50 protein-coding genes and 1 tRNA gene (2 of these 51 running past the window's edge) are annotated in these 57,671 nt (G+C 42.2%); 34 read left to right on the forward strand and 17 right to left on the reverse strand.

The window, feature by feature from the left end; translation table 11 throughout:
- The 4 genes from ACQ4LT_RS09150 to ACQ4LT_RS09165 form a co-directional block, all read left to right on the forward strand.
- A protein-coding gene (locus ACQ4LT_RS09150; protein WP_445665731.1) for a hypothetical protein crosses the window boundary here: on the forward strand, positions 1-943 show its 3' end. Its footprint begins 2,000 nt before the window's first position; only the last 943 of its 2,943 coding nucleotides appear in the window; its start codon lies off the left edge, out of view; the stop codon is at positions 941-943.
- A gap of 81 nt (positions 944-1,024) precedes the next feature.
- Positions 1,025-1,972, forward strand: coding sequence for a mechanosensitive ion channel family protein (locus ACQ4LT_RS09155; protein WP_445665732.1), 948 nt, complete (start codon positions 1,025-1,027; stop codon positions 1,970-1,972).
- Positions 1,973-1,993: 21 nt separating this feature from the next.
- The gene (locus tag ACQ4LT_RS09160) at positions 1,994-3,637 is read left to right on the forward strand and encodes a dipeptidyl-peptidase 3 family protein (protein ID WP_445665733.1); all 1,644 of its coding nucleotides are present in this window, start codon (positions 1,994-1,996) and stop codon (positions 3,635-3,637) included.
- A gap of 152 nt (positions 3,638-3,789) precedes the next feature.
- Positions 3,790-4,167 (forward strand): ankyrin repeat domain-containing protein, encoded by a 378-nt coding sequence (locus ACQ4LT_RS09165; protein WP_445665734.1) that lies wholly within the window; start codon positions 3,790-3,792, stop codon positions 4,165-4,167.
- Between the two features lie 110 nt (positions 4,168-4,277).
- Here the strand turns inward: ACQ4LT_RS09165 and ACQ4LT_RS09170 are convergent, their stop codons facing one another.
- The 5 genes from ACQ4LT_RS09170 to ACQ4LT_RS09190 all read right to left on the reverse strand — a co-directional run bounded on the left by ACQ4LT_RS09170 (position 4,278) and on the right by ACQ4LT_RS09190 (position 8,310).
- A complete protein-coding gene (locus ACQ4LT_RS09170; RefSeq protein WP_445665735.1) occupies positions 4,278-5,006 on the reverse strand; it encodes an SAM-dependent methyltransferase in 729 nt (242 codons plus the stop codon).
- Positions 5,007-5,012: 6 nt separating this feature from the next.
- On the reverse strand, positions 5,013-5,495 hold the full coding sequence (locus ACQ4LT_RS09175; protein ID WP_445665736.1) for a hypothetical protein: 483 nt from the start codon (positions 5,493-5,495) through the stop codon (positions 5,013-5,015).
- A gap of 20 nt (positions 5,496-5,515) precedes the next feature.
- A complete protein-coding gene (locus ACQ4LT_RS09180) occupies positions 5,516-5,680 on the reverse strand; it encodes a hypothetical protein (RefSeq protein ID WP_445665737.1) in 165 nt (54 codons plus the stop codon).
- Between the two features lie 44 nt (positions 5,681-5,724).
- Positions 5,725-6,924 carry a serine hydrolase gene (locus ACQ4LT_RS09185; protein WP_445665738.1) on the reverse strand — a complete coding sequence of 400 codons (1,200 nt, stop codon included), beginning with the start codon at positions 6,922-6,924 and terminating at the stop codon, positions 5,725-5,727.
- A gap of 132 nt (positions 6,925-7,056) precedes the next feature.
- On the reverse strand, positions 7,057-8,310 hold the full coding sequence (locus ACQ4LT_RS09190; protein ID WP_445665739.1) for a DUF819 family protein: 1,254 nt from the start codon (positions 8,308-8,310) through the stop codon (positions 7,057-7,059).
- Positions 8,311-8,440: 130 nt separating this feature from the next.
- Between ACQ4LT_RS09190 and ACQ4LT_RS09195 the strand changes: the two genes are divergently transcribed.
- The 3 genes from ACQ4LT_RS09195 to ACQ4LT_RS09205 all read left to right on the forward strand — a co-directional run bounded on the left by ACQ4LT_RS09195 (position 8,441) and on the right by ACQ4LT_RS09205 (position 10,853).
- Complete coding sequence (locus tag ACQ4LT_RS09195) at positions 8,441-9,112, forward strand: dihydrodipicolinate reductase C-terminal domain-containing protein (RefSeq protein WP_445665740.1); 672 nt, start codon at positions 8,441-8,443, stop codon at positions 9,110-9,112.
- A gap of 2 nt (positions 9,113-9,114) precedes the next feature.
- The gene (gene dapA / locus ACQ4LT_RS09200; RefSeq protein WP_445665741.1) at positions 9,115-9,999 is read left to right on the forward strand and encodes a 4-hydroxy-tetrahydrodipicolinate synthase; all 885 of its coding nucleotides are present in this window, start codon (positions 9,115-9,117) and stop codon (positions 9,997-9,999) included.
- A gap of 98 nt (positions 10,000-10,097) precedes the next feature.
- Positions 10,098-10,853: a 2,3,4,5-tetrahydropyridine-2,6-dicarboxylate N-succinyltransferase gene (locus tag ACQ4LT_RS09205; protein ID WP_445665742.1), complete on the forward strand. Its 756-nt coding sequence runs from the start codon at positions 10,098-10,100 to the stop codon at positions 10,851-10,853.
- Positions 10,854-10,905: 52 nt separating this feature from the next.
- Here the strand turns inward: ACQ4LT_RS09205 and thrC are convergent, their stop codons facing one another.
- The 3 genes from thrC to ACQ4LT_RS09220 form a co-directional block, all read right to left on the reverse strand.
- On the reverse strand, positions 10,906-12,609 hold the full coding sequence (gene thrC / locus ACQ4LT_RS09210) for a threonine synthase (RefSeq protein WP_445665743.1): 1,704 nt from the start codon (positions 12,607-12,609) through the stop codon (positions 10,906-10,908).
- 113 nt (positions 12,610-12,722) lie between these two features.
- Complete coding sequence (locus tag ACQ4LT_RS09215) at positions 12,723-12,974, reverse strand: hypothetical protein (protein WP_445665744.1); 252 nt, start codon at positions 12,972-12,974, stop codon at positions 12,723-12,725.
- Positions 12,975-13,119: 145 nt separating this feature from the next.
- Positions 13,120-14,022 (reverse strand): 3-methyladenine DNA glycosylase, encoded by a 903-nt coding sequence (locus ACQ4LT_RS09220; protein WP_445665745.1) that lies wholly within the window; start codon positions 14,020-14,022, stop codon positions 13,120-13,122.
- 80 nt (positions 14,023-14,102) lie between these two features.
- Here ACQ4LT_RS09220 and ACQ4LT_RS09225 point away from each other — a divergent pair, with 80 nt between their 5' ends.
- Both ACQ4LT_RS09225 and ACQ4LT_RS09230 read left to right on the forward strand, forming a co-directional pair.
- A complete protein-coding gene (locus tag ACQ4LT_RS09225; RefSeq protein WP_445665746.1) occupies positions 14,103-15,038 on the forward strand; it encodes a UbiA family prenyltransferase in 936 nt (311 codons plus the stop codon).
- 63 nt (positions 15,039-15,101) lie between these two features.
- On the forward strand, positions 15,102-15,722 hold the full coding sequence (locus ACQ4LT_RS09230; RefSeq protein ID WP_445665747.1) for a thioredoxin family protein: 621 nt from the start codon (positions 15,102-15,104) through the stop codon (positions 15,720-15,722).
- 105 nt (positions 15,723-15,827) lie between these two features.
- Here the strand turns inward: ACQ4LT_RS09230 and ACQ4LT_RS09235 are convergent, their stop codons facing one another.
- Both ACQ4LT_RS09235 and ACQ4LT_RS09240 read right to left on the reverse strand, forming a co-directional pair.
- Positions 15,828-18,944 (reverse strand): T9SS type A sorting domain-containing protein, encoded by a 3,117-nt coding sequence (locus ACQ4LT_RS09235; RefSeq protein WP_445665748.1) that lies wholly within the window; start codon positions 18,942-18,944, stop codon positions 15,828-15,830.
- The gene (locus ACQ4LT_RS09240) at positions 18,934-19,413 is read right to left on the reverse strand and encodes a hypothetical protein (RefSeq protein WP_445665749.1); all 480 of its coding nucleotides are present in this window, start codon (positions 19,411-19,413) and stop codon (positions 18,934-18,936) included. The genes ACQ4LT_RS09235 and ACQ4LT_RS09240 overlap by 11 nt, the downstream gene beginning before the upstream one ends.
- 122 nt (positions 19,414-19,535) lie before the next feature.
- Between ACQ4LT_RS09240 and ACQ4LT_RS09245 the strand changes: the two genes are divergently transcribed.
- The 11 genes from ACQ4LT_RS09245 to ACQ4LT_RS09295 all read left to right on the forward strand — a co-directional run bounded on the left by ACQ4LT_RS09245 (position 19,536) and on the right by ACQ4LT_RS09295 (position 32,918).
- Positions 19,536-20,720 carry an aspartate aminotransferase family protein gene (locus ACQ4LT_RS09245; protein ID WP_445665750.1) on the forward strand — a complete coding sequence of 395 codons (1,185 nt, stop codon included), beginning with the start codon at positions 19,536-19,538 and terminating at the stop codon, positions 20,718-20,720.
- Between the two features lie 74 nt (positions 20,721-20,794).
- The gene (locus ACQ4LT_RS09250) at positions 20,795-22,156 is read left to right on the forward strand and encodes an NAD-dependent succinate-semialdehyde dehydrogenase (protein WP_445665751.1); all 1,362 of its coding nucleotides are present in this window, start codon (positions 20,795-20,797) and stop codon (positions 22,154-22,156) included.
- 249 nt (positions 22,157-22,405) lie between these two features.
- Positions 22,406-23,467 carry a PA0069 family radical SAM protein gene (locus ACQ4LT_RS09255; protein WP_445665752.1) on the forward strand — a complete coding sequence of 354 codons (1,062 nt, stop codon included), beginning with the start codon at positions 22,406-22,408 and terminating at the stop codon, positions 23,465-23,467.
- Positions 23,468-23,698: 231 nt separating this feature from the next.
- A complete protein-coding gene (locus ACQ4LT_RS09260; RefSeq protein ID WP_445665753.1) occupies positions 23,699-24,280 on the forward strand; it encodes a thioredoxin family protein in 582 nt (193 codons plus the stop codon).
- A gap of 9 nt (positions 24,281-24,289) precedes the next feature.
- Entirely contained in the window at positions 24,290-24,949 is a 660-nt protein-coding gene (gene pdxH / locus ACQ4LT_RS09265; RefSeq protein ID WP_445665754.1) for a pyridoxamine 5'-phosphate oxidase, read from the forward strand.
- A gap of 38 nt (positions 24,950-24,987) precedes the next feature.
- A complete protein-coding gene (gene trmB, locus ACQ4LT_RS09270) occupies positions 24,988-25,680 on the forward strand; it encodes a tRNA (guanosine(46)-N7)-methyltransferase TrmB (protein WP_445665755.1) in 693 nt (230 codons plus the stop codon).
- A gap of 120 nt (positions 25,681-25,800) precedes the next feature.
- Positions 25,801-27,750, forward strand: coding sequence for a hypothetical protein (locus ACQ4LT_RS09275; protein ID WP_445665756.1), 1,950 nt, complete (start codon positions 25,801-25,803; stop codon positions 27,748-27,750).
- 134 nt (positions 27,751-27,884) lie between these two features.
- Positions 27,885-28,496, forward strand: coding sequence for a TetR/AcrR family transcriptional regulator (locus ACQ4LT_RS09280; protein ID WP_445665757.1), 612 nt, complete (start codon positions 27,885-27,887; stop codon positions 28,494-28,496).
- Positions 28,497-28,530: 34 nt separating this feature from the next.
- Entirely contained in the window at positions 28,531-31,023 is a 2,493-nt protein-coding gene (locus tag ACQ4LT_RS09285; RefSeq protein WP_445665758.1) for an acyl-CoA dehydrogenase, read from the forward strand.
- 178 nt (positions 31,024-31,201) lie between these two features.
- On the forward strand, positions 31,202-31,690 hold the full coding sequence (locus ACQ4LT_RS09290; protein ID WP_445665759.1) for an Lrp/AsnC family transcriptional regulator: 489 nt from the start codon (positions 31,202-31,204) through the stop codon (positions 31,688-31,690).
- Positions 31,683-32,918 carry a trans-sulfuration enzyme family protein gene (locus ACQ4LT_RS09295; RefSeq protein ID WP_445665760.1) on the forward strand — a complete coding sequence of 412 codons (1,236 nt, stop codon included), beginning with the start codon at positions 31,683-31,685 and terminating at the stop codon, positions 32,916-32,918. The genes ACQ4LT_RS09290 and ACQ4LT_RS09295 overlap by 8 nt, the downstream gene beginning before the upstream one ends.
- A gap of 64 nt (positions 32,919-32,982) precedes the next feature.
- Here the strand turns inward: ACQ4LT_RS09295 and ACQ4LT_RS09300 are convergent, their stop codons facing one another.
- Genes ACQ4LT_RS09300 through ACQ4LT_RS09310 form a run of 3 tightly spaced genes read right to left on the reverse strand, consistent with a single transcriptional unit; the run spans position 32,983 to position 34,836 of the window.
- A complete protein-coding gene (locus ACQ4LT_RS09300; RefSeq protein ID WP_445665761.1) occupies positions 32,983-33,759 on the reverse strand; it encodes a TPM domain-containing protein in 777 nt (258 codons plus the stop codon).
- A gap of 24 nt (positions 33,760-33,783) precedes the next feature.
- Entirely contained in the window at positions 33,784-34,233 is a 450-nt protein-coding gene (locus ACQ4LT_RS09305; RefSeq protein ID WP_445665762.1) for a TPM domain-containing protein, read from the reverse strand.
- Between the two features lie 18 nt (positions 34,234-34,251).
- Positions 34,252-34,836, reverse strand: a complete 585-nt coding sequence (locus ACQ4LT_RS09310; protein WP_445665763.1) for a LemA family protein — start codon at positions 34,834-34,836, stop codon at positions 34,252-34,254.
- Between the two features lie 194 nt (positions 34,837-35,030).
- Between ACQ4LT_RS09310 and ACQ4LT_RS09315 the strand changes: the two genes are divergently transcribed.
- From ACQ4LT_RS09315 to ACQ4LT_RS09325, 3 genes are all read left to right on the forward strand, one after another.
- Positions 35,031-35,723 carry an HAD family hydrolase gene (locus tag ACQ4LT_RS09315; RefSeq protein WP_445665764.1) on the forward strand — a complete coding sequence of 231 codons (693 nt, stop codon included), beginning with the start codon at positions 35,031-35,033 and terminating at the stop codon, positions 35,721-35,723.
- Positions 35,724-35,791: 68 nt separating this feature from the next.
- Positions 35,792-38,050, forward strand: a complete 2,259-nt coding sequence (gene purL, locus ACQ4LT_RS09320; RefSeq protein WP_445665765.1) for a phosphoribosylformylglycinamidine synthase subunit PurL — start codon at positions 35,792-35,794, stop codon at positions 38,048-38,050.
- A gap of 165 nt (positions 38,051-38,215) precedes the next feature.
- Positions 38,216-38,935, forward strand: a complete 720-nt coding sequence (locus ACQ4LT_RS09325; protein ID WP_445665766.1) for an SDR family oxidoreductase — start codon at positions 38,216-38,218, stop codon at positions 38,933-38,935.
- Positions 38,936-39,002: 67 nt separating this feature from the next.
- On the opposite strand, the gene lat is transcribed toward ACQ4LT_RS09325, so the two are convergent.
- Complete coding sequence (gene lat / locus ACQ4LT_RS09330) at positions 39,003-40,349, reverse strand: L-lysine 6-transaminase (RefSeq protein ID WP_445665767.1); 1,347 nt, start codon at positions 40,347-40,349, stop codon at positions 39,003-39,005.
- A gap of 114 nt (positions 40,350-40,463) precedes the next feature.
- Between lat and ACQ4LT_RS09335 the strand changes: the two genes are divergently transcribed.
- A tRNA-Met gene (locus tag ACQ4LT_RS09335) sits at positions 40,464-40,536 on the forward strand.
- Positions 40,537-40,693: 157 nt separating this feature from the next.
- Here ACQ4LT_RS09335 and rocD read toward each other — a convergent pair.
- Entirely contained in the window at positions 40,694-41,929 is a 1,236-nt protein-coding gene (rocD, locus tag ACQ4LT_RS09340) for an ornithine--oxo-acid transaminase (RefSeq protein WP_445665768.1), read from the reverse strand.
- 312 nt (positions 41,930-42,241) lie between these two features.
- Here rocD and ACQ4LT_RS09345 point away from each other — a divergent pair, with 312 nt between their 5' ends.
- From ACQ4LT_RS09345 to ACQ4LT_RS09370, 6 genes are all read left to right on the forward strand, one after another.
- Positions 42,242-43,270, forward strand: a complete 1,029-nt coding sequence (locus tag ACQ4LT_RS09345) for a ParM/StbA family protein (RefSeq protein ID WP_445665769.1) — start codon at positions 42,242-42,244, stop codon at positions 43,268-43,270.
- 14 nt (positions 43,271-43,284) lie between these two features.
- Positions 43,285-43,641: a bactofilin family protein gene (locus ACQ4LT_RS09350; RefSeq protein WP_445665770.1), complete on the forward strand. Its 357-nt coding sequence runs from the start codon at positions 43,285-43,287 to the stop codon at positions 43,639-43,641.
- A gap of 133 nt (positions 43,642-43,774) precedes the next feature.
- A complete protein-coding gene (locus ACQ4LT_RS09355) occupies positions 43,775-45,259 on the forward strand; it encodes a sodium:solute symporter family protein (protein ID WP_445665771.1) in 1,485 nt (494 codons plus the stop codon).
- The gene (locus tag ACQ4LT_RS09360; RefSeq protein ID WP_445665772.1) at positions 45,259-45,702 is read left to right on the forward strand and encodes a GNAT family N-acetyltransferase; all 444 of its coding nucleotides are present in this window, start codon (positions 45,259-45,261) and stop codon (positions 45,700-45,702) included. Before ACQ4LT_RS09355 ends, ACQ4LT_RS09360 begins: the two co-directional genes overlap by 1 nt.
- A 2-nt stretch (positions 45,703-45,704) precedes the next feature.
- On the forward strand, positions 45,705-46,778 hold the full coding sequence (locus ACQ4LT_RS09365; protein ID WP_445665773.1) for an alanine racemase: 1,074 nt from the start codon (positions 45,705-45,707) through the stop codon (positions 46,776-46,778).
- A gap of 110 nt (positions 46,779-46,888) precedes the next feature.
- A complete protein-coding gene (locus tag ACQ4LT_RS09370) occupies positions 46,889-47,485 on the forward strand; it encodes a peptidoglycan DD-metalloendopeptidase family protein (RefSeq protein ID WP_445665774.1) in 597 nt (198 codons plus the stop codon).
- A 277-nt stretch (positions 47,486-47,762) separates the two neighbouring features.
- Here ACQ4LT_RS09370 and ACQ4LT_RS09375 read toward each other — a convergent pair whose 3' ends face one another.
- Positions 47,763-48,299, reverse strand: coding sequence for an REP-associated tyrosine transposase (locus tag ACQ4LT_RS09375; RefSeq protein ID WP_445665775.1), 537 nt, complete (start codon positions 48,297-48,299; stop codon positions 47,763-47,765).
- Positions 48,300-48,569: 270 nt separating this feature from the next.
- On the opposite strand from ACQ4LT_RS09375, the gene ACQ4LT_RS09380 reads away from it, so the two are divergent.
- Positions 48,570-49,733, forward strand: coding sequence for an amidohydrolase (locus tag ACQ4LT_RS09380; protein ID WP_445665776.1), 1,164 nt, complete (start codon positions 48,570-48,572; stop codon positions 49,731-49,733).
- Positions 49,730-50,902 (forward strand): alanine racemase, encoded by a 1,173-nt coding sequence (gene alr, locus ACQ4LT_RS09385; RefSeq protein WP_445665777.1) that lies wholly within the window; start codon positions 49,730-49,732, stop codon positions 50,900-50,902. The genes ACQ4LT_RS09380 and alr overlap by 4 nt, the downstream gene beginning before the upstream one ends.
- A gap of 610 nt (positions 50,903-51,512) precedes the next feature.
- Here the strand turns inward: alr and ACQ4LT_RS09390 are convergent.
- The gene (locus ACQ4LT_RS09390; RefSeq protein WP_445665778.1) at positions 51,513-52,946 is read right to left on the reverse strand and encodes a GWxTD domain-containing protein; all 1,434 of its coding nucleotides are present in this window, start codon (positions 52,944-52,946) and stop codon (positions 51,513-51,515) included.
- A gap of 393 nt (positions 52,947-53,339) precedes the next feature.
- On the opposite strand from ACQ4LT_RS09390, the gene ACQ4LT_RS09395 reads away from it, so the two are divergent.
- Both ACQ4LT_RS09395 and ACQ4LT_RS09400 read left to right on the forward strand, forming a co-directional pair.
- On the forward strand, positions 53,340-56,351 hold the full coding sequence (locus ACQ4LT_RS09395) for a SusC/RagA family TonB-linked outer membrane protein (RefSeq protein WP_445665779.1): 3,012 nt from the start codon (positions 53,340-53,342) through the stop codon (positions 56,349-56,351).
- An 11-nt stretch (positions 56,352-56,362) separates the two neighbouring features.
- A protein-coding gene (locus ACQ4LT_RS09400; protein ID WP_445665780.1) for a RagB/SusD family nutrient uptake outer membrane protein crosses the window boundary here: on the forward strand, positions 56,363-57,671 show its 5' portion. It continues 125 nt past the right edge of the window; the window shows 1,309 of its 1,434 coding nt (coding positions 1-1,309); the start codon lies at positions 56,363-56,365; the stop codon falls past the right edge of the window.

Below are 57,671 nucleotides of genomic sequence, written 5' to 3' on the forward strand. Positions count from 1 at the left end.
GGTTGGGGAAAAGGGTAGTGGAAAATCATCATTTCTCAGTTTAGTAGTTGAATCAGAGCTCGGCGAAGAGCAGGTTGAAACCGTGGAGTTTACAAAAACTATTTGGGAAGAAGAACACCTCGTAAATAACATAGCAGCGGTATTTGATGTTGAATCTCCGCAGACGATCGAAGAGCTGATTACGGCTATAAATCAGTCCAATCAACGCAGGCTCGTTGTCTTGGAATCAATACAGAATTGTTTTGTCCGTAATATCAATGGTTTTAAAGCTATTGAGAAGTTATCGTATCTTATTTCAGAGACGCGCAATAATGTTTTTTGGATGGTCAGTTGTTCTCGTTACGCCTGGTCGTTTTTGGATGAGGTATTACAGATCAACGAATACTTTTCTCATATCAGCCAAAGTGATTCGCTTAATGCAGAACAGATAAAACAGATTATTTTAAGCAGGCATCAGGCCAGTGGGTATTCCCTTTACTTTGAACCGGATGATCAAATACGGCAGTCGCGTACGTATCGAAAGCTAAAGGATCAGGAAAAGGAGGCTCAGGAACACCTGAAGAAAGAATACTTCGAGAAGCTTACAAAATTGGCTGAAGGAAATCCCTCTATCGCTATGATATTCTGGATACGATCTATTCGGGATTTCGACGAGACTTATTTTTACATACAGCCGCTTGAGGTAACGTCTGTAGAAATGATTGAAGATTTAAATCCACCGGTACTGTTTGCGCTGGCGGCTTTTGTACTACACGATACCTTATCGGATATAGAGTTAGCCATGGTATTGAACATAAAGCTCGAAGAAAGCAGGTTATTGCTAAATCGGTTGCGATCGAGGGGCATGTTAATCAAAAAAAATGAGTCGTTCACCATCAACCATTTAATGTACCGACAGATTGTTCGGGTGCTTAAAGAACGTAACATAATCCACTTGGGTTAATAACAGATGTATAGATTTATTAAAATATTACTTCTTACGGTTCTTATACTTTTGGGATCATGTGACATTAGTTTTTCTGTGGTGCAAGACACTTTGGCCCAACAGACAGATACCACGGTTATAATTGGCCCTGTGCAGATTGATACGACCCTAATGGATACCGTAAAACTTGATACTGCCCGTGTCGATACGAGTTCTAATTTAGAGCAAGTTGCTCAAGATACTGATAAAGCTCTCTCGGAGATTGAAAATCTTATTTCGGTAGGTGTAATACTGGCTATTATTATTGCTTTAATTATCACCTATTTTTTGAATCGATTTGTAGTCGTAGTACTTGAGAATCTTTCGGAACAGTTTACCAGTTATCGACTGGGAATTAAACGCATGGTGCCGGTTGTACGACTGGTAATATGGGCGTTTGCAATATATATCATTATCGCCGGTATTATTACGCCTCCCATGAGTACTATTATCACAGTGTTAGCATCGGTGGGTATAGCCGTTGGGTTTGCTGCACAAGACATCCTGAAAAATATTTTTGGTGGATTTATCATTATTATGGATCGGCCGTTCCAGGTGGGAGATAAAATTCAGGTTGCCGAACATTACGGCGAGGTGCTTTCGATTGGATTACGGTCGAGCCGAATCGTGACTCCCGATGATTCTGTTGTGACGATTCCCAACAGCGAGCTGATGAATACGGCGGTATCAAATGCGAATTCCAGTGCCTTGGACTGCCAGGTAGTAGCCGAAATATTCCTGCCGATGAATGTAGATGTAGATGCGGTCAAACGAATTGCCTATCGTGCAGCGGTTTCGTCGCGTTATGTATATCTACAAAAACCTATTGCAATTATTGCATTGAATGAAGTGCATGAAGAAAATTTTGTGCTCAAACTTCGGGTAAAAGCTTATGTTCTCGACATCAGGTACGAATTTCCTTTTAAAAGTGATATGACAGAATTGATCTTGAGTGAACTAAAACAACGCGATATTCTTCCCAACCAGAAGTATATTGATAAGTCCTAAATCCTCTAACCTAAAATATTGATGAATATGAAAACTACTTTAACTACAGCGTTATTAACGTTGGCAATTGCCGTTTTTCTGGCAGGATGCCAGAGCATGGAAGGTGATAACGAGATGTCAATTGATGATCGTTTGAATCAGTATACTGAATTTACCTTAACGGCTGATATTTCATCCCTCAGCGATAATCAGAAAGAGATTGTAAAGTTGCTTATTGATGCCGGCAAAGCCATGGACGAAGTGTTCTGGGAAGAAGCCTATGGCAATAAAGAAACGCTGTTAAACAATGTGCCTGAGAAAGAGCAAGAATTTGCCCGCATTAACTACGGCCCATGGGATCGTTTGAATGGAAATGAGCCTTTTATTGATGATGTGGGACCCAAGCCCGAAGGGGCCAACTTTTATCCTCCGGATATGACTAAGAAGGAATTTGAGAACTGGGATTCTGAAGTCAAGGACGATCTTTATACATTGGTACGCCGTACTCAGGATGGTGACTTGACAACAGTACCTTATCATGAGGCTTTTGCCGAACAGCATCAATTAGCTGCTGACAAACTGAAAGAAGCGGCTAAGCTGGCCGAGGATGAGGGATTGAAGAAGTATCTAAATCTCCGTGCTGAAGCGCTCCTTACCGATGAGTACCAAGAGAGCGATATGGCTTGGCTGGATATGAAAGACAATACGATCGAAGTGGTGATTGGTCCCATTGAAACTTATGAAGATCAGCTGTTTGGCTATAAAGCGGCCCATGAGACTTTTGTGCTAATTAAGGATAAAGAGTGGAGCAGCCGCTTGTCGAAATATGCAGAAGTGTTACCCGAACTTCAGGAAGGACTGCCCGTTGCTGAAGAATACAAGCAGGAGGAGCCGGGACGTGATTCTGATCTCAATGCTTATGATGCCGTTTATTATGCCGGGGATGCGAATGCCGGATCTAAAACCATAGCTATTAATTTGCCGAACGATGAAGAAGTCCAGCTGGAGAAGGGAACCCGTCGCCTGCAACTTAAAAATGCAATGCGGGCTAAATATGATAAGATTTTGTTGCCCATCTCCAATGTATTGATAGCAGAGGACCAGCGTCAATATCTGAGCTTTGATGCTTTCTTTGGTAATACAATGTTCCACGAAGTAGCTCACGGACTTGGTATCAAAAACACGATCAATGACAAAGGGACGGTTCGCGAGGCGCTTAAAGAATATGCCTCGGCACTCGAGGAAGGCAAGGCCGATGTGTTGGGTTTATATATGGTTTCGGAGCTGCGCGAGGATGGAATGGTCAATAAGGGAGCGATCGAAAATAACTACGTAACCTTTATGGCCAGCATTTTTCGGTCTATCCGATTTGGATCATCAAGTGCACATGGCAAGGCCAATCTTATTCGGTTTAATTACTTTAAGGAAAAGGGTGCTTTCAATTATGATGAGAATTCTCAGACCTATCGCGTAAATTTTGAGAAAATGGCCCAAGCAACCGATTCTCTTTCGAATAAGATTCTGACTCTTCAAGGGGATGGTGATTATGAAGGGGTTGCAGCATTTGTAGAGGAATATGGCACGATCGGTGATCAGCTGCAGCAGTCGCTGGATCGACTGTCCGAGCAGTCTATCCCGGTTGATGTAACCTTTAAACAAGGTGTGGATGTACTGGGGTTGGAGTAAGTTGTTTTCGAATGTAATACCGAAAGGGGGATGCAGAAATGTATCCCTTTTTTGTTTGGGAAAATATTTTTTCTAAGGATTGACTATGATCTTCCAAACATTTACAATGCTTTTAGAGACCCACCCTTAATTCTAAATAAGGAGGTTTAAATATGGAAGAAAATGCCTTTCTTGAAGCAGTAGAAAACGGAGATTTGGAGAACGTAAAAAAGCATTTGGAGAATGGTACTGATGTAAATACCAGTGATGAGCATAATCGGACAGCATTGATGAAAGCGGCCAAACATGGTCACTTAGATGTTGTTCAGTACCTGCTTGATCACGGTGCCGAGGTGAATACCCGTGATAATCGGGGGACAAGTGCTTTGTACTGGGCATCCAGTAATGGCTTTGATGCAATAGTACAACTGTTAATTAAACACCATAGCGATGTTAGTGTGATGGATGATCGCGGTTGGTCAGCTAAAGATCAGGCCAGTTCTCATGATTATGAGGGCATTGTTAACATGTTGGAAGATGCGGGAGCATAAAACTTTAATTATCATTTAACTTTTAAGCCTGTTCTGTAATAGAGCAGGCTTTTATTTATGTGATAAATAACTTATACAAAATTTTTTGTTGATACTTCTACTATTTTACATCAGGAAGCATACAGCAGGAAGATTGTTGGTTCTTTATGAATGGAATCGACGGAATCTTTTCGCCAGCCCGATATTTTTTTAGATACAATTCGTTCATCAGGCAGCGTCAAATTGGTAGCCGTACAAAAACGAGTTGTCGGTTCACAATACCGAGTGACATCCTTGACTACATCATCATTGCGATGAGGTGCTTCCATAAAAATTTGTGTACCACCTGATGATTTCGACTTTTTCTCTAATTGTTGGATGGCCGCCTGACGTTTATTTTTATCAATAGGCAAGTAACCATGGAAGGCGAATTGTTGTCCGTTAAAGCCAGATCCCATCAGCGCCAGTAAAATGGAAGAGGGGCCCACCAGCGGCTGGATTTTAATTTGTTGATCGTGCGCCATTTTTATAAGCTCCGATCCGGGATCTGCTACAGCGGGACATCCGGCCTCGGAGAGTAATCCTGCATCCTTTCCTTTTTTTAAGGGGTTCAGAAACGAAGCAATTTCGTGGATGGGTGTCTTTTTATTAAGCAGTAAAAATTCAATTTCATACTCCGGAACGGTATCCCCAACCCATTGAAGATACCGTGCTGCTGTTTGCACATTTTCTACAATAAGCACTTCCATCTGCCGAATAATGTTCAGCACATAATCGGGAATGGTATTATTCTCGGGAGTTTTACCTAACGTATTAGGGATGAGATAAAGAGTGCCTTTGGCTGAGTCTGACGTAGTCATAACAAATTAATCTACTCGTTCGATAACCAGTTCTTCTTCTTGTTCGTTCATCTTTTTGTTTGCGAAACGATGAGCTGCCAGTCCAATAAAGAATGTTATCAAAAAAGCAACGCCTGCCATAAGGGCGTTTGTCCAGATAAGATTCTTTTGTGTTTTAAAAGTGGGCATTAGCACAATTTCCTGCATGGCACCGGGCTGGTAGCGGATGGGAATTACGCGAATATCTTGCAAGCCGCCTGCCATCTCGACCGGTAACGAAAGCTTACGTTCAATTTCCTGGTTATCACCTGTAGTAAATCGCAAAACGATATAGCCATTTGTCTGAGCTGCAATTTGTTTGAACTCAAACTCTACAACTTCAGCGGTATAGCTGTTACCATTTTCATAGGTATCAGTAATGCCGTAATAAACCAATCCCTGGTGTAGCGTGAGGAAAAGAAAAGCAGCGGGTAAAAGCCAAAAAAAATACAGGTATTTGTACTTATTCATTATCTAAAAATTGCAAAAGTTTAATAGAAAAACGCGTAGTAAATCACATAAAACCAGCTTAAAAGCCCGTGGATAATGGCCCATAAAATCGATTTGTTCACCGACCATGATATAGTTACTGCAAGGGCCGTGCCCAGTGTTATGCCGCCGCGAACGGTCTCGTTAACTTTATCTGAATTTGCCATGATGATTCGTTGTTAATTTAATATTGACTGTTGGCAATGTAATACTATTTGCTGATTTCCTGAAGCGTAGCTTCACGCAATGCAGGATCCCACATCAGACGTTGCTGATAATCCTGATGCATTAGATTGCTACTCATGTGAAACCAAAAAGCGACCTGTAGCGAGTCAAAAAATATTGCTTGCCCAAACGGCTCCTCGGAATAAACAGATGCGCCGTAGTCGATACCATTAAGGAGCCCCAGCCTGTTGTCATAAAGAGCACCATAGTACTTAAAATCATTGTTTAACCCCTGCTCTTGGTAGGGCCAATCCATAATTCCTTTTACTCTTTCCGAGACAGGGGCAGAAATAAGTTCGTTTTGCTCAAGCTGAATCATGATTTCTGTTAATTCCTGTCCCGTAGATTTTGGAAATAGGCTCAGCATATTTCTTCGTTCTTTGAAGCCAATACCTAATCCTTGGTTTTCCTTAAAGAGTTCCGTGACCTGGGCGTGGTATTCATTATCCGTTCTAAAACGTTCGGTATTCCTTAAAACCTTATTACTAAACTCATCTTGTGGTAACTTTGAAAGTGTCTCAAAGTGAGCATCAAACTTACTATTGTTTAAATCAGGGTGGAGGGTGATATATAATCCCGAAAAGGGAAGCGGTAGATCAGTAGATTTAAGCTCAAGCAGCTTGTATGTTTCTTCAATTGCTTGTTGACCTAATTTATAATACAGAAAGTCGGATATTGCCAGATCGTTATAAATGATCGCAGTCTGTAAAAGTTCATCGAGCGGTACTTTCCCATTTTTATTGACAGCCCCTTTATTTTTGAGGGCACTTTTAGCATCATCGTGGTGAGATTCATCTATATAAGGGAGCTGGTAGCGGTTTGTTCTGTCGACCGGAATTAATTCATCTGGATCGATTTTTCCGTCTTCTACCAGTCGGGCATAAGTTGTAATAAGAAAGAAATTTGAGATCGTTCCCATCGTACGCGGTTTATCTGCACCGTAGGCAATGGCCGTATCGGGATTCGTTATGGAGCGGGAGACAATAGTGGTATGCTGGGGATTTGATCCGATATACTGTGTAAGTCCTTTGAGCGAAGTAGCTTTGGAAACCCATTGTTGTCCCTCTTGCAGGTCGCCGCTATTATTATAAAGTGTTTTTAAGGCATCCAGATTAAATCCAAAAACAATAAAGAAGATGAGGATCAGGGTACCTAAAAAGACGCCAATAAATTTTAGAATGCGCATGCAGATATGTTGAAAAAGCTATTAAGAACTGATCTGCAAATATAGGAATTCTATGTCTTTTAATCAGTAAACTATTTGGCAAAGGTGAGATGTGAAAAGGTAAACGTTTGACGTCTCACTTTTGCCTTTTGGTTAGCTCACAAACTGCATCATGATAGCACAAATGTAGGCTGCATATGTTCCAACAGCATATCCCAATACGGCTAAGAGTACACCAACAGGGGCCAGCGCCGGGTGAAATGCCGAAGCTACAATAGGGGCCGAAGCTGCACCACCCACATTGGCTTGGCTTCCAACCGCAACAAAGAAGAATGGCGCATTGATAATTTTGGCAGTGATGAAAAGAATGATAACGTGGATGATAATCCAAAGCAGTCCGATGAGAAAGAAACCAGGACTTTCGAAAATGGCCAGCACATTCATTTTCATTCCAATCGTAGCAACCAGGATATACAAGAATAGGCTTCCAATTTTTGATGCACCGGCGCCCTCGAGCTTGCGTGCCCGGGTAAAAGAAAGGGCTAATCCGCCGGTAGTGGCAATTACAATAATCCAGAAGAACCGAGAGTCGAGGCTGAGATTACTAAGCTGCGGAAAGTTTTCCCCGATCCAGGGAGCAATGCCGTCGGCGCCCAGATGGCCAATAGCTGTTATTACAAAGCCAACAGCTACAATTGTTGTAATATCAGCGAGTGTGGGTATTTTGGCTACACTGGCTTGGTAATCTTCAATTTTCTTGCGCAGTGCTGTAATGGGCGAAGCATCTGCTTTAAACCAGGCATCAATTTTTTCTGACATGCCTGCGCCATACAGCAAAAAAGCCAGCCAGATATTTGCAACAATAATATCTACTGTTACCATGGCCGAAAAAAGATCGGCGCTGGGATCAAAGACTTCGAACATGGCCGTTTGGTTTGCACCGCCGCCAATCCAGCTTCCAGCGATAGTTGAAAGTCCACGCCATAAGGCTTCGGGTCCTGCTCCTGCGGTCATTTCGGGTGCAAAATAACTTACCGTAATGAGGGCCAATGGACCGCCAATCATAATACCAACGGTTCCCGCTAAAAACATGATAATAGCTTTGGGGCCTAAATTGATAATTCCTTTGAAGTCAATGCTGAGGGTAAGGAGCACCAAGCTGGCCGGAAGCAAGTATCGGGAAGCTACAAAATAAAGGTTGGATTCTTCCCCTGATATTAATCCGAGAGAGTTAAAAATAGATGGAATAAAATAGCAAAGGAGCAGCGAGGGCACGAAGGTATAGAATTTTTGCCATTTCGGATTGTCGCTGTTCGAGGTAACAAATATGAATGCCAGAATCAGTAATAAGATTCCTAATACGACTGCATCATTAGTAAAAACAGGAGCTGCAAATAAGGTATACATATTTGGTATTTTTTGAATTGTTAAGCCTGAATCTACATTATATTTGGGTAATTGCGCAAATGGATGAAAATAGACACTGAAAAGGTTATACTTATCACTCACTTAGCGTTTAATATCAAAAGAAAAGAGTATGAAATTTGCCGTTATAGGCACCGGAAAAACCGGTGGTAAGGTCGTTGAAATTTTAAAAGAGGATCAAATTGTTGGTCCGTTCGATTCATCAAATAAACCAACGGTTGAGAAGCTTAAAGAGGCCGATGCTGCTATTTTGTTCGTGCCGGGGGTAGCTGCAGATGAGCTGATAGCTCCGCTTATGGAGGCAGGAATTCCCGCTGCGTGGGGAACCACTGGGTATAATTGGCCGGATGATTTGGATCAACAGTTAAAACAAAAAAATATTAAGTGGCTACAGGCCTCAAATTTTAGTTTGGGAATGAATATTGTGCGCCGATGCTTGGATATCATTGGTCAAAGCTCTTCAGTGTTGGATGATCCTGAATTTCATATTCACGAGATCCATCACAAACATAAGCAGGATGCGCCCAGCGGTACGGCTATTTCATGGGAAGAATGGCTGGGCAAGGAAGCGAAGATTACCTCAGAGCGCAAAGGTGATATAAAAGGAATTCATCAACTGGAGGTGAATACTGATACAGAATCAATCCATCTGAAACACCAGGCGCATGATCGAAAAATATTTGCCCAAGGTGCAATATGGGCGGCCGAACAGCTCGTTAACGGTGATGTAAATCCGGGTTTTCACGATCTTTCAACTATTTTTGATAATATAATGCAACAATAATTATGAGTATTACAGACACAAAACTTTATACGGCATTGGTAACCCCCATGAAAGAAAATGGGGATATTCATCTCGATGATTTGGCTTCGCTCATCCATAAGCAGGATGAAGCGGGCAATGGTGTTCTTGTTTTAGGCAGTACGGGCGAAGGTCTGGCGCTGTCTCTTGAAGATAAAAAGCAGGTGGTAAAAACAGCTTCAAGCCTTAATATAGACGTGCCTATTATGGTTGGAGTGGGCGGCTTTAATCTCCGTAACCAGATTGAATGGATTGAGTATTGTCATCAGTTTGATGTGGATTCATTACTGCTGGTGACACCACTCTATGCCAAGCCCGGCCCTAAGGGACAGGTAGAATGGTTTAAATCGCTGTTGGATACGGCCGAGAAGGAGTGTATGCTCTATAATGTGCCGTCACGCACCGGCAGTAAAATGAGTCCCTTAGTGCTTAAAGAGCTGGCTGATCATCCCAATTTTAAAGCGGTTAAAGAAGCCAGTGGAAGCATTGAGGATTTTCAGAATTACCGTAAAACGGCCAAGGATATTACGTTTTACAGTGGAGATGACGGATTGCTTCCATTCTTTGCAATGGCAGGATGCAACGGGCTGGTTTCAGTGGCTTCAAACGTGTGGCCTAAAGCAACGCATCAATATGTGGACTGGTGTTTGGATGGACGCGGTCCGGAACTACTGCCCCTTTGGCAGGAATGCACAGATGCTCTGTTCAGTGGTCCAAACCCTGTCCCGGCAAAAGTGTTGTTGAAAGATAAGGGATGGATTGAAAATGCTACGCTGCATCCGCCACTGATGCAAGATGATGTTGAAGATCTTAGCATTTTAAAAAATGCTGATAATATGATCCAACGCTGGTACAAAGAAAATAGTTAATTTGGTGAACTAAATAAGTCCCCGACACTTCCAAAGTGCAGGGGAATTAAAAGAATTTTAGGAAGCATTAATTTCAAAATAAATTATTTCAAAAACTGATGAGTGATAATAACTGGGAAGAAATTTTAGATAAATTGGAAACTGGAGAAGTGCGTGCAGCCGAGCCCAAAGGCGACCGATGGGAGGCAAACCGAGAAGTAAAGGAAGCAATATTGGCTTCTTTCTCAGCCGGTGAAAATACTGAGTACTCGGGTATTTATGATGGATTTGTAGACAAACACAATTTGCCACCCCGCAGGTTTTCGGCTGATGAAAATGTGCGGTTGGTACCGGGGGGATCATCCGTTCGGCGTGGAGCCTATGTAGCTGAGAATGTGATTATTATGCCTCCTGCTTATGTAAATGTAGGCGGTTATGTAGATGAAGGATCAATGATTGATAGTCATGCCTTGGTTGGATCCTGTGCACAAGTTGGCAAAAATGTACACCTGTCAGCCGGTGTTCAGTTAGGCGGTGTGCTTGAACCCGTAGGATTATCGCCCGTTGTTATTGAAGACGATTGCTTTATCGGCGCGGGGTCAGTTATCGTAGAAGGGATTCTTGTCAAAAAAGGAGCTGTGATTGCTCCGGGTGTGACGCTCTCAAAATCAATACCGGTTTATGACTGTGTAAATGAGGAAGTACTTGGAAAGGGGGCTGATATTCCTGAACGAGCCGTTGTTGTTCCGGGCACGCGTCCTATGAGCGGAGAGTGGGCCCAAGAGCAAGGACTCAATGTATCTTGTCCGCTGATCGTCAAATACCGCGATGCTGACAGTGACGCTTCACTTGAATTGGAAGATGCACTACGGTAAAATAATTTTTGCTATAAGTCCCCGGCACTTCCAAAGTGCCGGGGATTTACTATTAAGTTACCGTTGATTTCATGGCAATGGCCAGACCCTTGGTAAAGGCTTGGATAACTGCTTCAAGGGTATCCGGCGAAGCACCTTTGGATACCCACTCCTGATCGTTATTAGCCAGAGTTAACGTAACGACAACCAGCGAATCGGTATCGGGACTCAGGATATCTACTTCGTGGTTTTTAACTTCTAAATGAAATACCGAATTTGTTTCGGCGCGGATGGCTGATAAGATTGCATCAATAGGGCCAACTCCTTTTGCTTCGGAGATAACTTCTTCACCTTGAATGTCTAACTTAACAGCTGCTTCAATGAGCCCATGTTTACGCATGGTTACCTTATAATCGAGCACTTCTGCCGGATACTCTAAGTCCAGATCTTCATTGAATATTAATGATTGCAGTACTTCGATTTCATTATTACTGAGCGTTTTTCCACGTTTGTTGATCTTATCGACATATTCGTTGTAGAGCTTCTCGTGATCTTCATCCATCTCGAGATTTGCCATAAATGTATCACGCGACTTACCCCATGAATCCTTCTGCATCTCGATAAAGCCAGACTTAATATAGTTGGTTACTTTATCGATGTCTGGAGAAAGAACAGGAGAGGAGAGGGAATGTTTGGCAACGACTTTAGTATCTTTAAGTCCTGATCCGGTGAGAATAAATAAGCATTTTTTATCCTTAAACGTATCGATATTATTTTTGAATGCTGCTAAGGGAAGGGCACAGGCTGGTTCAGTAAAGTGTCCCTCTTCAACGGCCATCTCTTTAAGTGAATTTAGAATTTCATCTTCCGTAACGGTAAATGCAGAACCGTTCGACTCTTCAATACCCAGCATTACCTTGTGGAAATCGACAGGGTCCGAAGCAGCTACTGACTGTGCCATCGTATTAACCTGCTTCTTGATAATTTTTTTCTTTTTAAAGATCCCTTCAACCACTGGAGAACTTTGCTCGGGTTGAATAGCAATCATTTTTGGTCGCTTTGAAATTTGTCCCGATTCTTTAAGTTCAGTAAATCCTTTCCAGATAGCACCAAAGTTCGTCCCGCAACCAACAGGGACAAAAATGTAATCGAAATCATCACCATTCTGCTCCAGAAGTTCATAAGGGAACGATTTTTGTCCTTCTTCACGGAAAACATAATCTCCGGCCAGGTAGTAGTTACCCGATTTTGCAAATTTACGGCAAAGTGCTTCACAGGTGCTAAAATCTCCCTTTATTCGGATGATATTAGCGTTATAAATAGTGGCCTGAGCGATTTTTGCATCTGTTGTTTTTTCAGGTACAAATACAAAACAGGGAATCTTGAAATAACAAGCGTAGGCAGCAACCGAAGCAGCCATATTTCCAGTTGAGGCAAGGCAAATGGCATCAGCGTCAAGTTCAAGTGCTTTCTGGACTTCAATATAACTACCCCGATCTTTAAAGCAGCCGGTGGGATGTTCGAATTCGAGTTTGGCCCAGAGATCTGCACCATAGGTTTCCGACAAGCGATCCAGTTTTTTGAGAGCCGAAGGATGGGTTTTCATCGGGTCGGGCTTCAGTTCCTGTAGCGGATACTGAATATCATCCGAGGGTTCATTGTAGTAGACCCGAAGAACGCTATCGCATTGGGTACAATAGGTGGTTGTTTCATCTTCTGAGTTAAGGTGGCCATTGGCCACGCACTTAAGTTGATAATCTGTTGTCGCACTTGCCATAATAAGTAAGAACCCTAAGTTATATTTGAAACGTGTATATCATATCAAGATATGTTTGAAAATAGGTGATTCCGTTTAGGAATGATATCCTTTTTCAAAATTTAAAACTTTTATTAATTCTTTAGCGGAAGTAGAGAAATTTCATCAAAATCCATGTCGAGTTCATCAAGAACCGGTTCTGCTACTTCAGAAATTTCTTCGCCTGAAAGCTCATCCAGACCTTCAATTTCAATAAATAGGGTATTTTGATGTCCGACTACGCTAAACCGTGCTTTCTCAGCATTAAAGCATTTGCGAAGTGTATCGACCAGTAGCTTAATATCCTGTTCGTAGGCTTGGTAATCGGTATTGTCGAGTTCGCTCATTGCTGTGAAATTTGTTCAGATGATTGGTTGTATTTGTGGTAAAACAATACGCTATAGATAATAGGCAATCCCTGACAGTTGTGAAAGTAGGAGATCCTGAACTTGCCGCGTCCCGATTGTTCGGGGTTTCAGGATCTGTAAGTCTTCAGTCACAAAGAGCTTTTAGTAGATGGTTGTATTCTCTTATCAATTGCTTGCGGATGGGCTGCGATTTTTCGTAAATGGCTATTTGTTTCTTCATGTACTCTCGCCGCCCCTTATCAGTCTCAATCTTGATAGGCTCCAGTCCGCGATCACGTAAGTCATAGGGACTGGCTTTCATATCCATAACACGGGTCTCTACAGCGAGCTCAAAAGCTTCTCTGATTGTTGTACTGGAAATCCACGGATACATTTTGAAAGCCCACTTGTATAGATCCATATTGGTGTGCAGACAGCCGGGCTGTTCCATATCAGCGAACTTTTCACGATTGAGCTCAAATTTATTTTGGGGTTTGGCCTCATCCGTAAAGAAGCGAAACGCATCAAAATGAGTGCATACCAGCGGACGTGATTCCACAAACTCAGCTAATTCATCTTTATCCATGCGTAGGGAGAGATAATCATGGCGAACCCGATCGGCTTTATATACCATGGCCCATTCGTGCATCCCAAAACAACCAAACGAAGGTCTTCGGCTTAAGGATTGCTCGAGTACATTCAAAATCCATTTAACAGAGGAAATGCGATCATCATCAAAATAACTGATGTCCAAAAAAGAATCCCCATCCGTTGTCTCCATTTCATCGAACTGCCAATTGTGCGAAGTTCCGTCAATGAGCAGGATGCCCAGGCCCGGAGACCATCGTTTTAGGTATGAGGGACGAAAAGCATAATATTCAAACAGGAAATCGAGCACCGGATCTTTTTTCTGGTGCGATCGCCTTTCCAGATAATCGTCAATAAGATCACTAATTTTTTGGTAGTGATCGTTTTTTTGAGTTCGCCATTGGTCTGGCGATAATTGCTTGTAGATATAGGAAGCTGTTTGTGTCTCGGTTGAAATCATAATTCTTAAAATACCAATCTTTTGTTGGATTGATAAGCCTTAAATTGGTAAGATGGGTTTTTAAAAAGCAGTAAATTTAGATGAAGCTCAACGCCGAATCCCAAAATATTAGAATAGCTAAGCAACTCTGGCATTTTGTGATGCACCTGCGCTGGCATTACCAGTTATTTATTTTGTCGGGCGGATTTTTGTTAGGCGGGTTTTTGAGTCCGGATCTGGAGGTGCAATCATTTCTTGTTCAGTTCGGCAATGTGCATTTATTGCTTTTTGGCGGTGCCACAGCCTATAACTCCTTTTGGGATAAAGATGAGGGTCCGATTGGCGGACTTCGAAATCCTCCGAAAATGCAATCGTGGATGTGGAGTGCTTCTCTTGTTTTACAGGGAATTGGACTGGTGATTGCTGTGGCTCAAGGTTTGTTATACAGCAGTATTTATCTGATCAGCATGCTTTTCTTTTGGTTGTATTCCACACCGTTGGCAAGATGGAAAGGTCATCCTATAAAAAGCTTGGTGGCAATAGGCGTAAGTACGGGGCTGAATTCTGTACTGTTAGGCTACTTGGCGGCGGGAAATTCAGTAATTGATATTACAGTTTTAATAGCTTCCGTGGGAGTTACGCTCATACTGTTGAGCCTGTATCCCATATCACAAATATACCAAATAGAGGAAGATCGCAAGCGAGGCGACCAAACATTTGCCGTCCGATTTGGGACAAAGGGGGTGACGTATTTCTTTGTTACGGCATTTTTGATAGGACTTATTTTTGTAGGCTTAGCTATAGGAACATTTAACTTTTGGTTTGCCCTTCTCTTTGGTGGGATAGGAGTTATTGTGGGATTGTTCATTTTTGTGCTGTTGAAAAAACTGTCAACGACAAACGAAGATTATGCTACTGTTATGTGGATTAAATACGGTACTTCGCTGGGTTTTGTGTTTTTTTTAATTGTGGCTATTGGCTTAAAACATTTCCAGATGGATGGAATATCTTGGGTTGTCAAATTGTTGTTAGAGTAAGACTTTCAAGGTATTTTCCCTCTACAGAAGTAACACCAAAACACAATTACATCTACAGAAATTATGAGTATTGCAGCAGAGCAAATTATTACGGAAAAAACTATCGACGAAGCGTACACGTACGAAGAATATCGGGATATGATTGATGAACTCCTGGAACAAAACAAAACCACGGGCGATAACCATTCTGATGAGATGGTCCATTATACCAAGATGAACGTGCAGCGCATGAGTCGTTGGGATAAACGTATAGACCTAAATGATTCTTTGGTAGATAAGCTTAATAGCCTGGATCAAAAGTGGACTTGGTTGGTTATTACCGAAGCATGGTGCGGCGATGCGGCCCAGAATATTCCAGCCCTTGTAAAGATGGCTGAAAAAACTGACAATATTGATATCCGCTTTATTTTGCGTGATCAGAATTTGGATCTCATGGATGAGTATTTAACCAATGGCGGTCGTTCTATTCCCAAGCTGATTTGTTTGGATGCGGAAACGTTGGAAGAAATTGGGACTTGGGGACCGCGTCCGAAACTGGCACAGCAGAAAGCAATGGAATGGAAGGAAAATGAAAGTATTAGCAAAGAAGAGTGGGCAAGAAAACTGCACAAATGGTATGCCGAGAATAAAACTGAAGGAGTTCAACAGGAGTTCGCCGAGCGTATCAACCAGTGGAGCGAATAGCTAACAATATTCTGTCGACTTTCTGAATGGTCGGAGATACTGTCAGAACTGTAAAGAATTCGAAGGATTTTAATAAAACTTTCTAAGTTAGTTCTAATTATTGAGCTACTTTATTAACGTCATTTTATCCGATTCCATATAGGTTTCACCACCAGTGGTTTTTGCAACAACGCGATAAATGTATATTCCGCTTGCAAATTTAGATATGTTAATATTCTGATTATAAGAGCCTGCATTATATTGTTTCTGGTAAACAGGTTCCGAAACTTTTTGCCCATTCATATTATAGATAGCTATTGTTACTCGACTATCAGAAGGTACATCAAAAGGCAGGGTGGTTGAGGTGCGAAATGGATTGGGATAATTTGATTTTATAGCAAAGTTGTTGGGTGGTAATAGAGTGAAAGTTTGACTCGCATTAACATTACCAGAAGTTGCTTTTATTTGAATAGTATTGGACTCGGAGTCGCGTGGGGCTGCCCCACGCGGAACTTCAACAACTAATTCATTTGTGGTGGCCTCAAGTACATTGGCCATAACTGTACCAAAGGTCACCTCATTATCTTCAGGATTGGGATTGAATTCGAAATTTGACGCCGTGATTGTAACTTTTTCACCGGCCCGACCTTCATTAGGATCAACTGCTATTGAAGGGAGGGAAACGCTGCCATCAAAAGAGCCGCGGTACATGCCCAAGCCATGGGTACCTGCAACAATAGTTCCATCATTATATCGAGCATTAACCTGCTCAACTACCGCATAACCAATTTCATTGGTTGCCTCCTGTTCCCAGTTGGTATTTGATCCGTCGAGGTTCGTAGTCGAGTAAATACCGGTACTGGTTCCAACAAAATAAATATTTCCTTGGTCTCCCGGAATAGTTGCCGAGGAGCGTACTGAGGGACCTAAATCCCCGCTATCGCCGAGGTTCCCTTCTACTCCTTGCCACGTTTCTCCACCGTCGCGTGTGTGATAAATGCTTTCAACCTCATAATTCGATATTATAACTGTAATTTCATCGGCGTTGGTAGGACTAACTTCAATATCGTGGATGTATGCACCATTAGCGGCATCGGGTATAGATATTTCTTCGGCACCAAAAGTAGCCTCGTGGGAGTTTGTCAGTTTGTAAAGAACTGGCTGTTGATTTTGAGAAGATCCGGCATAAAATAAAATATTGGCAGGACTTCGCGAAACAGTAAGAGCCGATATTTCATATCCAGAAGGCACGTTCAGGTTGTCCAATTCTTCCCATCCTTCTGAAGCTCCATTACTGTTTAAATTAGTAATTTCATCGGCTTGAGTATTACGCCAGATATTCCAGGTCCCCCCCTCGGTGCTGGCTCCCGGATAATACATAATCCCTTCATCATTAGGATCTACTACATACGGGTGCACAAACAATTGTTCTTCTACGTCAATGGGATCTACATAAGCAAATGTGTTAGTAGGATCACCTCCGTCAGATTTTTGATAGCGAATGATACTTCCATTTTGTCGAGATACGAAAAGATATGATGAAGTAAAGTATGCATATCCTCCGTCACCAAAAGAGATATCACTTGAAGTTGTGCTTTGACTGGTTTCACTATCAAAACGAAAAAATGGCGTACCATTATCCTGTGTACCGCCCATCACCCGATTATCACCTATTTCTGAGGATATAGCAGCCGAATAGAACTGTGTAGTAACATAGCCTTCGTTCATATCTTGCCAGCTCACCGAGGTAGCTGTAAGATTATCGGTGACGCTGATACCCCCATCGTGGGCCGACCACATCCGGTCGGGATCGTTTTGATCAAAGAAAAATTCGTGCTGGTCCGGATGATGATTGGGATATTGACTAGCGTTATTATCTTTAGCATATCCTCCTATCCAGTATTCGTCTTTGTCCTCTTCTTCGTAGCCGCCGGTGGGGCTAGTGGCGAATCCGTCACGAGAACGAAATAGATTAATACCACCGACGACTACAAAATCCGGATCGTCGGGTTTTACCGCTACCATCATATTATATCCTCCCTGAAGCTCCATATCACCTACAGGATCACCGAAATTTGGAAGATGTTCGGAACGATCATCTGATTTTTGCAGTGTTTCTCCCCCGAGGTCGATATCAATCATATGAAAACTGACCCCCTGATTGGTTTCATCGCCTTGTCCTTTGAGTGTTAGGACATAGGCGGTATCCGGAGCAGAAGGTGCAAATGCCGCAACACTGCGGCGGTGCGTGCTGGGAAAAGTGGCTGGTGAAACGTTGGTCCAGCTGGCACCGTCATCAGTAGATAAATAGATGCCGGGATTATTGGTCTGGTTTGATTCGCCGGCGTCTGTTTCGGAGATTACTGCAAGTAGATCTCCATTGGAATTGGTAACAATATCAGTGTACAGATGTTCTCCAGCTCCGCCGAGAACCAATTCAAATTCTTGGGTAGATTCATTGAGTTTTAATACGCCAAAGCCATGGCTTGCAATAAATACAGATCCCGTAACCGGGCTAATGACAACACGGCTCATAAAGTCAAACGGTTTATCAAATGAAGCGTTCTCATCTTGAGTAGAAGGAATAATAGACCAGGTTTCTCCGTTATCTGTAGATCGATATACGCCGGTTCCGTAATAGGAAGCAGTAAATCCTCGGTCAGATGCTGAGTTTCCCAAAAATTCACCGGTTACATAATACCATGTGTCTGGATTTGTGGGATCTTGAGCCAGTGAAGTAACGCTGAGGTTTGTAAAGTCACTTGTTTTAAGGTTCCAAGAGCTGCCACCATCGGTTGATTTCCAGATGCCTCCCGAAACTCCTCCGGCAATAATAGTACTTGGATCATTGATATCCACGGCCATTGCTCGCGTTCGCCCTCCTATATCAAAAGGTCCGGCCTGTCCCCAAGTAAAATTATGAAAATCGAGCAGTCCTTTTTGTTTATGGGGAAATTGAACATCTATATTTTGGCGCGGTGGAATCTGCTTAGCTTTCTGTATTTCTCGCTGGCGGGCATTATCGGGAATTTTATTTGTAGCCGGATTTCGAAGCATGCGAAAATAATACTGTCCCCGTGCTGCTTTTTTCTCCAATCGCTCAACTTGATTAGAGTTAGGTTTTTCAATTTGCTTCACTTTTTGGTTATGAGGAGAATCTTGGGGCAAAAATAAAAAAAGAGCAAACAGTCCAAATACGAGTATGGATGAGAAAAATAAATATTTTAGATAGTTACGAGTCATCGGACGCGTTTTTTGTTGTTAAATCAGTTTTAATTTTGTTTAGAGTCCAGTTCTGGGACTGCTTACCAAGCGATTGAGTATATCCCACAAATAGAATGAATTGTTTCCCCTCTTTTAATGTGAGAAATTGTTGTTCTGCATTTTTTCCAAATGTTGTCGCATTAACTTTAACAGTCTTTCCTTTCGGCAATGATGGAGTAGAAGGACCCCGTTGGAGTATTTGAGCTACTGAAATATAAATAGTTGTCTCATCTCCATCTTTTTCTATTTTTTCTATATTCGCTTTTATCTTTACTGTCCCTGGAGAAAGGGAGGGAGCAGGTGGTTGTACCCGCATAGTATCTTTGTGAGATTTTGTGATAACAGAATCAGTATCTTTTTTCTCAGTTTTTTTAGAAACGTCATCTTTTGATGGAGCGCAAGCAGTGATCAGAATAAGAAAGCTAAAAATTGTGCCAAAAGTTGACATGCAAAAAGACTTTTAGTTCAATAATCAAGATAAAACTTAGACATATAAACTCAATTAAAAAGTTATCTTGTTTCTTATAATATTTTAATTAAATAAAGAATTAAGAAGTAAACTAACGTATTTTGAATAAGAAAGAATCTTTCTATAACCACGTTGCCCAGACTAGCGATGCGCCTATTGGGTTGGAAGTGGATCATGCCAACGGACCTTATATCTATACAACCGATGGCAAAGAGTATGTTGATCTTATTTCCGGTATTGCCGTCAGCAGCTTGGGGCATCGTCATCCCGAAGTAGTAAAAGCGGTCAAGCGCCAGGTTGATCGTCACTTGCATGTGATGGTGTATGGCGAATTTATCCAGGAGCCGCAATCGAAATATGCCGAACTGTTGACATCACAGCTACCTGATTCACTGGATCGCGTATACTTCGTGAATAGCGGTACTGAGGCCAACGAAGGAGCGCTTAAGCTGGCAAAAAAACATACCGGCCGGCATAAACTTGTGGGATTTAATCATGGATATCACGGAGATACACATGGTTCACTCAGCGTTACGGGGCGAGATGTGTATCGTGATCCCTATCTGCCGCTGTTACCTAACGTTCACTTTCTGGATTTTAATAGTTTTGATGCATTGCAAACCATTGATGAAGAAACGGCAGCTGTGATTATGGAACCCATACAGGGGGAGGGCGGTATCATTCCCGCAAAGAAAGGGTGGCTAAAAGCTGTGCGCAAGCGTTGTGATGAAGTAGGGGCATTGCTTATTTTTGATGAAATTCAGACGGGGTTCTACCGTACGGGTTCGCTGTTTGCTTTCCGGGGATACGAAGTAGTACCCGATATTATGAGTCTGGCCAAGGCCATGGGCGGAGGCATGCCGATGGGTGCTTTTGTATCATCATCCGAGATATTTGAATCATTTAAACACGATCCGCCGCTGAATCACGTAACTACATTTGGTGGCCATCCGGTCTCATGTGCTGCGGCACATGCTACATTATCGGAATTACTTTCTGGGGATTACGGCGCGAAGGCCCAAAAAATTGAGCAAATTGTCCGAAAAGAATTAACTGCTGAGGGAATTACAGAAATTCGTGGTGAGGGAGCGATGCTTGGAATGGAGCTGGAAGATCGTAAACTGACTCAGCAAGTGGTTGAGGAGTGCATGGAGAAAGGTATTATTTTGGGATGGACGCTCCATTCGAATACATTGGTGCGACTGGCACCACCGCTTATTATCGAAGAAAAACTGTTGCGATCAACGTTGCAGAGCATCAATAAAACGGTCAAAAAGTATTGTTGACAGTTGGTTCAAAGGATTGCTATTTGTAAACTGTTTCTTAGACAAAAAATACTAACAATTAAGTAAGAGCTGTTATGAAAACGATTAATCCGGCTACTGGAGAGCTTATCGAAAAGTATGACCAAATGAGTGATGATGCATTGGATGTTATTACCAGAGATGCAGCTACGGCTCAGGAGAAATGGCGCCGTAATTCATTTTATGAACGGAGTTTATTACTACAGCGAGCTGCTGAGTTGTTGGAAGAACATAAGGAGAAATATGCCAAATTAATGGCCCGTGAGATGGGGAAACCATTGGCACAGGGAGAGTCTGAGGTCGAAAAATGTGCCTGGGTCTGCAACTATTATGCAGAGAATACCGAGGATTTTCTTGAAGAAGAAGTTATTAGATCTGATGCCAGCAAAAGTTATGTGACGTTTAACCCACTGGGGACGGTTCTTGCCATTATGCCTTGGAATTTTCCTTTCTGGCAGCTTTTTCGATTTGCGGCCCCTGCCCTGATGGCGGGCAATGCGGTGATCCTAAAACACGCGCCCAATGTAACGGGATGTGCTTTGGCTATAGAAAATTTGATGCATGAGGCTGGAATTGCCGATAACCTTTTCCGTACCGTAATTGCAGATGTAGATCAAACGCAGAACTTGATTTTACATCCGGATATAGCAGCTGTTACATTGACAGGGAGTACACGTGCTGGTAAATCGGTAGCATCAACGGCAGGCAGTGTGCTAAAGAAAACAGTACTCGAGCTTGGGGGAAGTGATCCTTATCTCATTTTGGAAGATGCCGATGTTGAAAAAGCTGCTGAAACCTGTGTGACTTCCCGTCTTATCAACAGTGGACAGAGTTGTATTGCGGCTAAGCGTTTAATTGTCGTTGAAGATATTTATGACGAGTTCCTCGAAGCGGTATTTCATCATATGAATGAGAAAAAAATCGGTGATCCATTTAACAGTGCTACTGATGTGGGTCCAATGGCTCGCGAAGATTTGCGGGATGATCTTCACGACCAAGTTCAAAAAAGTGTTGCCAAAGGAGCAGAGTGCATTCTTGGGGGATCTATTCCTGACCAAGATGGTTTTTACTATCCGCCAACAATTCTTACTGACATTTCAAAGGGTATGCCTGCCTATGAGGAAGAACTGTTTGGCCCGGTAGCATCAGTTATTAAAGTAAAAGATACCCGTGAAGCTATTAAAGTAGCCAATGACAGTGATTACGGGTTGGGAGCGGCCGTATTTTCCGAAGATTTGCAACATGCTGAGGAAATTGCGGCCTACGAGTTAGAAGCCGGTTGCTGTTTTGTTAATGATTTTGTGAAATCCGATCCCCGACTGCCATTTGGAGGTATTAAAGAATCAGGTTATGGTCGAGAGCTATCTCATTTTGGGATTAAAGAGTTTGTTAATACCAAAACGGTTTATCGGGCATAAAAAAATGTAAGTGTTTTCTCTTTGGTTAGTCATAAAGCTAATATCTAAAAAATATATGTAGAGAGTTATCGAAACTTTGATAATATATCCAGTAGCTAATAACCATTGTATGCAAATTTAATACAAGGTCCGGGTAGTAGCCCGGGCTTTATAATTTTGGGATGGTTGGATCTGTATGACATGATGCTGTCATTAGAGATGTTATATTGGTGCATAGAAAATTAATATTATTAATAGGATTGTGTTGCCATGCATCAGAACGATAAAAATCCCATTCGAGGTCGCGGTGCTTCAGACAACCCGGCCAATCGTTTTGAGGGAAAGTATATTGATTATGAACTTGATGAGGAAACGGGAGAAAAACCTACGCAAGGTACCAAGCTTATTGCTGATGATACAAAAGAGATATTATCCAAGAACGACAGCCCAGATATTCCGTTCACCTATGGTTTAAACCCATACCGAGGATGTGAACACGGATGTATTTATTGTTATGCGCGTCCCACGCACGAATTCTTGGGTTTTTCGGCCGGACTCGATTTTGAGTCGCGTATTATGGTGAAATATGATGCTCCGGAAAAGCTGAGATCCAAATTTGCATCCCAAAAATGGAAGCCCGAACCCATTATATTGAGCGGCGTCACCGATCCCTTCCAACCGGTAGAAAGAAAACTGGGAATTACGAGAAGTTGTCTAAAAGTTTTTGCCGAGGTGCGTAATCCGGTAGGCATAATTACAAAAAACTATTTGGTTACGCGCGATATCGACCTTTTGGAAGAGCTCGCTAAGTATAATGCCGTTCATGTAACGCTGTCAATTACTACACTGGATCGTGACTTGGCCCGAGTGATGGAGCCTCGGACATCACAGCCCAACCGGAGACTCAAGGCCATCGAGGAGTTGGCAGAGCGGGGTATTTCGGTGGGCGTCAATGTGGCTCCCATTATTCCGGGACTTACCGATCATGAATGTCCGCAGATTTTAGAACGAGCAAGAGATGCTGGCGCAACTCGGGCTGCTTATACGATTGTCAGATTACCTCATGGGGTAAAGGATCTTTTTAAAGAATGGCTCGAACAGCATTTTCCCGACCGCAAGGAGAAGGTGCTGAGCAGGATCCGTGATATCAGGGATGGTAAATTAAATAAAAGTGAATTTGGAGAGCGTTTTCACGGCAAGGGTGAATTCGCCAGTCAAATAAGAAATATGTTTAAAATTAATGTTGAAAGACTGGGTTTGAACGAGAAAAAACTACAGCTTTCAACGAAATACTTTCAGCGGCCTCAAGAGGGGCAATTAAAGTTGTTTTAAGTGCAACATGTTGCTCATAAGTTCGTTTAAAAGCCTTAAAGATAGTACCTTCAGCCCGATATCTGCGAACAGGATTTTTATTAATTATTATAGCCCTGATTTGTTATACAGATATCGGGCTTTTTTATTCATATTCCCTTTCATTTCACGTATATTCACTGAACATAAGAGGGCTAAATTTTGTACGTTCAGCCCGAATATAAAGTATAAATCAAAATAACTATTTCCGCTATGTCTGATACTCCTTCTACAATGATGGAACTTGGAACAGAAGCACCAGATTTTAAATTATTTGATACGGTAAACAATCAATTAGTTTCGCTTGATGATTTTAATAATGCCAAAGGGTTATTAGTAGTATTTATGTGTAATCACTGTCCTTTTGTGCAGCATATCCTGGATGAGTTTGTTATAACAGCCAGAGATTTGCAGCAGAAAGGAATTGGTGTTGTTGCAATAAGTTCCAACGACGTCGAAAATTACCCCGATGACAGCCCGGTAAAAATGGCTTCTTTAGCTCGCGAAAAACAATTTTCATTTCCTTATCTGTATGATGGCACTCAGGAAGTTGCAAAAGCCTATAGAGCCGCCTGTACCCCTGATTTCTTTTTATTTAATGAGAATGATGAGTTGGTCTATCGCGGACAATTTGATGACAGTCGTCCGGGTAATGACAAGCCGGTTACGGGTAATGATATTCGCGAAGCTGCTGACCTGCTTTTTGATGAAGAAGTAAAAGAAGATCAGAAGCCAAGCTTGGGTTGTAATATTAAGTGGAAAAAAGGAAATGCTCCTGAATATTTTGATGGGTAGTATTAAGAAATGACTGAAGATAGCCGATCTAAAAAAAGTATAGCGGAATTACGGCGCGAGTATTCTCAGCAGGCGTTGGCGAAGTCTGAGGTTTGCGAAAATCCCATCGATCAATTTACCGAATGGTTTAAGCAAGCCTTTTCTGCTGATCTCCTGGATGTTAATGCTATGACCCTTTCAACAGCTACAAAGCAGGCAAAGCCATCATCCCGTATTGTATTGCTCAAAGGGATAGATGAATCCGGATTCCGATTTTATACTAATTACGGAAGTAGAAAAGGTAGGGAGTTGAAGGAGAATCCCCATGCTGCTTTATGTTTTTACTGGCCCCCCTTGGAAAGACAGGTTCGTATAGAAGGAAAGGTTGAAAGGTTAAGCCGATCAGCATCAGGGGATTATTTTGAGCAGCGGCCCAGAGAAAGCAAATTGGGTGCCTGGGCATCAAAGCAGAGTAGCCAGGTCAGCTCCAGAGAAGAGTTAGAAAAACAGTTTCAGGAGATTAAACAAAAGTTTAAAAATAAGGAAATTCCAGTACCAGACTTTTGGGGTGGATTCCTATTACGTCCGCAGCGAATAGAGTTTTGGCAGGGGCGAGAAGGGCGTATGCACGACCGTATCTGTTATGAGAAATCAGATACTGGATGGAATATTTTCAGGCTTGCGCCCTGACATAGCATTTCTAACATTAGACCATTTCGTTATTTAGGATGAGCAAAGGAAAGCTGGAAAAGTTTAAGGAGGTAACAGAGTTTCTGAATACGCTGGAACTTACTGACTTTCAGGATGAGAAATCACAAAAACCAAAGGGACGCTGGCATTCCGATATATTTGAGAATGATAATCCAATGGTCTTAGAATTGGCCTGTGGTAAAGGGACTTATACATTGGAGTTGGCACGACGAAATCCTGATAAAAATTTTGTTGGTGTTGATATAAAGGGTCATCGCATTTGGAAAGGAGCTAACAAAGCGTTGGAAGAGGGATTGGATAATGTGCGGTTTTTACGAATATATATTGATCATTTGGATGAGTATTTCGGGCCTGATGAGGTTGATGATATTTGGATTACTTTTCCCGATCCGTATCCTCGCTATTCCGATCGGAATAAGCGATTATCGGGTCCAAAGTTTCTAAAGATTTATCAGCGTGTCTTAAAACAGGGAGGTGCCATACGTTTTAAGACAGATAGTGATGAGCTCTTTGCCTTTACAAAAGAATCTGTAGAACAGTCGGGGTGCAAGATTCATGAGGTAGTTGAAGAGATTTACCAAGAGCGTCCCGATGACGAATTACTCACGATCCAAACTCATTTCGAAAAAGACCACCTTGAAGAAGGGCGAACCATATCATTCATCAATTTTTCGCTTCCTGTTGCTCCCATAACCTGGGATTTAAAGTAAACTCATTTTGAGTTGTAATTTGCAGTGATCCCTGATTATTTTTTATGATTTGCACGCAGACGTTGGCATAACTATAAGGCTAATATCAATAGAGAGTTAAATTAAACTGGAGAGATTACTATGGCTAATAACACTTCTATATACAATAATTTTAAAAAGCTAAGTTGGCTACTGGCTATTCCATTAATATTAGGAGTTCTTATCACCTCTTGTGGTGACGATAGCCCGGTAAGTCCACAAGAGCAACTTGAAAATGCAAAAGGCACTGTGCAAGGGGTTGTCGTAGACAAAGCTACCGGTGATCCCCTTTCGGGTGTAGGCGTAACGCTTGTCTATGAAGATAGCACTGACGAAGGGAGTCAAACATTCTCAGGTTCCACAAGTTCTGATGGGAGCTTTACATTTCGTGATGTGCCGGTAACTAAAGATGCCAAGACAAATGAAGGAAACCCTTATACGTTAAGGTTAGATGCTTCTTCGCTTGATAATTATAGAGATAGTTATCTGGCAAAAATAAACGTTGTATTTGAGTCTACAGAAGGTGACAATGGCGCTGTAGCTACTGATATGGTTTCTAATATCCGTATACCGCTGAGCGAACAGGCTGTGACAGTTACTGGTAAAGCCCACACATTCAATGATAAAGTGATCTCCGGTGCTACCGTTGAACTATATCAGGTGTTTAACCCTGTTATTAACGGTGATAATAGTACCGAAACAGATATGTTGGTGGCTACCGGCGAAACCGGAGACGACGGTAGTTTTACGTTTGAAGGAGTAGAAGAAGATGCTTCTGTATACTTCAAATTTATTGACAAAAGTGATCCTGCAAATGTTATTGATGCTGAATCGGGACAGTATACTACTCCGGCCGGATCAGAAGGTAATGCGACTCTGGATTTAGGCGTAATAAAGGCTTCTGAACAAAATCAATCAGGAGCATTCTACCTGACAAGCGTAATGCCTGCGCCTGGTTCCGATATACGGACGGATACGGTTTTTAAGTTCGCCTTTAATCGTCCGGTAGCAGATAATGAATATACCCGTACTGATCTTGGGTTTGGTAATGGTACCATCAAGGATGATATACAATTTAACGATCAAGGTTCTAAGAAAGCACCGGGAGATGTAGAGTTTTCAGTGTCGTTTTCAAGTAACAGGGACACACTGATTGTTAATCCTGATGACGGTATGTTAGTAGATGCTACCGAATACGAATTAGAGATGGATGATGCATTAGATGATGAAAAATTCGTTGATAGGTTTGGTAATGAATTAACATGGGGTGCTTCTGATTATGAGGAAAATAAAGTTGACTTTTTTAGCTTTTCCACCAACAATAACAATGCAAAGCCCCATACCCCACAACTTTCTGTTGATGGTGCTTCCAGTGTAGATTATAATGAAGGTTTTGTTGAACTGAGTTGGGAGGTTGACGAATCTCCGGCAGATGTCAAGGAATATGAATTTTGGGAGAAAAAAGGAGATGAGTCCGCTTATGAATTATTAGCCGTAGTGGACCGCGATCAGATCACATTTAATAAGATGGATGAAACTGCTGTAGTATCAACATATGATGATCCATTAGTCATTATTCGCGGTCTAAATGGTAATACGCCGGATGAAGCAGTAGAACGTAAACTTAAAGTTCGGGCTATCAGTGAGAACTTGCGAGAAGGAGACTTCAGCAATGTGCTCACGTTCTCGGATGAGATTCAGCCTGATGTCACGTCGGCTAATTATACGAGTGGTAACGATCGGTTAACTGTTACTTTCGAGGAACCGCTCGAAAAAGGACCTGCTGAGGATCCTTCAAATTATACCATCGAGGATACCAATGGTAATCAGGTCAACGTAACCATTGAAAATATTTCTTATGAGGCGTATTATGGAAGTAGTAATGCTACCGAAGATTACAATGTTGTCATTACTGTGGCCAATGGTAATAACCTAAATACCGGTCAAACCGTTATCGTTGATCCTGCTGTTACCGATCTTGCCGGAAACAGTATGGATACGAATGATTCCAATAACGATAATGATGGTAAAGAAAACGAAGCTACTTATTAATCTTAGGTATTAATCAATAAAAAAGCCGTGCACCCAAATGTGCACGGCTTTTTTATTTGTATCTATTTTAGAGATTGCTTTATCCCAATAAGAATGTTTAATTACATAAGTTAACACTGTTAACCTGTACGTATATGAGTGGAACCAAGGAATTGAGTCTTAAAGAACAAATTATTGAAGCTGCACGAAATGTGTTGCTTTCGGAGGGATATCGTAGTTTTTCTCTGCGAAAAATAGCGCGTAAAATCGATATGAGTGCCACCAGCATCTATCTGCATTTTGAGAATAAAGATGATCTGGTGCACACATTGATGGAACAGTCGATTGAACGACTGAATAATCAGCTTCAACAGGCTGCATCTGAGGCTGATAGTCCAATAGCAAAGCTCGAAGCTTTGGCGTACGAGTACGTTCGATTTGCGCTTAAATATCAACGGGAATATCAAATAATTTATTTGATAAGTTCAGATGAAATGACCCGATATCCCAAAGAAAAGTTTCGTAAAGCACGCAAGGGTTACGAAATTGTAAGTAATGTATTACAGGAAGGTGTTAATGCCGAACTTATTGCCGAGGAAAAACCTCGAATGGCGGCATATACGTTTTGGGCACAATTGCACGGCGTAATGTCGGTAGTTTTGTCAAAGCGATTGGATACCCGTATCGATCAGCAAGAATTTATCGATGAGGCCATTGAGCATGTAATTGATGGATATAAGAAACGAACGGCTTTACATACAAATTAACAAGTTAGTACGATTTAATTTATAGGTGACTGTTATGGAATTTTTAAATGAAAGCTTAGGATTTTTATTCCAGTATCCACTCTGGGCTGTAATCGTGAGTATGATAGTTGTAGCAACCTTACTGGCCTTTTGGGGAACTCCGCTTTGGGTTTGGGCCATTGCCGGATTTGTAGCACTTTGGGGGTTTTCGGCACCCACCTGGCTTTTTATAGTCTTTGCGGCATTGGTAGTTGTCTTTAATATAAAGCCCATTCGACGTACCTTGCTTACAGGTCCGCTGATGAAGCTGTTGGATGCAATGAATTTTCTGCCTCAGATCTCGGATACCGAACGCACCGCTATTGAAGCCGGTAATGTTTGGGTGGATGCCGAGCTTTTTTCGGGCAAGCCGAACCTGAAAAGGTTGGCGAATGAGTCTTATCCTGATTTAACAGAAGAAGAACAGGCCTTTTTGGATGGTCCCGTTGAAGAACTTTGTTCAATGGTTAGTGATTGGGATGTTTTTGTACGTAAAGGTTTTACCGATGAAGTTTGGGAATTTATGCGAGAGCATAAGTTTTTCGGGTTAATCATACCTGAAAAATATGGCGGGCTCGAATTTTCTGCTTCTGCACACAGTGCCATTGTTACGAAACTGGCATCGCGATGCGGACCACTGGCAACAACGGTGATGGTTCCTAATTCATTGGGACCGGCAGAACTATTGATGCACTATGGAACTGATGAGCAAAAAGATCAATATCTGCCGAATTTGGCAACGGGTGAGGAGATGCCCTGTTTCGCTCTTACCGAACCGACTGCTGGATCTGATGCTGGGGCAATGACGGCTGAAGGTGAGGTGTTTAAAGGGGATGACGGAGAGCTTTATATCCGCTTGAACTTTACCAAGCGATATATTACTCTGGCTGCTATCTCAACGCTGATAGGTCTCGCTTTTAAACTGCGTGATCCGGAGAACCATCTTGGAAAAGGAGAGTATCCCGGTATCACCTGTGCGCTGATCCCCAGTGACACTGATGGTATCAAACTCGGACGCCGCCACGATCCGCTGGGGGTTCCGTTCTATAACTGTCCCATTGATGGGGAAGATGCCGTGGTATCAGTCAATCAGATTATTGGTGGGCCTGAACAGGCCGGTAACGGATGGCGCATGTTGATGGAATCACTCGGTGTGGGACGTGGTATTTCCCTTCCGGCACAAAGCATGGGCGGTGCCAAAGTGGCTACACGAGCACTTGGAGCCTATACCGCTGTCCGAAAACAGTTTGGTATTAACATCGGAAAATTTGAGGGTATCGAAGAGCCAATGGCACGTATTGGTGGGTTTACCTATCTGATGGATGCCGCGCGACGTTATACCTGTGCTGGCTTAGACATCGGAGAAAAACCTTCGGTGGTAACGGCTATCGCCAAGTACAACTTTACAGAATTGGGGCGTCAAATTATTAATGATGCGATGGATATACAGGGTGGTGCCGGAATATCACGTGGTCCCCGTAATATTTTTGCACACGGATATATTTCACTGCCTATAGCCATCACGGTCGAAGGAGCAAATATTCTGACTCGAAGTCTGATGATCTTTGGACAGGGAGCTATTCGTTGTCATCCCTATGCCTATGATGAAATTGACGCATTAACTCGCGGTGATGTAAAAGCTTTTGATGACGTGTTCTGGAAGCATATTGGTCACGTTGGGCGAAATAAGGCACGTGCCTTATTGATGAGTATTACAAGAGGAGCGATTGCCTCTTCACCGGTTGGCGGACCGGCTAAAAAATATTATAAGAAGTTATCATGGGCATCTGCCTCATTTGCTTTCTTAGCTGATATTGCGCTGGGTTCATATGGAGGTGGACTTAAAATTAAGGAGAAGATAAGTGGTCGGTTTGCTGATATCTTAAGCTGGATGTATCTCGCTACGGCAACGCTGCGAAGATATGATGCAGAAGGACAACGCGAAGAAGATCGTATCTTTTTTGAATGGTCAATGGATTATGCTTTTGCTCAGATCCAGGAAGCCTTCGATGCCATATATCGTGAAATCCAAGTACCGGGGCTCAGCTGGTTATTTCGTGGGCCTATTGCACTTTGGTCACGGATGAATCGGATCAGCAGCATGCCTTCAGATAAGCTGGGACACAAAGTTGCCCAAGCGATGCAAGAGCGCAGTGAACAGCGCGATCGTATTACGGACGGAATTTATCTTCCTGATGATAAAGAGGAGGCGCTCGGTCGTTACGAGTACGCATTTAAACTTTCTGAGGAAGCTGCTCCGGTTTATAAGAAGATCTATAAAGCGACGAAGAAAAAAGAGCTGCCTAAAACCCAGGCACGCTTTGTCATTGATCAGGCGGTAGAAAAAGATATCATTGATAAGGATGAAGCAGAATTACTGCGCAAAGCCGAAGATGCACGAATTGATATGGTACAGGTGGATGAGTTTACACTCGAGGAATATGAAAACCTGACGCCTTCAACTCCAAAACTCGAAGACAGTGCTGAGGCTGAAAATATAGCCGGTTAGCAGTTGTAGTAAACTTACTTGATTGTTATTAGCCTCGTCAATCTATCTAATTGGCGGGGCTTTTTTATTGCAGTAATTTATATTGATTAAATCAAAGATAAGTAGTTATTTAATCTATATAATATAGTATATATAGTGTATTGTTCTTTTTATAAGCTTAAATACAGTTTAATATAATATGAAGGATTATAATTTAGATAATATTGATAGAAAGATTTTAACCATTCTGCAGCAAGACGGACGTATAACGAATAATAAATTAGCCGAAAAGGTTGGCCTTACTACAACGCCTACTTTAGAGCGTGTAAAGCGCTTGGAGCGGGAGGGTATTATTAAGGGATATGGTGCTCGCGTAGATGAGGAAGCGATTGGGAAAAGTTTGGTCGTATTTTGTTCACTTCGGTTAGCAGTCCACCAGATGCATACCTTGGACGAAGTTTGTGATCGTATTGAAGAGATGCCAGAGATACAGGCCTGCTATCATATAACCGGGGACTCTGACTTTTTGTTGAAGATTGTGGTTGAAGATATGTCGGCCTATGAAAATTTCATGCATGATAAATTAACACGGCTGCCGGGAATTGAGCGTATCTACAGTAATATTGTATTGTCTACAAAAAAAGAAAATCATCACCTTCCAATAGACGAGGATCAGGACAATGAATAAATCTAAATTTAGTATTGAAAGTGAAACTGTACATGCCGATCATCCAAAAAACGATCCATTCGGTTCGCATGTGATGCCGATTTACCAGACTTCAACATTTCAATTTGATTCCGTAGAAGACGGACGCAAATTTTTTGCCCAAGAAGAGGGCGGGGCCACACATTCATATTCGAGGTTAGGAAATCCGACCGTAGATAGATTGGAAGCTATACTTGCTCGGTTGGAAGGTTCTGATCTGCCGGATAGTGATGATATATCTGCTCTGGCATTTAGTAGTGGAATGGCGGCAATCAGTACAGCCTTAATTGCGATGGCAAAGCAAGGGACAGTAGTGGCACAACCTGCACTTTATGGGTGTACCGGACAGTTTCTAAAAGAGGAAGCCCCTGAGTTGGGTATTGATACGCACTTTTTGGATTTGAATGATCTCGATGCTTTGGATAAAGCCTTGAAGGAGAATCCGGAGGTAAAGGTGATTTATGCTGAAACGATAGCCAATCCAACAATGGAGGTCGTTAACATATCGGCAATTGCTGATTTGGCTGAAGCTTATAATGTAACTTTTATTGTTGATAATACTTTTGGTACCCCATACCACGTACGTCCACTGGAGCATGGAGCAGATGTGGTGGTACATTCAGCGACAAAGTACTTAAATGGTCATGGTACGTTGATTGGCGGGGCAGTAGTTGGTCGGAATACTCTTCTTGAAGAGTTTAACTTAGCAACCTACCGCAAAAATCTGGGGGGTGTGATGAGTCCTTTTGAATCTTGGTTGCTACTAAATGGCTTAAAAACCTTCAACCTGAGGATGGAGCGTCATGCCGAAAATACGATGGGGGTTGCAGAGTATCTGGACCAGCACGAAGGTGTTAATAAAGTATTTTATCCGGGACTGCAATCACATCCAGACTACAATTTAACTTCTGACATGTTCGATGGCGGGTATGGAGGGGTATTAAGTTTTGAACTTGAAGGCGGTTTTGAAGCTGGTGTTCAGCTAATGGAAAATGTTGAACTTTGTACGCTGGCCGTCAGCTTAGGCACGGCCGATACGCTTATTCAGCATCCAGCTTCAATGACGCATTCGGTGATGGATGAAGAGTTGCGTTTGCAAGCGGGTATTACTGATGGGTTGGTCCGATTAGCTGTTGGTATTGAAAAGATTGATGATATTATTGCTGATTTAAAACAAGCATTGGCTAAGATTGAGCCGGCGACGGGTTAAAATTCTAAAAGCCCTCCACTTTTTAAGTGCGGGACTTTTAGATTAAGGTCTTGTCTTAAATATTTCACCATCCACCACTGGCGCCGCCACCGCCGGAACCGAATCCGCCACCGCCGCTAAATCCGCCAAATCCTCCACCGGAAGAGCTGCCCCCGAAACCGCCTCCACCGCCGAGGAAGATAAATCCGCCCGGGCCAAGTGTACGACGCCTTTTGCCTTTACGGCCCCCTTTTCCACCACCACGAGAAGAAGCATAAAAGACAAAAAACAGAAAGAGCATAAAAATAATAAAGTCAGCGGTGCCACCGCTGTCAGATGATTGGTTATTTGCTAATTGACCTTCAAATTCTCCGCTGGCAAGCTGAATGAGCGCTGAAGTAGCTCGATCTAATCCCCCGTAATAATTAGAATTTTTAAAGCTGGGAGTTAAAATTTCTCTGATAATACGTCCGGCCATCACATCGGGAATAGCTCCTTCGAGTCCGTAGCCAACCTCAATGCGCATCTTTCGCTCCTGTTGAGCAATAAGGATAAGTACCCCATTATCCTTATTATCTTCCCACATTTTCCAATCATTAAAAAGGGTGGTTGCGGCTTCTTCAATAGAAATTCCACCTAAGTTATCGAGCGTAGCAATAGAGATTACCGTTGTTGTGGTATCTCTATAATTACGTAATTTTTGTTCGAGCTGTTGTCGTTCACCCGATGTAAGCATTTTGGCAAAATCATTGACGTGACCTACCGGTTTGGAGGGCAGATCCTGAGCCAACATTAGATTGGGCAACAGGAAAAGTACGATTAGAAAAGTTGTAATAGATGTTGTGCGTTTGATGGAAAACATAGAGGCTGTGCTAAAAATTAAATCCTAATTTTTGTTGTCGTGAAAGCTTATGTCGTTTGACAGCTCTTCGAGATCTCCCTTCTGATGATAGGGGAAGAGTTCCTCCAGCTTATTGCCAACTTTGTAGACCGCTTCTTCGATTCCCTCTTCGAATTCTTCTTTCTTAAAGTGATTGATTAAGATCTGTAGAACGTCATTCCAAAAGCCGTCTTCTACTTCGCGGTGGATGCCTTTGCCAGCATAAACAGCCGCTTTATGGTCTTCAGTGGCAATATAAATCAGTACTCCATTTTGAAGCTTGGTTTCGTCCATACCCAAATCATGAAAAACATGGTCTGCACGGTCTAACGCATTGTTAGCACAATGGTGTTCAATATGCACGCGAACTTCACCGGATGTTTTTTGTTCAGCGGCGTTGATTGCATCTACAATTTGTTCTTCTTCGTCCTCCGTTAAAAACTGTCTGGCAGGCATAAAATGAAAGATTTACAATTAAAAATTAACTTCCGGAACTTCCTCGGCACCTTTATCAGCTTCAAAATAGGCTTTCTGATCAAATCCGAAAATACCGGCAAAAAGATTATTTGGAAATCGCATTACAGTAGTGTTATAGCTTTGGACCGTCTCATTAAAACGCTGGCGCTCGGTAGCAATACGATTTTCTGTACCTTCCAGTTGAACCTGTAGGTCCCGAAAGTTCTGGTTGGCTTTTAATTCAGGATATTTTTCGACTGTTACAAGCATTCTCGACAAGGCTCCCGAGAGCTGCTGTTGAGCCTGCTGGAACTGCTGGATCTTTTGTGGATTGTTAAGATCATCAGCTGATATTTGAATTGAACTGGCTCTGCTGCGTGCTTCAGTAACTTCGGTGAGTGTTTCCTGCTCAAAATCTGCTGCTCCTTTTACAGTGTTGACTAAGTTGGGGACTAAGTCGGCTCGCCGCTGGTATTGATTTTCAACTTGTGCCCAAGATTGCTCTACGTTCTGTTCTTGTTCAACAAGGGTGTTGTATTTTCCAATTCCGATAAAAACTAACAAAGCAGCAACGCCTAATCCGATGAGGGCCTTAATATTCATATTGATGATGTTTGGTTAATAATTTTAAGGCAATAAATATACGAAAGCCACAGTAAAATGATGCAAGTAATATGATTAATCAAAAATTTAAGAATCACACAGAAGGACAAATATTTTGAGGGTATCATTTTTAAATCTTAGCAATCAAATTGCTATCTTTGAGCGAAATATTTTCAACTTATATATCTACAATTTTGTCTTACGAATTTATCTATTTTGATTTGGATGATACGCTACTCGATCACAAATCAGCCGAAACCGCAGGTCTGAAAGATGTTCATGCTCATTTTGACATTTTTGAGAATATAAGTGCCGGAAAATTAATTGACGTATATCATCAGGTAAACAGCAGGCAGTGGGGCCTATATAGCCAGGCAAAAATTAGCCGTGAGGAATTACAGCGCAACAGATTTGAACTTACGCTAAAAGAACTCAGCTTGGATCCAACTCTATATGAAGAGGTAGGGAACTATTATATGCAGTGCTATCGTAACCACTGGCAGTGGATTGACGGGGCCAAAGAAACATATTATGACGTCGTTGAAAAATATCCCGTCGGAATTTTGACAAATGGTTTTGCTGAAACACAACGAAAAAAGTTTAAAGCTTTTGATCTTTATAATTCAGCAGAAACAACCGTTATTTCTGAAGAGGTCGGAGTATTAAAACCTCATCCTGACGTATTTGAGTTTGCCACAGAACGTGCTGGTGTAGATGCTGATAAGGTACTCTACGTGGGAGATTCCTTTAGCTCTGATGTTGAAGGCGGTACGAAATTCGGATGGAATGTTGCTTGGTTTACACAAAATGGAGAATCGGAGAAGCATAAAAAAGCCCACTATGTGTTTAATGATTTTAATGCTTTGCGAAATTTACTAAAAATTTAGAATGCAAAGGTTTAGGGTTCATTGATGACCTTAAACCTTCATTTTCAAACACTCAATACCAATACGTAATGTCTGATAAAAAGATGAAGGAGCCGGAAGTAACACTCGAATTAGCCAAAGATCATGGACTGACAGAAGAGGAGTTCGAGATGATTAAAGATTACCTCGGACGTACTCCCAATTTTACAGAACTGGGTGTTTATTCAGTGATGTGGAGCGAACATTGCTCATATAAGAATTCTATACTCGAGATTAAGAAACTGCCGAACGAAGGTCCACAAATGCTTGTGGGAGCGGGAGAAGAAAATGCAGGATTGGTGGATATCGGCGATGGACTTGGTTGTGTATTCAAGGTGGAGAGTCATAATCATCCGTCGGCTATTGAGCCATATGAAGGTGCTGCTACCGGTGTGGGGGGAATTCATCGTGATATTTTTACGATGGGTGCACGTCCCGTTGCCAGCCTTAATTCGTTGCGTTTTGGAGACATGGATACGCCCCGTGTTCGATTTCTGTTGGATGGCGTTGTGCGTGGTATTGCCGATTACGGTAATTCGTTCGGTGTGCCGATGGTGGGCGGAGAAATCTATTTTGATGAGAAGTACGAAGGTAACCCGCTGGTAAATGCCATGAGTGTTGGAATCGTGAAAGAAGATCAAACCGCCTCTGCGATTGCCGAGGGCGTTGGAAATCCGGTAATTATTGTTGGATCAGAAACGGGCCGCGATGGTATCCACGGAGCAACGTTTGCTTCCGAAGAGATTAGCGAAGAGAGTGAGGACAAGCGCCCCAGTGTGCAGGTAGGCGATCCTTTTGCAGAAAAGCTGCTGCTGGAAGCTACGCTCGAAGTAATTAAGAATGGGGGCATTGTTGGTATCCAGGATATGGGAGCTGCCGGAATTAGTTGTTCCTCATCCGAGATGACCGCCAAAGGCGGCGTGGGTATGCGGCTGGATCTGGATAAAGTTCCGGCGCGTGAAGAGGGCATGACAGCTTACGAACTATTGCTTTCCGAAAGCCAGGAGCGGATGCTCGTGGTAGCAGAAAAAGGGCGCGAGCAAGAGATTATTGATATTTATGAAAAGTGGGATCTGAATGCCGTTGAGATTGGAGAGGTTGTGGAAGGTGAAAATGTGACCTATTTCAAAGATGGGGAAGTGAAAGCCGATATCCCCGCCGACAGTCTGGTGCTTGGTGGTGGCGCTCCGCAGTATAAACGCGAGGCAAAAAAGCCCGAATATCTTGATGAGGTTCAATCATTTGATATCAGTTCTTTGGATCATCCCGACGATCATAATGAAATTGTTAAACAGTTACTGGGATCGCCTAATATTGCCTCAAAGCGATGGGCGTATGAGCAGTATGATACGATGGTTCGCACGAATACGGTGAACGGTCCGGGCGCCTCTGATTCCGGAGTGGTGCGCATTAAAGGCACGAAAAAAGGTCTGGCCGTAAAGACTGATTGTAATGGACGATATGTGTATCTAAATCCGCGAAAAGGAGGACAAATTGCCGTAGCCGAAGCGGCGCGGAATGTGGTGTGCAGCGGAGCTAAGCCGATGGCAATTACGAACTGTCTGAACTTCGGAAATCCCTATAAGCCGGAAGTGTACTGGACGTTTAAAGAAGCACTTGCGGGGATGGGAGATGCGTGTCGGATGTTCAATACCCCGGTGACCGGTGGAAATGTAAGTTTTTATAACGAAAACCCGGAGATGGCGATTTTCCCAACACCGGTAATTGGAATGCTTGGTCTTGTTGAAGATGTAGAAAATCATCGAATGACGCCGGAGTTTAAGAATGAATCTGATGTCATTTACTACGTTGGGGCACCTCGTAAAGGGCTGGGCGGCAGTGAATATCTGCACGAAGTTTTTGATCTGACGACCGGCGATGCCCCCGATATTGATCTGGAATTTGAAGGACGTCTGCAGTCTGCACTGTTGGAAGCCATTCAGAATCAATTTGTGAATGCTGTTCACGATATTTCTGATGGCGGATTGGCGACCACTCTTGCCGAAATGGCAATGTTCTCAGAAAAGGGAGCCGATGTTTCGGCAGACGACCTTGGAGAAAATAAGCATGAAGTGCTTTACAGTGAAGCCCAATCCGGAGTGGTTGTGAGCTGCAATTCAGAATTGCAGAAAGATGTCGAATCCCACTTTAATGATAACAATATACCTTTTGTAAAATTAGGAGAGGTAACTGATTCAACTTCATTAAATATTAATGGAGTGGTAAGCTTGTCGGTAGAGGAGATGTATAATATCTACGACAACGTTATTGAGCGAGCCATGAAGCAAAAGGATGATGTGGTAGCGTAAGTTCTTTTTACAAGATATAATATAATAGGCTGTTAGTGAATTTTTTGCTGACAGCCTAATTTTTTTGAACGAAAGTCCAATTAATTCTATTCATTTACCTTACGATTGAAAAATTAATTATCCGTTTAGATTGGCAGAAATTTACGGCTAAAAAAATAATGTGCTATGGAAGATAAAATTGTACTTATAGTTGGCGGTTCGGGAGCAATAGGAAGTGCCTGTGGACGTGTATTTGCAAAGGCTGGTGCAAAGGTTGTGCTTGCTGCCCGAAATCAGGACAAAGCTGAGAAAGTTGCTAAAGAAATTAACAGTTCCGGCGGTGATGCATTTGTTATAGGCGTTGACGTCACAGATTTAGCTTCGGTATCAAAAATGGCCCGGGAGGTAACCGAAGATCTGGGTCCCATCGATGTATTGGTGAATGCATTCGGTACGGCTGTTATTCAGCCATTGTTGGATATCAAGCCGGATGATGCCAAAGAGATGCTGGACGTGAATATTTACGGAACATTTTTGGTGACACAGACTGTCGTACGATACATGGCGACCGAAAACAAGGGGCGCGTGATTATGTTTCCGGGCAGCGTTGGAAAATATCCCATGAAAAATTCTTCGGTGTATGCGGCATCAAAATTTGCAGTCACAGGGTTTACCAAATCATTAGTCGAAGAACACAAGCGCAGCGGTGTCAAGTTTACGCTTATGCATCTCGGCGGTGTGGATACCCCAATGTGGGATAGTGATACAGTGGATATGCGCGTGCAAAAAGACAAGATGCTTACCCCCGAAGAGGTGGCTAAATCGGTGTATTATGCTGCCAATCAACCAGAGGGATCCGTACTTAACGAAATTACGATTCAGCCCGAATCACATCAGATGGTGTAACACAGTTGGCAGTTAGCAGTATTCAACTTTGATGTTTACACTGCTAACTGATACTGTTGGCAACCTGTTATTTAAGAGCCGGACATTGATCCATTGCTGACTTGATGGATTTTTCGATAATATCAACGCCTTCTTCGATCTGCCGTTTATTAACAGTTAACGGTGGACGAAAGCGCATAGTTCGTTCCCCACAGGATAAAATCATAAGATTGTTGTTAAAGCATTCTTTGATGACCGAATCTCGGGCATGAGCATTAGGAAAATCAACAGCACAGAAAAGTCCTTTTCCTCGTGGATTCGTTACGTGTTCAAATTGCTTGGACAGATTGCGGATTTTATCCTGTAGGTAGGTACCAACGGTAGCGGCATTTTCAACGAGATTTTCTTCTTCAATAACCTGTAGGATACGACCGAATCGAACCATATCCACCAAGTTGCCGCCCCAGGTTGAGTTGATTCGTGAGGAAACATGAAAACAGTTTGTTTCGATATCGTCGACGCGGTTGCTGGCAAGAATTCCGCATACTTGCGCCTTTTTGCCAAACGCCAAAATATCGGGCTTTACATAGTGCTCGTGTGCCCAGAATTTTCCGGTTAGTCCAACACCGGTTTGAACCTCATCATAAATGAGTAGCGCTTCGTGTTTATCCGCCAAATCCCTTAGTGCCTGATGAAACTCCTTGCGAAAATGACGATCGCCACCTTCTCCCTGTATAGGCTCAAGAATGATACAGGCGATTTCATCTTCATACATTTCGAAATAACGTTCTGCCTGGGCAATAGCTCGCTCTTCATCTGCAATCGTCTCTCGGATGCGTTCGTCCGTAGCGGGATATGTCATAGCCGGTGAAATAATTCGCGGCCAGTCAAATTTTGGAAAATACTTTACTTTTTTGGGATCAGTGTTCGTCAAAGACATCGTATATCCGGTACGACCGTGAAAAGCCTGTTCGAGATGAAGTACCTTATGTCCTTTTTCCTGACGATATCCCTTCTGAAAGTTCTTTTGTACTTTCCAGTCGAAAGCCACTTTCAGGGCGTTCTCGACAGCCAGTGCTCCACCGGAGATAAAGAAGGAGTAGGGTAGGTAATCCGGAATGCCGACGCGATCAAAGTTATCCACAAATTCAGCCATTTCTTCGGTATACACATCCGAATTCGATGGTTTATTGATAGCCACTTTTCCAATTTTATTACGGAACTCTTCATTGGCCAGTTGTGGATGATTCATTCCCAGTGGATTGGAGGCAAAAAACGTGAAGAAGTCCAGGTAACGCTCTCCCGTTTTCGCATCGTATAAATAGGTGCCTTCACTCTTATCGAGGTCGAGCACAATATCGTAGCCGTCGGTTAAAATATGTTTTTGTAAAATGTTGTGCACTTGTGCGGGAGCAACTGTATTATTCGTGGACATAAGCCTCCTAATAGTATTTAATTAGTGTTTATGTGTCGGAGTCTAACCGGGAAAGAATTTTGAATTTACTATTGACAATTACCCATGTCAAGCCTTATTATTACCGACTCACATCGCGGGGTAGAGCAGCTGGTAGCTCGTCGGGCTCATAACCCGGAGGTCGGAGGTTCGAATCCTCCCCCCGCCACTACCAAAAGGCGACTTTCTGATATTCAGAAGGTCGCTTTTTTATTTTAGGCCAATCAAGTAGAAATAATATAGCTTTTACGAGCTGTATCTGTCGAACTACAACAAGATTTAGCCTACAGATTGATCTGTGGGCTTTAATTATTTTAGTCTACGATTTAAACCTTCACCTTTTCATATGAATGAATGGTATCTTTAATAATGGAAATACAATCCATAAGCTGTTCTTCGGTCATTACCAATGGTGGAGCAAAACGAATGATATTTCCGTGAGTGGGTTTGGCTAACAGTCCGTTTTCTTTCAGTTTTAGACAAATATTCCAAGCCGTCTCACTGTCTTCAGAATCGTTTATTACTATAGCGTTCAGCAGCCCTTTCCCCCGAACGAGATTTACCAAGTCTGATTCTTCCACAAGGTTATTCATTTCCTCTCGAAAAAGTTGACCCATTTGATCGGCGTTTTCAGCAAGGTTCTCATCTTCTACCACTTTAAGTGCTTCCATGGCAACTGCACAAGCCAATGGATTTCCGCCATAAGTAGAGCCGTGCTCACCGGGGCGCAGGCACTCCATGATATGATCATCAGCCATCACTGCTGAAACAGGATAAGCTCCACCGGATAGGGCTTTACCCAAAATTACAATATCGGGGCGAACATCTTCGTGATCTACACATAACATTTTACCTGTCCGTGCAATACCCGTCTGGATTTCATCAGCAATAAAAAGCGTATCGTATTTGTTACAGAGCTCCGAAGCTTTTTTAAGGTATCCGTCATCCGGAACAACAACTCCGGCTTCGCCCTGAATGGGTTCTACAAGAAAACCGGCTACATCTTTCTCTTGTAATGCTTTTTCGAGAGCATCTAAATCGTTGTAGGGTATAGAAACAAAACCAGGAGTATAGGGCCCAAAATTTTTGCGGGCAACCGGATCATTGGAAAATGAAATAATGCTGGTTGTTCGCCCGTGGAAATTTCCCTTAGCTACAATGATCGTTGCTTTTTCTGGCGTCAGGTTTTTCTTTTCGTATGACCATTTTCGGCAAAGTTTAATAGCTGTTTCCACCCCTTCAGCACCGGTATTCATTGGCAAAAGCTTGTCGTATCCGAACAACCCATGCATATACTTTTCAAAAGCTCCGAGCTGATCGCTGTGAAAGGCCCGAGAAACAAGTGTCAATTTTTCGGCTTGTTCTTTTAGCGTGTTAATAATACGAGGATGGCAATGGCCCTGGTTTACTGCTGAGTATGCCGACAAAAAATCGTAATACTTATTCCCTTCCGGATCCCAAACGTATACCCCATCGCCTTCAGAAAGCACAACGGGTAAGGGATGATAATTATGGGCGCCGTATTGGTCTTCGAGCTCAATAGCTTTTTGAGTAGTAGTCATCTTGGAAAAAGAAATTAAGGATTAATAATATCGGTAAAAGATAGAATCTAATTAATGGAAGAGAAATAAGATTTTATAGGATCAGGTGCATTGTAATCCTGACTCCGGATAAGATATCAGAATTATGATCCAATAGTAATCAGATGATACTTAAATATCAGACACTTAAGTATTCATATTCTTGGCCGATAAAAATATATCTCGTAGCAATCTTTGAGCGAAGCAGGTACAATTGATTGTTACAGTATTATAAAGATTAAAAATTACCTGGTTGGTATATAGGCCAGAAGTCATGGCAATTAAATTCTTATTATGATGGATATATCAGTATTTCCAAGTGTATATGAATCGACACGATCAGACTTGAGTAGAGTCAGTAATGATTTGTTAAGTGGGCTTAAAATTGACTACAACGACGAATCATATATGATTGGTAAACTCGCTCTTCAAGAAGGGTTGTCCCCTCATCGCTTAATTAATACTTCCCCCGGGGAATTAGATTTCGATGTTTTATTTCAAGCGGCGCTGTTATTAGCTCAGCAAAAAGCGGGCAGCGACTTTTCGATGACGATGGGCTTTCCTTTTGAGATGTATCAGAAGCACAGTGATATGGCAAAGCAGCGGCTTACAAAGTCGTTTGATGTGCTTTATGACAGTTCTACTTTTGCTACAAATGGAGCCACCGGTAAGCAGGCTGCTACTATTCAATTACGAAATGTCGATGTGATTCCTGAAATTGCAGGTAGTGTAATATCATTGCGATATGGTGACGACCTCGAAGAAGATGACGACTTTTTTGTGATAAGTCTGGGATACGGTTCCATGGAAGGAGTGGTAAGCACTACAAACGGAATTATTCGCCGAACGGCTACCAGTACTCACGGCATGCGATATGCTGTAAACATGATGAAAGAAGAGCTGCAAAAAGATTATTATCTTGGTTTTAAGACAGAGCATCAGCTCAATGTAGCATTTCAAAATGGCAAAATTACTGTTGATAAACGTTCGGTAGATCTTACTGCAATTCGCCGGAAGGTGCTCAAATCATACTTTGAAAATATCATTCGCCCGGCGCTGGCCAACTCTTTCCAAGATTCGGATTTTGCAACTTGTTCAAAAATATACCTTGTGGGAGGAGGGGCTTATTTTACTGAACTTACTAATCGTATCACTGAAGAGTATGACGGTATTTTAAGTGTTGAAGTACCTGACAAACCTGAACAGATGGCCGTCAAAGGATATTGCCTTAATACGGCGATGCAGTTCGAAGATGAGAGCACCCCGGTTGGCATTGATATGGGGAATGCCAATACGCTTATTGCTGTAATGGATAAAGCTTAAGTGAGTGGTTCAGCGTGGACGATAATGATACGTTTATTAGTAAATTCTCTTTCTTTCAGGGAAATGTCTTTGCCAAAAGTATCATTGTTGAGGGTAGAGTTGCTGGAAATTTAAAAGCATCTTCTTCAATTTTGATTAAAGAAGATGGAAGGGTAGAGGGGGATATTCAGGCTCCCAACGTATACCTGGAGAAAGGTTGCTATCATGAGGGAGCTATTTATTTAGATGATTCAGAAAATACTTCTTCGCCAAAGGAAGATATGAACCAGCCTGAATTTAAGTCAGGCAGTAAGGGTGAGGCGAAGACTCAGGAAAATAACCCCCTGAAAACACAACCAGTTTCAAGTTGCTCAAAAAGTAAGTTATGGTAATCCTCAAAGGGTTTGCACTATACAACATTTATAAGGTATATTAACCCATCATAAAATAGGAACCCTTGAGTGTAATGGCTCAAGGGTTTTTTTATTAAATGTAAATGAAAGTCCAATTACAGAGTAACAAGATATGCATTGGATTGACCTGACGATCTTTTTCCTATACATGGTAGGAATGTTGGGATTCGGTGTCTTTTTTCTTCAGAGAAATGAAGGAGCCGATGATTATTATGTGGGCGGACGTAATATGACCAGCCTACATATAGGCCTTTCGGTTGTTGCAACTGATGTGGGCGGTGGTTTTTCCATCGGCTTGGGCGGTCTTGGTTTTGTAATGGGCTTATCGGGCTCGTGGATGCTTTTTACCGGCTTGCTCGGTGCTTGGCTGGCAGCCGTTTTTCTTATCCCCAAAGTAAAAGGGAACCCCGTTTTTGATAAAGCCTTTACTTTTCCCGAAGTATTTGAATACTATTTTACACCGCAAGTAGCACTGGTTGCCGGAATTATTTCTGCCATTGGTTATGCGGGCTTTACAAGCTCACAGATTTTAGCTGGTGCTAAGTTGGCAACCGGTACATTTGCTGATCTGGATTTGCAAACGGCATTAATTATTATGGGCTCAGTGGCCGTGCTTTACACCGTAATGGGTGGACTTAAAGCGGTTATTTATACTGATACCGTGCAGTGGGCGATTCTTATGATCGGACTTATTTTTATCGGCATACCCATTTCGTACACAGCTGTTGGCGGATGGGAGGCGATTTCTAAAACGGTGGATCCGGCCTTGCTTTCCATGACCAATATTTCTTGGCAGGATGTTATCTATTGGACTGTAACGATTATACCTATCTGGTTCGTAGGGATGACGCTCTATCAGCGCATCTATGCCTGTAATGATGAGGAAACAGCTAAGCGAGCATGGTATCTGGCCGGTGTTTTTGAATGGCCCATTATGGCGTTTATGGGTGTATCATTAGGATTATTTGCCAAAGTTGGAGCCGAACAAGGCATGTTCGCATATTTGGGCGCTGCCGATGTATCCGAAACCGATCCCGAAACTGGCCTGCCAATGCTGCTTCGCACGGTACTGCCTGTTGGTCTTATGGGAATTATGATGAGCGCCTATTTCTCGGCTATTTTGTCTACCGCAGATAGTTGCCTGATGGCCGCGTCCGGCAATGTGGTTTCCGATATAATTGGCTATTTCAAAGATATTGATCATGATAGCGATACTTTCTTACGGTTTTCGCAGATTACAACGTTTGTAATTGGAACATTTGCCCTGTTAATTGCTACAACAATGACGAATGTCCTTGACCTGATGCTGTATTCCTATGCCTTTATGGTATCGGGTCTTTTTGTTCCGATTATTGGCGCTCTGTATTGGCAAAAAAGTAGTAGCATTGGAGCTATAGCAGCCATGATTTTTGGAGGATCTACAACAGTTTCATTGGAAATATTTTTGGAAAATCTGCCAGCCGGGTTAGATGCCAATGTTTTTGGAATTACTGTATCGGCAATTGTGTTTGTTGTCGTTTCGTTGGCATTTCCCGATGAAAATACCGAGAATATAACTGATAAATCAGTAGATAATGTTAATACTATTAATGAATAATGATTGAATTCGATTTAATACACTCTGATATCGAAAACCCGACGACCTTTGGTCGAGAGGATATTGCCAATTTTCTTTACGAGCATCTGGATGAATTTGGAGATGAAAAAAAACATATCTTATCAAGTATTGCTTATGCTTACGGAGATGGAGAAGGACAAGACGGTTTTATATTAGTTGCTCACGAAAAAGATCAAATTGTGGGAGCTGTTATTATTAATCATACCAATATGGGGGGATTTATTCCCGAGCATATTTTGGTGTATATTGCCGTGCATAGCGATTATCGCGGAGAAGGCCTTGGCAAAGAGTTGATGGAGCGTATTATTGATGCAACAGAAGGAGATATTGCGCTCCATGTTGAACCCGATAATCCTGCCAAATATCTGTATGAGAAATACGGGTTTACGAATAAATATCTTGAAATGCGACTTAGCAAATAGGGATGGCCTATTTAAAATTATATAGAGACAAGCTGCGTCATAATTATAATTACCTGGATACCCTTTTCAAGGATAATGATATTAAGTGGGGGATTACCACCAAGTTGCTCTGCGGGCATGAGGAATATTTGAAAGAGGTGGCAGACCTTGGTATCGGGGAGATGCTGGATTCCCGCATCAGCAATCTCAAAAAGATCAAAGAGATCGATCCCGATACACTTACTACCTATATTAAGCCACCGCCCAAAGATATTATAGATTCGGTGGTTAAGTATGCTGATGTGAGCCTGAATACAGAGCTCTCAACGCTGCATGCCCTGTCAAAAGCGGCACAGAAACAGGATGAAATTCACAAGGTTATTATTATGATTGAGCTGGGTGACCTGCGTGAAGGGGTGATCCGTGAAAACCTCATCGATTTTTATGAAAAGGTGTTTGAGCTTACCAATATCGAAGTTATTGGTATTGGGGCGAACTTGAACTGCATGCATGGTGTGATGCCGGATGAGGATAAACTTATTCAGCTATCGCTGTACAAGCAGATTATTGAACTTCGCTTTGATAAGAAAATTCCGTTGGTATCGGGAGGCACTACGGTGACTATTCCTCTTCTTTTGCGGAACCAGCTGCCAAGCGGTGTTAATCATTTTCGAGTGGGAGAAGCTCTCTTTTTTGGGAAGAACCTATTTACCGATGGCACTATTGAAGGCATGCACAATGATGTCATGGAATTGTATTCTCAAGTCATTGAAATTGCTGAAAAGCCCAAAGTGCCGAGTGGAGATCTGGGTATGAATCCCCAGGGTGAAGTTGCTGATATTGATGAAGAACAATATGGCAAAACATCATATCGGGCTATTCTGGATATCGGTTATCTCGATATTAATCCCGATCATCTGATTAATATGGATGATAATGTAAAAATTGCCGATGCCAGCTCAGATATGCTTATTTTGGATGTAGGTGATAACAAAGCCGGTTACGAAGTAGGTGATTTTATTCGTTTTCGCATGAAATATATGGGAGCATTGGGAATCATGAACTCTGACTACATCGATAAGATCGTAGAGGAGTAGTTTGGCGACCCACCTGCTTGTAGTATTTGGACTTGGATAATAGTTTGAGGGTGAATTTAGTCCCTGTACAACTTAGGTATATCTATCCCATAAATACTTGAGGAACTGCAATGATTACATACTCCGATTATAATTTTGCCAAGGTAATGGATTATCCCGAAAACAGGGATGAGCTATTTGTATTTGATTTTACCAAGGGATACGATGCCGATTTTATTCGGTCAAAAAAGTGGGGAATTGGTAAATACAATGAAAAGCGCTCTAATATGTACTTGGATTCAATGTTTCATAATGAGCGGAATGTACATATAGGTGTCGATATTTGGACGCAATCGGGAGCACCGGTTTTTTCATTTTGGGATGGGAAAGTTGTGTATATCCAGAATAATGATCAGCCCGGAGATTATGGTCCCACGATTGTAATTAAGTACGAACTAAATGGTTCATCCCTTTACGCTCTTTACGGACATTTGTCGAAGGAATCTCTTGCGATGGTTTCGATTGGAGAAGAAATTAAAAAAGGCCAAAAAATAGCCACGCTTGGAAGTCAGGAGGTTAACGGAGGTTGGGCGCCACATCTTCATTTTCAGCTTTCAGTCGAAGATCCCCAGGAAGCTGATATGCCGGGAGTTGTAGCACCTGAAGATAGGGAAGAGGCCTTGCAAACCTATCCCGATCCCAGAATAGTTTTGGGAGATTTGTATTGAGTTGTTGCGAGAGAGTACAACTCTCTTGCAACTATTTTTTGTTGGTCTCGCAACTTGTGATAGCTATGGTTGCCAAGATTGTTAACTAAATAAGCTCTGAGGGAAGTTGTACTCTTGCAGAACTAACCACCAGTTCAGAGGGAGTTGTATTCTCTTGGAGAAAGTTGAATTCCAGAAAGACATAGGGCTCAGTGATAGCATACTATAACAGAATGTATCAAAACTTAGTTTTGAGGGAGTTGAACTCCCGAGAAACGATGTTTATTGGTTATAGTATTTATAGTTTATCAATATTTATGGCCACATTATAGTGACCGCCATAATTTCCAGTACTGGAAAATCTCCAATGTTCTGGCTCATGAACATATCCTTTTTTGACAGGATTTTGATGAATATAGTTGAGTTTTTGTTTGAAAAAGTATTCTGTTTGTAAAGCGATTGGATGGTAACTCGGTTGCCAGACTTTGTATTCTTGATTGTGTTTACACCCAATGGCTGCTTCTTCAAAAATTCTTAAAGCATTTTTCTGATTATTTGTTTTGAGTAAAGAACTTATTTCAGAGGAAGTATGGCGTTTAAAATCCCTAATAATATCTGGAATGGAGTTAGAATCAATTGCAGAGATGATCAAATGTATGTGGTCAAGCATTATTACATATGCATGGAGCAATAAGCCTTTATTTCTTTGACAGTACGCTAAGCTGTCAATAATTATAGAAAAGTATTCTATTTCTGTAAAAACAGGATACCAGCTTGTAATAGAGGTAGTACAAAAATAATATTTAGTATCTGGATATATTTTCCATGAGCCCATAAGAAAATCTTTTTATAAGTAGGAGGCTTAAGAAGTCTTATCCTTACAAAGTTTATTTTAATAATTCCATGTTGCTCGAGAGTGCAACTCTCTCGCAACGGTTTTTTTGTTGGCCTCGCAACTTGTGATGGCTTACAATTATTACTCCGTTTTTTGTTCAACACCACCAGTTCAGAGGGAGTTGTACTCCCGAAGAACGTTGAATTGGCAATTCTGCTTTAAAATCCACTACTTACGCTTTGCACAAATTGTGATTTAGGAACTTGCGGTATGCCCCTCAATTTTGATATAAAACCACTTCTGCCTGAATTAAAAAGGTTGCGTCATCAGCTGCATGCTGCAGCCGAGGTATCGGGAGAAGAACAGCAAACAGCAGAAATTATCTCTTATTTTTTATCCGCTACCAATCCCGATGAGCTGCAGGAAAATGTTGGGGGGTCTGGTTTGCTGGTAACGTATGATTCAAAAGAGCCCGGTCCGCATGTAATGATTCGTTGCGAACTCGACGGGCTTCCAATCTCGGATGATATTGAAGCCGACTACCAATCTAAAACGGAGGGCGTCGGTCATAAATGTGGTCACGATGGACACATGACCATCGTTGCCGGGGTATCAAAACTATTGGGAAAGCAGCAACTGCAAGCGGGAAAGGTTACTCTTCTGTTTCAGCCGGCTGAAGAAACCGGAGAAGGGGCAGCACGTGTAATTCGGGACTCACAATTTAAGGACTTAGCACCTGATTACTGCTTTGCCCTTCATAACTTGCCGGGCTTTAAAAAGCACCAGATTGTTGTTAAAGAGAATACTTTTGCAGCGGCTTCTGTGGGTCTGATTGTTCGCTTTGATGGAGCTACGGCTCATGCCGCACATCCCGAAGAAGGGAACAGTCCGGCGTTGGCAGTAGCGCAAACAATACAGTCATTTTCGGCAGTTCCACAGTTTCAAGTACCATTGGAAAAATCAGCTAAAGTAACCGTTATTCATGCTGCAGTGGGCGAACGTGCTTTTGGGACTTCACCGGGGCAGGGTACCGTGATGGCTACGCTTCGAACCTATGGTGATAAGTTATTAGCAAAGCTGAAAGATCATTGCATCCAAATAGCAGAAGGGTATGCAGATACCTTTGATCTTGGGATTGATGTTGAGTGGGTTGAGGAGTTTCCTGCTACTGTAAATAATACTGAAGCAGTAGAAATTATTGAAGCCGCAGCCAGTAAAAACAGATCTGAAATACATCACAAAGAAGAACCATTTAGCTGGTCGGAGGATTTTGGTCATTTTACCGGGAAATATAAAGGAGCAATGTTTGGATTAGGTGCAGGAAAAAGTCATCCGGCTTTGCATGCCCAGAACTATGACTTTCCCGATGAGATTATCGCCAGCGGCATATCAATGTTCATACAAATAATAAACGAAACGATAGACAGATCATGAGTAATGAGTTGTATCCTTCATGGATTGAGTTAAGTAAGCAAGCTTTCGAGAAAAATATCAGCTTTCTGAAGGATTATATTGGCAAGGATGTAGTGTTTAGTTCGGTTATTAAAGGAAATGCTTATGGACATGGTATAGGTCACTTTGTGCCTATGGCGGAGAAATGTGGTGTCCGTCACTTCTCGGTGTTTAGTTCTGACGAAGCCCGGCAGGCGGTCCGGGCAAGTACCGAGGACGATACCCATATCATGATTATGGGCATGATTAATAACGGAGCATTGGGATGGGCTATCGAGCGTGACGTTTCATTCTTTGTGTTTGAGTTGGATCGCTTGAAAAATTCCGTTAGGGAGGCACAGCGTCTTGGAAAGCCGGCGCGGATACATCTTCATCTGGAAACGGGAATGAATCGTCTGGGATTGGAAAGTGATCAATTTAAAGATGCAGTTAACATCATTAAAAAGAATAGTGAGCACCTGCAGGTTGATGGCATCTGTACTCATTACGCCGGAGCCGAAAGTGTGGGTAATTATGTGCGGATTAAAGAGCAGATTGAGAATTTTAAAGAGTACTGCTCATGGTTTGAAGAACAAGGTATTGAGGCCAAGCGTCGCCATACAGCCTGTTCGGCCTCAGCGCTGAATTACCCGGATACGATTATGGATTTGGTGCGTTTTGGGATTGCACAGTACGGCTTTTGGCCGAACCGGGAAACCTATATGAACTTTGTTAAGAAGTACCCGGATATTAATAAAGAGCACAAAGATCCCCTCGAGCGTGTGTTAAGTTGGAAAAGTAATGTAATGAGTACAAAGGATATTCCTGCCGGTGAGTTTGTGGGATATGGCAATACTTATTTAACCGGTCGAGATGAAACGATTGCTACGGTTCCCATTGGCTACTCGCATGGGTTTGGTCGTAATCTAACAAACGTGGGCATTGTACTTGTGAATGGTAAGCGTGCGCCCGTAGCCGGATTAGTCAACATGAATTTGCTGACGGTGGATGTTACGGATATTCCTGATGTTCAAAAGGGAGATGAGGTAGTTATTATTGGTAAGCAGGGAGAACAGGAGATAACGGTTTCTTCTTTTAGTGAAATGCGAAATAATATGAATTATGAAGTACTGGTTCAGATCCCTTCTCGTATTCCCCGCAGTATTGTGTAAAGTGTGATTAAGTAAAAAGAGTAACAAAGCTACAAGAAACAAAGTTGCTAAGTAAGATCGAGTGCCCATCCAATGGCTGAATTTGCCATCGGATGGGTGAAGAGGGTACTTGTAAATCTATCGGATAGCACTGCAGCTATCCGATAGGGGGTGGCTTAATCCTGAACGTTGCAAAGTAAGACTGGGTGGTTATCAAGATGTCATTCCGAGAGCAACAAGGTGGAGTCGAGGAATCTATCATGCCTTATCTTTCTTTATAAGCTTCTACAGATTTCTCCACTCCATCCCGATCACTTGGGATTTCGGTCGAGATGACAGGAGAATAACAAGGCTGTCATTTCGAATAGAGCGAAGCGGAATGAGAAATCTTTATTTTTAGCTTATTACTATTTACCTAAAACAAGGATCTCTCACTAACGTTCGAGATGACAGGGTGGGATTAGGTAAAAAAGTAATAAAGTTCAGAGGGATTTGTGCTCCCGATGGCAACGTTACTCGAGAGTACAACTTTCTCGTAACTGTGGGATTAGGAATTATAATACCACTTTAAATTCAAAACTAGTTTATTACCGCCACTACTTTGTTACTCTTTAACTTTATAACTATTTGCCTAAATCTGTCGCTCTAAAATACGTCCACTTAGCCACAAATCCCGTTGGATGTATTGTCTGCTGTGATAGTAATTCTGACGTTGTAATAAATAATGGTCGAAAGGATAGAACTTGTTATTCAATTGTGGTTGTACAAATTGAAAACGGTATTCAGGATCTTGAAGATTATAGGAGTAATGCCAGGTGAGAGTTCTGAGCCGATCTCTGGTATAGAAAGGCTCACCGAATAAAATATAAATCATGCCGCGGTCGGTTTTCCATCCCTCCTTAAAGTTGGAAAATTTTTTATTAGCTTCCTCAACACGGGTGTAATACAACTCAATTACCTGACGTGTTTGCTGCTTATTGCCAATGTTTTTGAGCCAAAAGCGATCTATGGCTTGTTTTAAGGAGTCATTATTAGAGATTTCCATGAGCGATTCATACTCATCTGATCCCATCAGGTAGACAAGCGGACGAGCTAACTCTCGCGTGTTTTTTACGGCCGGAAAATTTGGGCTTTTAATTCCAAAGGCACGTCCGTTAAACTGGTCGTTTTCATCTCCTTCTTTTTTTGTTGTTACCTCAAAACGGTAGTTTCCCCGATTTTGATTGGCAAATTTATATTCAACAAATACATTCCCGTAATCAGAAAGAACACGACGAGTAGATTGAATTTCAGATTGTTGATCGAAATCGATGCCTTTGTACTCAATAGATGATGAGTTGTAATTGTTCCGGGTCATCGATCGGGGCAATCCAGTATCCGATTTAAATTCCACAAGGCGGCTGTCAATCGTCATCGGCCGTTCTGTTTGGGGACTAATAACCTGGAAAACAAAACGCAGTGAATCTACATTGCTTTGTACATGATATCCGGTAATGGGAGACCAGTTAGCATCATCCTCAGCCTCTTTTCCATACATTTGTATAGAGCTGATTGTAAACTCCCCCTGATCAGTTTCGGGGATAAAGGTTTCAGTGGTTTGGGTAAGTTTACGTTCGGAGTTTAGATCCGTAACAGTAACTGAGATTTTGTAGCTACTGGGAGATACTTTTTTGGAATGGGTAATAGTAATGGATTCGCGACTGTTGGTGATATTTTCATCAGTGCTGGCAACTGATTTGGTAATACGCTTACTGTCAATAATATTTTCGCCATTTTCCAGATCAATAATCTGAACATCTATTGCAATATTTGCGTAGAGTGAATCATTTTCCTGGCCATAAATCAGGCTTCCCTTTATAATATCAGCAGTAATTTCCAGTTTAGGTCCTTGTTCTTCATCAACAAACCCAAAAGCATTTATAAGAAATTCGGGATGACCAGCTTGATACGTAAAATCTGACCCCTGCTGTGTAGCGTTAATTTGACTGGAACTACTGCAGCTAATGCAAAATATTGTTCCAGCAAATGTTAAGAAAAGTAAAAATATTCGCAATGAGTTGAACATAATGGTATGATTGCAGCTGGATAAAGCTTAACTTATTAATAAATCATCTACTTTCATTAGCGCAACTTAATAACACGGGTAAAAAACACAAAATTTTTAGTTGACAAGTAGTTGGCGAATTGTTAACGTAGGAAAGTTCAGTGGGAATAAATTACACTTCTTTGATGCATTATAAATTTACAGAAAAATTATTCAGGCGTTTGGTAAGTAAGGCTATTAGAAAAAAAAGGTTGCTCTTTTATTCGAATTTAATAAGAAATTAAGATGCATTGATCAATCAATGTATCTTAACACAAATAAACTCCTTCCGATGTTGCTCTTTTCACAATGGCTAATACGTTATTGTGTCGGCGGCATTTGAGGGCTAATTATCTAATCCAAAACTATCTAATTATGAAGTTGAAGGTACTATCTTTATTAGTATGTGCTTTCGGTTTTCTGTTTGTCTCTTCGGCAGTTGCACAAGACGTTACCGTTTCCGGTACCGTAGTGGCTGCAGAAGATGGCGAACCGCTGCCGGGAGTTACAGTTATGTTACAAGGAACTAACCGGGGAACCGCAACAGGTCCTGACGGTACGTATGAAATTGACGCTCCGTCTGATGGCGTGTTGAGATTCTCCTTTGTTGGTTATGTCCAGCAAGAAATTCCTATTAATGGTCGCTCAACAATTGACGTTGAAATGGAAACCGATGTTGCTGAGTTGGGGGATGTCGTTGTAACCGGTTATGGTGAGTATTCCTCACGTAATTTTACCGGTTCTGTCTCTCAGGTAAGTTCTGATGATTTTGAGGACATTCCGGTAACATCTATTGACCAGGCCATGGAAGGGTCAATTACCGGTGCAAATATTTCTGCATCTTCAGGTACCCCTGGTGCGGTACAAGATGTACGTATCCGTGGAATTAGTTCCATTAATGCCGGTACGTCTCCACTATATGTAATTGACGGAGTGCCTGTAGTAAGCGGGGATGATAATGTTGCATCCACTGCTACTAGTTCATTCGGCCTGATGGCAACCTTGAGTCCATCTGATATTAAATCAATTACGGTGTTGAAGGATGCCGCTTCTACTGCTCCTTACGGTGCGCGCGGTTCCAACGGTGTAATTGTGATTCAAACAAAAAGCGGATCAGCTGGCGACGTTACGTATACGGTTGATGTGAAACGTGGTTGGAGCAACCGTGCCGTTGAAGGACCCGGTGCGATGAATGCACAGCAATGGGCTGAATGGTCAGCAGAAGCATATCAAAATGCGGGACTTAATTATCCACCATCAGTTTTTTGGGATCAAGAAGGAACTGGTACTGACTGGGGAGATGTCGTTACTAATGATAACGCTGTAACTCAGCAGTATAACCTTTCTGCCCAAGGTGGAAACGAGCAAACTCAGTTTTATGTTTCAGGTGGTCTTTTTGAGCAGGCAGGTGCTTATATCGGTTCTGAATTAGATCGGTATTCTGGAAAGTTTAATTTTAATCATGAGTTTGACGAAAGAGTTACTTTTACCAATAATTTCACGGGTTCTTTCGTAGAGCAGGATGGTGTGCTTGAAGGGGCCGGGTATTTCGGTAGCCCTGTATTGGCGGAATACTTTATCCCTCCAACAAGTGAAGCCTTTAACGAGGATGGATCGCCCAAAATTGAAAACTTTGGTACATCTATTTTTAACCCGGTTTATACTCAGAATAACGATATAGATCGTAAAAGAAATTCCAGGGTTATTAATAATTCCACTTTGGATATCCAGATCTTAGAAAACCTATCATTTACATCGAACTTTTCTCTGGATTATATTTTGACTGAAGAAAAGTATTATGATAACCTCAATTATGGTGATGGTGCTGATATAGGTGGAGCTGTAGATGATATCATGACTCGGAATCTAAATTACGTATGGCGTAACAACCTGAATTATACATTCCAGCCTAAGGAAGACCATGTCTTTGACGTCCGATTGATCTCTGAAAGCCAGAAAAACCATCAATACTACATGGAGGCTTACGGTGAAAGAGTCGCTTATGAAAATCTGTATAACCTAAATACAACCGCCTCCCCACAATTTGTTGGTGGTTCTACAACTGATTGGGCTGTACAGTCATTTACAGGATTGGTTAATTATACCTTTAATGACAAGATCATAACCGACTTAAGTTTACGACGTGAAGGTAACTCGCGCTTTTCTGAGGAACAGCGCTGGGGTACGTTCTGGTCTGTTGGTGTCGGTTATATCCTTTCTGAAGAAGAATTTATTCAGAATATTGACTGGCTTAGTTACTTAAAGCTCCGAACCTCTTACGGTGTTACCGGTAATGCTGATATTGGGCTTAACAACTACCAACGACTCGTTGGTTTTGGTGCTTATAATGGAAGGCCTAATATACAGTTATCACAACTTGGCAACCCTGACTTGACTTGGGAGAAAGCAAACTCACTCGATATAGCTCTTGAGTTTGAACTTATCGATAGAATTGATGGTTCGGTTACATTCTTCCGCAAGGATGGTACAGACCTTCTGTTTAATGTTCCCCTTTCTCGAACAACAGGACATACTTCACAAGTTATCAACGGCGGTGAGCTCTACAATCAAGGTTTTGAAATGGAACTTAGCGCAAACATCGTAAATACTCGTGATGTTAGCTGGAACCTGGGCGGTAACTTGACACTCATTAAAAATGAGGTTACTGACTTGCCTCTTGACCTAAATGGTGATCCCATTGAATTAACCACAGGAACACGATATCGTGGGGTTGAGGGGTATGCTGTTGATTCTTGGTACATGCGAGAATGGGCTGGTGTTGATCCTGAAAACGGTGATCCGTTGTGGTACATGGATGACGGTAACGGAGGTCGTACAACGACAAACACTTATAACGAAGCTGATCGCTACTATCAAGGTGCGAATGCACAGCCGAACCAATTCGGTGGTATTAACACCCGGATAAATGTGTTTGGGTTTTACGCGCAAGCAAACCTCAGTTTCTCATTTGATTATAAGATTTACGACAACTGGGCTTTCTATATGAGATCAGATGGACGTGTAGCCGGTGCTTTTGGACAGTACGAAACAGCACTTGACTACTGGACTCCAGAAAATACGGATGCACAAAATCCGAAGCCTATTGCGGGTGGTAATAATAACGCATACAACACCTCCTCTCGGTATTTGTATGATGGCGATCATATCCGTTTAAAGTCACTCAATGTAGGATATAACATTCCTACCCAATATTTAGAAAATGTTGGATTGAAGTCTGCTACAGTGTATTTCACTGGTCGAAACTTGTGGACACACATGTTTGATGAGGAGCTTCAATATGACCCAGAGCAGAAAGCAGATGGATTTACTGATTTGAGTGCTCAGCCTATGCGGACCCTTACTTTCGGAGTTAAAGCTAATTTCTAAAAAAATTAACAATGAAGAACATAACTAAATATTTATTAGTACTGCTCGTTGTAGCAGGGGTTAGCAGTGGTTGCGAAGATTTCGTATCGCCTTCTGTTGACCAGAACAAACCTACAGAGACGGTTATCCAGTCTGTTGGTGACCTTCAAGCTGTAGTTAATGGTGGTTATGACTACCTGAATGATGTGGACTTGTACGGCCGTGACTTTTATGTAGCCGGCGATGTAATGTCTGACAACGCCTTTTCAAATGGTAATTCCGGGCGTTTTGTTAATCATGACCAGATGATATTTACCGTGAACAGCGGATATGCCTCTGGTGCTTGGCAGCATTTTTACCAAGTTATCGGAACTGCTAATTTGGCACTTGGTGCTGAGTTGGAAGGTGACGGTGTCGAAGCTATAAAAGGTGAGGCGTACGCACTCCGGGCTTTCTCTCATATGAACTTGTTGTTGGCGTTTGGTCAGCAATATGTGAGTGGAGGAGATGCCTCAGATGGAGTGCCGTATGTTACGACCTATGCTGATAGCGATGAATTTGCTCCTTCTCGGGATGCAATCGCTGATGTTTGGGCGAATATCGAGGCTGATCTTAACAGTGCAGCACAACGGTTAGATCCAGGATCATTTAATGCGACTTCCTTGAATTACTGGGCCGTACGCGCACTTCAGACCCGCTTTTACCTTTATACTGAACAGTATGATCAGGTAATTCCGATTGCGGAAGAAATAATCAATAGCGGTAATTTCTCTGTTACACCCACCGGTGAGCTGGTGGAAACCTGGGCATCAGGTGAAGGCCCGGCGTCATTATTTGAAGTTGCCTTTATTGATACCGATGCATTGGGTACAGACAATATCGCGCGAATCTACCGACCTACTAATTACGGTGACGTAGAAGTTAGCGAAGATTTATATAACGCCCATGCTTCGGATGATGTTCGGCTTGACCTCTATGGGGAACCCGGTGATGAAGTTCAAACCCTGCTTGGTCCCGTTACAATAGATGGATATCGAATGTTGGGTAAATATACCGACGAAACAGGTGCTGAAAATGTACGTGTAATTCGTTACGCGGAAGTTATCTTAAACTATGCTGAGGCTATTGCCGAAGGTGGTTCTGGTGCTACATTGGCTAACAATACGACAGAAGCACTGAATATGTTAGCAGAACATCGATATAATGGAGGTTCTCCATATAGCGTTGCGACCAATCCTGCTGATATAGATGATGTTCTTGCCGAACGCCGTCTTGAACTGGCCATGGAAGGGCATCGCCTTTATGATCTGATAAGAACCGGTCGTGATATTCCTTTGGGAG

The organism is Fodinibius sp. AD559 (assembly GCF_052712805.1).

Excerpts from the sequence above, each read along its gene's own strand:
- ACQ4LT_RS09160 (WP_445665733.1), top strand. The coding sequence starts at position 1,994 with ATGAATATGAAAACTACTTTAACTACAGCGTTATTAACGTTGGCAATT.
- ACQ4LT_RS09165 (WP_445665734.1), top strand. The coding sequence starts at position 3,790 with ATGGAAGAAAATGCCTTTCTTGAAGCAGTAGAAAACGGAGATTTGGAG.
- ACQ4LT_RS09170 (WP_445665735.1), bottom strand. The coding sequence starts at position 5,006 with ATGACTACGTCAGACTCAGCCAAAGGCACTCTTTATCTCATCCCTAAT.
- ACQ4LT_RS09175 (WP_445665736.1), bottom strand. The coding sequence starts at position 5,495 with ATGAATAAGTACAAATACCTGTATTTTTTTTGGCTTTTACCCGCTGCT.
- ACQ4LT_RS09180 (WP_445665737.1), bottom strand. The coding sequence starts at position 5,680 with ATGGCAAATTCAGATAAAGTTAACGAGACCGTTCGCGGCGGCATAACA.
- ACQ4LT_RS09185 (WP_445665738.1), bottom strand. The coding sequence starts at position 6,924 with ATGCGCATTCTAAAATTTATTGGCGTCTTTTTAGGTACCCTGATCCTC.
- ACQ4LT_RS09190 (WP_445665739.1), bottom strand. The coding sequence starts at position 8,310 with ATGTATACCTTATTTGCAGCTCCTGTTTTTACTAATGATGCAGTCGTA.
- ACQ4LT_RS09195 (WP_445665740.1), top strand. The coding sequence starts at position 8,441 with ATGAAATTTGCCGTTATAGGCACCGGAAAAACCGGTGGTAAGGTCGTT.
- dapA (WP_445665741.1), top strand. The coding sequence starts at position 9,115 with ATGAGTATTACAGACACAAAACTTTATACGGCATTGGTAACCCCCATG.
- ACQ4LT_RS09205 (WP_445665742.1), top strand. The coding sequence starts at position 10,098 with ATGAGTGATAATAACTGGGAAGAAATTTTAGATAAATTGGAAACTGGA.
- thrC (WP_445665743.1), bottom strand. The coding sequence starts at position 12,609 with ATGGCAAGTGCGACAACAGATTATCAACTTAAGTGCGTGGCCAATGGC.
- ACQ4LT_RS09215 (WP_445665744.1), bottom strand. The coding sequence starts at position 12,974 with ATGAGCGAACTCGACAATACCGATTACCAAGCCTACGAACAGGATATT.
- ACQ4LT_RS09220 (WP_445665745.1), bottom strand. The coding sequence starts at position 14,022 with ATGATTTCAACCGAGACACAAACAGCTTCCTATATCTACAAGCAATTA.
- ACQ4LT_RS09225 (WP_445665746.1), top strand. The coding sequence starts at position 14,103 with ATGAAGCTCAACGCCGAATCCCAAAATATTAGAATAGCTAAGCAACTC.
- ACQ4LT_RS09230 (WP_445665747.1), top strand. The coding sequence starts at position 15,102 with ATGAGTATTGCAGCAGAGCAAATTATTACGGAAAAAACTATCGACGAA.
- ACQ4LT_RS09235 (WP_445665748.1), bottom strand. The coding sequence starts at position 18,944 with ATGACTCGTAACTATCTAAAATATTTATTTTTCTCATCCATACTCGTA.
- ACQ4LT_RS09240 (WP_445665749.1), bottom strand. The coding sequence starts at position 19,413 with ATGTCAACTTTTGGCACAATTTTTAGCTTTCTTATTCTGATCACTGCT.
- ACQ4LT_RS09250 (WP_445665751.1), top strand. The coding sequence starts at position 20,795 with ATGAAAACGATTAATCCGGCTACTGGAGAGCTTATCGAAAAGTATGAC.
- ACQ4LT_RS09255 (WP_445665752.1), top strand. The coding sequence starts at position 22,406 with ATGCATCAGAACGATAAAAATCCCATTCGAGGTCGCGGTGCTTCAGAC.
- ACQ4LT_RS09260 (WP_445665753.1), top strand. The coding sequence starts at position 23,699 with ATGTCTGATACTCCTTCTACAATGATGGAACTTGGAACAGAAGCACCA.
- pdxH (WP_445665754.1), top strand. The coding sequence starts at position 24,290 with ATGACTGAAGATAGCCGATCTAAAAAAAGTATAGCGGAATTACGGCGC.
- trmB (WP_445665755.1), top strand. The coding sequence starts at position 24,988 with ATGAGCAAAGGAAAGCTGGAAAAGTTTAAGGAGGTAACAGAGTTTCTG.
- ACQ4LT_RS09275 (WP_445665756.1), top strand. The coding sequence starts at position 25,801 with ATGGCTAATAACACTTCTATATACAATAATTTTAAAAAGCTAAGTTGG.
- ACQ4LT_RS09280 (WP_445665757.1), top strand. The coding sequence starts at position 27,885 with ATGAGTGGAACCAAGGAATTGAGTCTTAAAGAACAAATTATTGAAGCT.
- ACQ4LT_RS09285 (WP_445665758.1), top strand. The coding sequence starts at position 28,531 with ATGGAATTTTTAAATGAAAGCTTAGGATTTTTATTCCAGTATCCACTC.
- ACQ4LT_RS09290 (WP_445665759.1), top strand. The coding sequence starts at position 31,202 with ATGAAGGATTATAATTTAGATAATATTGATAGAAAGATTTTAACCATT.
- ACQ4LT_RS09295 (WP_445665760.1), top strand. The coding sequence starts at position 31,683 with ATGAATAAATCTAAATTTAGTATTGAAAGTGAAACTGTACATGCCGAT.
- ACQ4LT_RS09300 (WP_445665761.1), bottom strand. The coding sequence starts at position 33,759 with ATGTTTTCCATCAAACGCACAACATCTATTACAACTTTTCTAATCGTA.
- ACQ4LT_RS09305 (WP_445665762.1), bottom strand. The coding sequence starts at position 34,233 with ATGCCTGCCAGACAGTTTTTAACGGAGGACGAAGAAGAACAAATTGTA.
- ACQ4LT_RS09310 (WP_445665763.1), bottom strand. The coding sequence starts at position 34,836 with ATGAATATTAAGGCCCTCATCGGATTAGGCGTTGCTGCTTTGTTAGTT.
- purL (WP_445665765.1), top strand. The coding sequence starts at position 35,792 with ATGTCTGATAAAAAGATGAAGGAGCCGGAAGTAACACTCGAATTAGCC.
- ACQ4LT_RS09325 (WP_445665766.1), top strand. The coding sequence starts at position 38,216 with ATGGAAGATAAAATTGTACTTATAGTTGGCGGTTCGGGAGCAATAGGA.
- lat (WP_445665767.1), bottom strand. The coding sequence starts at position 40,349 with ATGTCCACGAATAATACAGTTGCTCCCGCACAAGTGCACAACATTTTA.
- rocD (WP_445665768.1), bottom strand. The coding sequence starts at position 41,929 with ATGACTACTACTCAAAAAGCTATTGAGCTCGAAGACCAATACGGCGCC.
- ACQ4LT_RS09345 (WP_445665769.1), top strand. The coding sequence starts at position 42,242 with ATGATGGATATATCAGTATTTCCAAGTGTATATGAATCGACACGATCA.
- ACQ4LT_RS09355 (WP_445665771.1), top strand. The coding sequence starts at position 43,775 with ATGCATTGGATTGACCTGACGATCTTTTTCCTATACATGGTAGGAATG.
- ACQ4LT_RS09360 (WP_445665772.1), top strand. The coding sequence starts at position 45,259 with ATGATTGAATTCGATTTAATACACTCTGATATCGAAAACCCGACGACC.
- ACQ4LT_RS09365 (WP_445665773.1), top strand. The coding sequence starts at position 45,705 with ATGGCCTATTTAAAATTATATAGAGACAAGCTGCGTCATAATTATAAT.
- ACQ4LT_RS09370 (WP_445665774.1), top strand. The coding sequence starts at position 46,889 with ATGATTACATACTCCGATTATAATTTTGCCAAGGTAATGGATTATCCC.
- ACQ4LT_RS09375 (WP_445665775.1), bottom strand. The coding sequence starts at position 48,299 with ATGGGCTCATGGAAAATATATCCAGATACTAAATATTATTTTTGTACT.
- ACQ4LT_RS09380 (WP_445665776.1), top strand. The coding sequence starts at position 48,570 with ATGCCCCTCAATTTTGATATAAAACCACTTCTGCCTGAATTAAAAAGG.
- alr (WP_445665777.1), top strand. The coding sequence starts at position 49,730 with ATGAGTAATGAGTTGTATCCTTCATGGATTGAGTTAAGTAAGCAAGCT.
- ACQ4LT_RS09390 (WP_445665778.1), bottom strand. The coding sequence starts at position 52,946 with ATGTTCAACTCATTGCGAATATTTTTACTTTTCTTAACATTTGCTGGA.
- ACQ4LT_RS09395 (WP_445665779.1), top strand. The coding sequence starts at position 53,340 with ATGAAGTTGAAGGTACTATCTTTATTAGTATGTGCTTTCGGTTTTCTG.